Here is a 57,671-nt window from a genome sequence, read left to right as displayed (position 1 = left end):
ATCAAAACCATCCGCTTACTTATGATACAAGTTGAGGAGGAGCATGGATAAAAAACTTCTAAAAAGCAGTGAATATACTTCTTATGAGTGCTCTAAATGAAAGGGCTTTTGCAACATTGGGAGTTAAGGGATGATAGAGCTATAGGTTTTATTAATTAAAGGTTAATCGTGTCTAATCGATTTTTATACCATTCGTGAGAGGATTTTCGTAAGTACTTTTCAGATACACCGTTGTGAAATGGACTTAGAAACATTAAAATAAAAGAGGAATTATAAATAAGAAAAACATACTATTTTGGGATGCTCTGTTTTGTGTGAAGGATGTGAGCTTATATGTAAAAATGAGAAAAAAAAGCAAAGTTTCATCTTCATCATTAAAAGATATTGACATATTTCAAAGTCGTAGAACCGAATGAAAGGGAAGGGGCAGAAGAGAATTGTTTGTCTTTAAGGCTTTCTAACTCAATGAGTCTGTCTTTCTGTTATCAGAGATAATCCAAACGATATATATAATAACGTGCTCTTATTTGGTATAGAAATGTTATAAGCAGGAAAAATAGTCTTAAAAGATGCTGTTTCACAAGATTTGAATATTGACTAATAAGCAACAGTAAAAGGATGAGCTATTTGTTTCACTCTTCTCTTATATTTGTAATCTCTATGATATTGTCGTCTATGTTGAGAAGAAATGAATTATTTGTACTACCTGTTGATTTATAATGATAATTCATCATTTCGAATTTATTAATACTGAATCAATTAAAATTACTTTCTTATACGTCCTAAGAAAGTGGGTATGGTACTATTTAAAAAGGAATAAAAACACTTCTTATCAACGCTTTCAAATGCTATTTGGGAAGTTAAGGCATATTATTTCCGTCGACCAGAAAGCAAGTCGGTTTTTATATCTATTTTCCCAGTGAGTCTTGCTTTGTAGACACCATAATTTTCCATGACACGCATCACGTAATTACGTGTTTCTGTATAAGGAATACGTTCAATCCAATCAATGACGTTATCGAGAGATTGACCTCGAGGATCGCCATAACGTTTTATCCATTCATTGACTCGACGGGGACCCGCATTATAGCCAATAAGAGTTAGTATATAGGATCCATTAAAACGTTCTAATTGTTCATTGAGAAAATGAGCACCTAATGTTGCATTATAATGAGCATCACTGCTAAATTTTTTAGGAGACCATGCGATTGAGTGTTTTTTTGCCAGTTCTTTTGCTGTTGTAGGAAGTAATTGGAGTATACCTTGTGCGCCTGCTTTTGATATAGCTGTTGGATTAAATTCGCTTTCTTGGCGTGCAATGGCATAAATAAGCGATTTTTCTTCTACAGAAATATGAGCAGAAGCTGGTATAGCTCCCAGAGGATGAGAAAGTGCACCGACATTTTTTCCCTGAAAAGCGGCCATTTTTCCGATTTTGAGGCTGGTATAATAGTCACCATTTTTTTCTGCCATAACAGCCAGAAGAGCTAATTCACCGGGGCTTTCTATTTTTTTTCCGAGTTCTCTATAAAAAACTTTAGCAAAATCAGCATAGCCGGCTGCTTCAAGACGTTGAATTGCTTTGATGGCTTTGCGTGCACTAAAATGTTGTCGTTCAGCAGTTGTTGGTTTGGGAAAAGAAATTTTAAGCTTTTTTTGGTTAAGGCGTGCAGCGGCTAATTGACCATAATACGTTGCACCAAAATAAGCTGCGCGATGAAAGTACTGCTGGGCATTTTTATGTTCTCCTAGCGTTTCTGCTGTTCGTCCCATCCAGTAATATCCACGTGATGCAGCAAAAGGTAAAGAAGAGAGTTGAGGAATACGTGAAAAATGGTCCATTGCTAATTTAGGATTATGAAGAAATCTTAGTGCATACCATCCTGCATGAAACTCAGCATCGACTGCTAATGCAGATGTTATACCAGTGTGCATTGCAACAAGTTGATAAGCAATTTTTGGTTTGTTTAAATCGAGCATTTCACGAGAAAGGGCGCGTTGTTCTTTCCACAATGAATGAGGGTTCATAAGGCGGAATGCATCTTTTGATGTTTTCATCATGAGTGCTGCTGCTGCATCATATTGCTCTGTTCGTCGAAGATGGCGTATTCGAGCAAACTGAAAAAGAGGATCTTTTTGCCATGATCTCTCTACAGCTTTTAATTTTTGTGTAGCTCTAGGATCATTTTTTTCAACGGCCACAAAAGCATTAAAAAGAGATTGAGCATGGGCTAATTTTGCAACGCGTGCTGCTGAATCAAAACGATGTGCATACAGCATAAACTGCATGCGTTTCAAATAATCAATAGGTTTTAATGCAGCGCTTGCATTTTTAAGAACAAATACTTCTTCTTTTGCACTGAGCTGTGTTTTATGCCACCATGGAGCAATAACGTGTTGAGCACGAGTGGTTTGTCCTGTTGCGATAAGTGCTTTAGCGAAGAGAGCCATCCCTTGTGCTGTTTGGGGCGGGTGATGAGAAAATTTTTGGATGATTGCGCGTGTGACGTTGGTTTCGTTAAGAAAAGCACGTTCAGCATTGCGTTGCATCGTTTCTATACCTGGCCATCCTTTCAGCATGTTGATTGCATTAAATATTTCAGAACTGGGTATATTAGCTTGGTTTGACACCCCCAGCGCCCATGTCAAAATATGACGATCAAGGCTATGTTTTTCCATTGAATTACGAAGATTTATTGTTTTTGCAATATTGTTGTTTGCTAGTGCATCTAGCCCAGTTTTCAGTTGCTGAAGTGTAGCAGTATTGTGTGATGTCGTGTGTATCTGTTGAAGAGATTCTTGAGCTTCTTTTGCGGTAAAGGGAGTAGGGCGAACCGAAGGGATTGGTACTTTCCCTTGCAAAAGGGGTGTTTGCGCGTATGCACTTGAAAATAAAATTCTTATTGCCAGTATAAGTGTAGTAAAGGTTGATACGAAAAGAGAGGTGGAAAATACACGCATAGAGAAAAGACCTTGAGACCTTGCTTTTTGTAAAAACTTAAGGATTTATAGAACACAAGCATGAAAAACGCGTTAATATAGACGGCTTATTTTAAAGAAATGTTCAACATTTAAGGAGGGACATTTTCATCTTATGGGGGCTTTTTTTGAAATTCATCTTGCTTCAATGATAGAGCAAGATTATGCTCTATTTAAAATTTATAAAAGGCGATTATAAAAAAATAAAAGCAAACATTATAGGGAGTTTATCATGCTCAAGGGAGCTATAACTGCGCTTATCACACCGTTTGATAACAAGGGTGCGATTGATGAGAAGGCGTTTTGTGATTTTGTTGAATGGCAGATCACACAAGGGATTAACGGTGTAAGCCCTGTTGGGACAACAGGTGAATCAGCAACGTTAAGTCATGAAGAACATAAGCGGATTATAGAATTGTGTGTTGAGCAGGTTGCAAAGCGTGTTCCTGTTGTTGCTGGAGCGGGATCAAATAGCACAAGCGAGGCTGTAGAGCTTGCACAATACGCGCAAAAAGCTGGTGCAGATGCAGTTTTGGTTGTCACTCCCTATTATAATAGACCAAATCAATCTGGTTTATACAAGCATTTTTCTTCCATTGCCAAAGCTGTTTCTATTCCGATTATAATTTATAATATTCCTGGTCGTTCTATTATCGATATGGCTGTAGAAACGATGAAAGACCTTTATCAAGATTTTAACAATATCATTGGTGTTAAGGATGCAACGAGCAGAATTGAGCGCGTTAGTGAACAAGGTGAAAAGTGTGGAAAAGATTTTGTGCAGCTTTCCGGTGATGATTGTACGGCGTTAGGTTTTAATGCACATGGAGGTATGGGGTGTATTTCAGTTTCTTCTAATGTTGCTCCAAAGCTTTGTGCAGAGCTTCAAGCCGCTTGTTTTCGTGGTGATTATAAAACAGCACGAGAATTAAATGATCGCTTGATGCCTCTTAATCGTGCTCTGTTTATTGAACCTAGTCCAGCAGGTATTAAATATGCTGCTGCAAAATTAGGATTTTGTGGTGATACTGTGCGTTCTCCTATTGTTCCATTAACAGAAAGAACAAAGAAGATTATTGATGCAGCCCTCAGTCATGCTGGTCTTTTAAAAGCATAAAATGATATTGACAAAGCCATGAATAAAAAAAAGAACGCGCCCGTACGGAAAATAATTGCTGACAATCGTAAAGCACGTTTTAATTTTGAAATCCTTAATAATCTCGAGGCTGGTCTTGTCCTTCAGGGAGCGGAAGTGAAGTCCTTACGTTCTAATCATGCCAATATTGCTGAAAGCTATGCGAGTTTTGAGAATGGGGAATTATGGTTAGTAAACAGCTATATTCCTGAATATACGCAGGCTAATCGTTTTAATCATGAACCACGACGTTTGCGCAAATTATTACTTTCAAAACGTGAGATGGCACGTTTTTTTAATGCAACGTCTCGTGAAGGAATGACACTTGTTCCTCTCAAACTTTATTTTAATGAACGAGGGCGCGTTAAGTTGGAGATCGCTCTAGCGCGTGGGAAAAAGCTTCATGATAAGCGCGAAACGGAAAAAAAACGCGATTGGGGACGTGAAAAAGCAAGACTTTTAAAAAGATATGGCTAATGGATGCGATCTAGATATTCTTTATTCATAGCGCTGTTTAAAACAGTTTTAGCATTGATCTAAGTATGTTTTTGCTGCTTGAAAGATTTGATGAAACATGGCGTCTGTCAAACGTCCAGTATTTGTATTATAACGAGAACAGTGATAGCTCGAAAAGATGCGTAATCTGCCGATGTTATTGATTTCGCCGTGTCCAAAAGGGTGAGCTAAAACTTTTGCATTAAGGGCACGTATCGTTGAATGGTGCGCAATGGTGCCTAAGGTAATAACGGCTTTAAGTTTGGGAAGATTTGTTAAAAGAGGTGAGAAGAAATAGCGGCATGTGTTAATTTCTGCACCGGTGGGTTTATTTTCTGGTGGAACACAACGAACAGAGTTAACAATTGCTGCATCAATAAGTTCAAGAGTATCGTCTGCTCTTTCTTCAAAGGTTCCTTGGGCAAAACCAAACTTTTTTAAAGTTGAATAAAGTAAGTGCCCAGCATAATCACCAGTAAATGGACGTCCAGTTCGATTTGCTCCGCGTAATCCAGGAGCAAGCCCAACAATAAGAAGGCGTGTTGTATCTGGCCCTTTATAAGGAAAGAATGGGCGCACCGGTGCGTTATACCAACTTGGTTCTTTTACACGCCAGCCAGCGATAAATTGATGAAGCCTCGGACATAAATTGCAATTTTGGGGTGGTTCTGGGCACAGTGATGTTAATTGGCTATTCATGGTGTTAGGCATCAATCGTTTTTCTATTTTTTGAGTCTTTATAGCGTATATGACGGGTTATGTTTTGATAAACAATCTATAATGAATATAAATAAACTTTTTTAGAAGAAAGTTTAATATAAACTTATTGCTCATTATTGTGTAAAGAGAGGTCATCTTTCAGTAATTTATTCGATGAATTAAGAGTGCGATACACATGATGTTCAAAGAAAAAAGTTCTCTCTTTAGATGAAGATATTATCATAAAAAGTATGTATAAGGCTGCTGTTATTGCAAAGGGTTTAAACAGCAGGTATTCCTTTTAAAAGGATAAGGACTCCAGACAAGTATTTTGTCAAGAAAGACCTCCCTTTGTTTGAAGTCAATCTATTGGAATGCTTTTAAAAGAAATTTTGATAACGAGCATGAATAGGTTATACATTTTTATAAATTTTCCAAGAATTTTTTTAAATAAGTTCTTTAATCAAAAAATATAAAAGTTTGTGTTGTTTTTCTTGTGTTTTATTTTGATTATTGTATATACTCCTTTATCCGCTATTAAATTTTTTTTATTTGAGAAAGAGGCATAAATGGCCCGCGTAACGGTAGAAGATTGTATTGATAAAGTTGACAACCGCTTTGAATTGGTACTTTTAGCAGGTCATCGGGCGCGTCAGATTTCACAAGGAGCGCAGATTACGGTTGATCGTGATAATGATAAAAATCCAGTTGTTGCTTTGCGTGAAATAGCAGAAGAAACATTGTCGCCTGCTGATTTAAAGGAAGACCTTATTCATTCGTTGCAAAAGCATGTGGAAGTAGATGAGCCAGAAATGGCAAGTGAATTTATTACCCATTCAGGTGAAGCTGAAAGTGTTTTTAATACGTCGTCGCAAGAAGAAGGTACTTCATTTGATCATATGTCAGAAGAAGAGCTTTTAGCGGGTATTGAAGGTTTGGTTGTTCCAGAAAAAAGTGACGATTATTAATTGCAGCAATTTATGTTACAGGAGTAAAGATACCTTGTCATGTAAGGAGCAATTATTTTTCTTGTCTTTTATTGATAGGACATGTTCAATAAAGATTAGAGGTGTGAAAAGATAAAGGATATGCTCGTATGATGCGTCAGTGTGAGCTTGTTGGACGTGTTCAACGTTACAAGTCTGACGTAGATGAGGCTCTTTTAAACAGGGCCTATGATTATGCAATGAAAAAGCATGCACATCAAAAGCGTGCGTCAGGTGATCTTTATTTTTCTCATCCTTTAGAAGTTGCTGCTATTTTGACAGATATGCGGTTGGACGAGGCAACGATTGCTGTTGCTCTTTTGCATGATACAATTGAAGATACAAGCGCTACACGAGCAGAAATTGATCAGCTTTTTGGTTCTGAAATTGGGAAGTTGGTTGAAGGGCTTACAAAGCTTAATAAGCTTGATCTTGTATCAAAGAAAGCCGTACAAGCAGAAAATCTTCGTAAACTTCTTATTGCTATTTCTGATGATGTTCGTGTTCTTTTAGTCAAACTTGCTGATCGTCTTCATAATATGCGTACCCTTGGTGTTATGCGTGATGATAAACGTCGGCGAATTGCTGAGGAGACGATGGATATCTATGCGCCACTTGCAGGTCGTATGGGTATGCAGGATATGCGTGAGGAATTAGAGGATCTCTCTTTCTTTTATTTAAATCCAGAAGGTTATCGTACGATTACCAATCGACTTTCTGAATTATTGAAACACAACCGTGATTTGCTTTCCACAATTGAAAATGAATTGACAAAACTTTTTTTCGAGCATGGCATTAAAGCAGATGTTAAAAGCCGTCAGAAAAAATCTTATTCAGTTTTTCGCAAAATGGAAAGTAAAGCATTATCTTTTGAACAATTATCGGATATTTTTGGATTTCGTGTGATTGTTGAGTCCGTGAATGATTGTTATCGTGCTCTTGGTGTCATTCATACGACATGGCCAATGGTTCCTGGTCGTTTCAAAGATTATATCTCTATACCAAAGCAAAATGATTATCGTTCTATTCATACAACAATTGTTGGTCCTTCAAGACAACGTGTTGAGTTGCAAATTAGAACGGCTTCTATGGATGAAGTTGCTGAATATGGGGTTGCTGCTCATTCCATATATAAAGAGCATGGTTCCAATTATTCGACTGTGAAGTTATCAAGTGAAACGAATGCCTATGCATGGTTGCGTCAAACGATACAATCTTTGTCTGATGGAGATAATCCAGAAGAGTTTTTAGAACATACAAAACTTGAGCTTTTTCAAGACCAAGTTTTTTGTTTTACGCCGAAAGGTCGATTAATTGCTTTTCCTAAAGGAGCTACGCCTATTGATTTTGCTTATGCCGTCCATACAGATATCGGTGATTCTTGTGTTGGTGTAAAAATCAATGGTCGTATTATGCCTTTAATGACCAAATTAAAAAATGGTGATGAGGTTGATATTATTCGCTCACACGCTCAAATTCCGCCAGCAGCATGGGAATTTCTTGTTGTCACGGGTAAAGCACGTTCAGCTATTCGACGAGCAAGTCGTGCAGCGGTACGTAAACAATATTCGGGTTTAGGATATCGTATTCTCGAGCGTTCATTTGAATATATGGGAAAGCAATTTTCAAAAGACCTTTTGAAGAAAGTTTTGCCACGTTTAGCACGTAAAGATGTAGAGGATGTATTGGCTGCTGTTGGGCGTGGAGAGCTGTTTTCCGCTGATGTGATTAAAGCGGTTTATCCTGATTATCAAGATCACCGTGTGGTACAAAAGTCATCTTTTAAGCCTGGGGAAGAAGGTTGGTTTAATATTGAAAATGCTCAAGGTATGATTTTTAAAGTTCCAGAAAATGAAAAGAATGCAATGGTCGAGAATCATCAATCTAAAGCATTGCCTATTAGAGGAACCCGTGGAGATATACCCGTACGTTTTTCACCGGAAGGAGCAGTACCTGGAGATCGGATTGTTGGTATTATGCAGCCAGGAGCTGGGATTGTTATTTATCCAATACAGTCTTCAGCTTTGATGGCGTATGATGATCAGCCAGAACGATGGATTGATGTCCGCTGGGATATTGATGCCCAAATGAATGAACGTTTTCCTGCACGGATGAATATTTTAGTTGTAAATAGTCCTGGTTCTTTGGCTGAAATTACACAAATAATTTCTGCTAACGATGCCAATATCCAAAATTTATCTTTTATCCGTACAGCACCAGATTTTACAGAAATTATGATTGATTTGGAAGTGTGGGATTTAAAACATTTGAATCGTATTTTTTCTCAGTTAAAAAAGGCAGGTTCAGTAAGTACAGTACGGCGGGTTCATGGATAAAAAGAAAGATTTTGCAATGAATACACAAGATGTCATTGATATTTTTAAACAAGCAGATGCTATTCTAGAAGGGCATTTTATTTTAACATCGGGGCGCCATAGTGCGACTTATATGCAAAAAGCGAAAGTATTCATGCATGCTGACTTGACGGAAAAGTTATGTCGTGGATTGGCTGAAAAAATCAAAAAATCTATCGAGGGAAAAATTGACTATGTTGTTGGTCCCGCAATTGGCGGTCTTATTCCTTCCTATGAAACTTCACGTCACCTTGGTGTTCCTTCTCTTTGGGTAGAGCGTATAAATGGCATCTTTGAATTGCGTCGTTTTGAAATCAAGAAGGGTGCACGGGTTGTTATTGTTGAAGATATTGTAACAACGGGTCTTTCCATTCGTGAGACTGTTGAAGCGCTTGTTGCAGCAGGAGCAGAGGTATTGGCTAGTGCATGTATCCTTGATCGTTCTGGTGGTAAGGTCAATGTTGGAGTTCCATTGATTGCGCTTGCTGAATACGAGATAACCTCTTATGCTAGTGATGCACTTCCTGCAGAGCTTTCTGTTCTTCCCGCGATTAAACCAGGCAGTCGAAATATTTAATTGTCGTTATATTTTTTTGTGCAAAAGCTTAAAAAGATTAATTTGGATGATATAGATTATTTCATCATCAAAAGATGTATATTGAGAGTCATATGCTTTTTCGTCGTCGAGAACCAATAGATTTTGTAACGCGTATTCGACTTTGGTTATGGCCACGTCGTTCATTTTCTCGCTCATTTTGCTACATACATAAACGTATTTTGCGTATATCAGCAACACCGCATGAAGTAGCATTAGGGGTTGCTGTTGGCGTTTTTTTAGCTTGTTCCCCTTTCTTTGGGCTGCATATTATTTTGGCAATATTTTTTTCTTGGCTTTTGCGTGCAAACTTTGCTGCCGCAATCATTGGGACAATTTTTTCTAATCCACTCACATTTTTATTGATTGTCATGGCTGATTATAAAGTAGGGTATTTTTGTTTATCACTTTTTAGCGATGTCAAAGAGATTTCTCTTTCGCAAATTCGTGCTCTATTTAATGGTTTGACATTGTCAAATCTCTCTCTCCTCTTTAAAGGCGCATGGGACACAATTATGAGTCCTATGATTTTAGGGGGAACTCTTTTAGGTATTGTTTTTGGTGGTTTATCTTATATAGGTGTTTACAGAGCAACGGTTCGTTTTAAACAAAAGCGATATCAAAAGATTATAAAAAAAAGGCGTTTAAAGAAGCGCTCATCGCCTGTATTAAAACAGAAATAAATTTAAGAAAGATCGGGTAATATCTTATGATTATTGGTCTTGGAAATGATCTGGTTGATATACGACGTATTGAGAAAATGTTGGTTCGTTATGGTGAGCGTTTTATTGAACGTATTTTTACGGATATTGAAAGAAATAGATCTGAAAATCTCAAAAAAAGCTCCTCTTCTTATGCAAAAAGATTTGCTGCTAAAGAAGCATGTGCTAAAGCCTTAGGAACGGGAATCGCTTGTGGTATCAATTGGAAAGACATGGGGGTAGTTAATTTGCCGTCTGGTAAACCAATAATGCAATTAACAAATCGTGCGCAAATACAACTTCAAAAGTTATTACCTCCTCATCATGATGCAGTTATTCATCTTAGCATAACAGATGATTTTCCTTGGGCACAGGCATTTATTATTATCGAAGCACTTCCACGTGGATAGATGGCGTGAGAGATTGTGCTTTTGTTATTTGAATATTATGATGAAAAAAATTATATCTGTGATGAGAAGGCAGTTGGTGATGATCCAAAAAGAGAAAGTGCATAAAAAAGAAAAAAAAGGTGGGCTTCGTGAATTTATTTCTGTTTTAATACAGGCTTTGCTTTTAGCAGCGTTTATTCGGACACTTTTTTTCCAGCCGTTTAGTATTCCTTCCGGTTCAATGCGTCCTACTTTGTTGGTGGGAGATTATCTGTTTGTTTCTAAGTATGCATATGGGTATTCTCGTTTTTCCATCCCCTTTTCTCCTCCTCTTTTTTCTGGACGGATTTGGGCATCTCAACCTCAACGTGGAGATGTGGTCGTTTTTCGCTTACCAAGTAATCCGAAGATTGATTATATAAAACGCGTTGTTGGGCTACCAGGTGATCGTATACAAGTCCGTCAAAGTGTCCTTTATATTAATGATGAGGCTGTTTCACGTCACTTTATGGGGGAGATTGATAATTCTGATATAACAGAGGTTAACTATCCTGTTGAGGTTTATCGCGAGACAATGCCCAACGGTGTCAGTTATGATACACTTGATTTAGCTTTCATCCCGAAAGTTGATGATACAGAAGTCTTTGAAGTTCCTCAAGGACATTACTTTATGATGGGAGATAACCGCGACAATTCAGATGATAGTCGTTTAGATGTAGGCTATGTTCCAGAAGAAAATCTTATTGGTCGCGCGAGCGTGATTTTCTTTTCTATCAGTAATGGTTCAAGTGCTTGGCAGATTTGGCGCTGGCCATTTGATGTGCGTTGGAAACGTTTGTTTTCTTTCATAAATACGGTTCATGATTTGCCGCTTATCAAGCAAGGAAACAACGATGAAACGTCTCATGATTGATCAGCTTTTCAAGCTGACGGGGCATCGTTTTAAAGATGAAGAGAGGTTAAAGAAGGCATTAACACACTCGAGTGTACAAGATTCGGAACAGGGGAATTATGAACGACTAGAGTTTTTAGGGGATCGGGTTTTAGGGCTTTTGATTGCAGAGATGCTGTATCAACTTTTTCCTCAGGCAAGTGAAGGTGAATTATCAGTCCGTTTAAATCATCTGGTCAATGCACAGACATGTGCTGATATTGCGCGTGAAATGAGGCTTCCTGATATGATCCGTGTTGGTTTTGAGATGAAAAATTTTGAGGGGCGTCGACTTATCAACATGCATGCAGATGTCGTGGAAGCTTTGATTGCCGTAATATATCTCGATGGAGGATTGGAAAGCGTTCGCCCTTTTATTCAAAAATATTGGCAAAGTCGGGCAAAGAAAATGGATGCTGGTCGACGTGATGCCAAGACAGAATTACAGGAATGGGCGCATATCCAAGGCAATGCACAACCACATTATCAGGTTATAAAACGTTCAGGTCCAGATCACGATCCTGTTTTTATGGTAGAGGTCAGTATTTCTGGGTTTGCTTCAGAGATTGGGCAGGGAAGCTCCAAAAGATATGCTGAAAGAATGGCAGCTGAAAAAATTTTGCGACGAGAGGGTGTATGGAAAACAGTGGGAAAAAATGATCATGAGTGACGTTATGAAAACGCGTTCTGGGTTTGTTGTGCTTATTGGGATGCCTAATGCCGGTAAATCGACACTGGTTAATCAATTGGTTGGAACAAAGGTTTCAATTGTAACACATAAGGTACAAACAACACGAACTTTAATCCGCGGTATTGTCATTCATGATGATGTGCAAATTGTGTTGGTCGATACACCGGGTGTTTTTCGTCCCCATAAGCGCTTAGAACGAGCCATGGTCTCTGCTGCTTGGGGAGGGGCTAAGAGCGCTGATGTTCTGCTTGTTTTAATTGACGCTCAAAGTGGTCTTTCGGATGAAGTTGATATGATGTTAGATATTGTAAACAATATGAAACAAGAAAAAGTTCTTGTTCTTAATAAGGTTGATACAGTTGTTAAATCATCTCTTCTAGCGTTAACCACTAAAATAAATGAACGTGTAAAGTTTGCGCAAACATTTATGATTTCTGCTCTAAACGGTTCTGGTTGCAAGGATTTACTTCATGCGTTGAGTAACATGATGCAGGAGGGGCCATGGTATTATCCGGAAGATCAAATTTCTGATATGCCTATGCGTCATCTTGCTGCTGAAATTACGCGTGAAAAACTTTTTCTTCGTCTTCATGATGAACTTCCTTATTCCTCAACGGTTGAAACAGAAAACTGGGAAGAGCGTTCAGATGGTTCCGTTAAAATTAATCAAGTTATTTATGTCGAGCGTGAGAGTCAGAAAAAAATTATCTTAGGAGCAAAAGGCGATACAATTAAAGCGATTGGTCAAGCAGCACGTAAAGAACTCATGGAAATTATGGATCAAAAGGTGCATCTTTTTCTCTTTGTGAAAGTGCGCGATAATTGGGATACCGATCCAGAACGTTATCGTGAAATGGGATTGGATTTTTTAAAATAAGATTTTTAAAAATAATTAAAGTAAAATGAAGTGGAAAGAACAAGCCGTTATACTTGGTACACGCCAATATGGTGAAACAAGTGTTATTCTTGAGATTATGACACGTGAACATGGTCGTTATATGGGAGTGGTAAAAGGGGGGCGCTCGCGTCGCATGGCAGCTCTTCTTCAACCTGGAAATTTTGTGGAGGCTGAATGGTGGGCTCGTTTAGACGAACATTTGGGACTTTTTCGGCTTGAAGCTCTTGATTTACATGCGGCACGATTAATCTGTCTACCAGAAGCACTTTATGCTTTGCAATTGATAGCTTTTCATTTGCGGCTTCTTCCCGAACGTGATCCGCACCCCATTTTATATGATATTTTACACCTTTTTATGCAGAATTTTGATGAACCATTTGTAAATGCAGAATTGCTTGTACGTTTTGAAATGCGGCTTCTTGAAGAACTTGGTTTTGGTCTTGATTTATCTTGTTGTGCTGCAACAGGTCGTCAGGAAAGGCTTCATTACGTATCACCAAAATCTGGACGGGCTGTCTGTGAAGAAGCAGGGGAACCTTGGAAAAAAAAGCTTCTCATTCTACCACAGTTTCTTGTACAAAGAACGACTCGTCCTGCTGATTTTAGTGACATAATAAATGGTTTTATACTGACGGGTTTTTTTCTTATGCGTCATGTCTGGGTGCCACGAGATATAAAGCAGCCGTCAGTGCGCATGAATTTGATACAATTGTTTGAGCGCCAATTTGGTGTACAGGCATTAATTGGTTGATCTGATGATAATTGAATGGGAAAATGAGAATTTTAAAGACAATTGCTGAAGTCCGTCAATATACTTCAGAGGAACGACGTTTAGGTTTTTCGATTGGTTTTGTTCCAACAATGGGGGCATTGCATGATGGCCATCTTGCATTAGTACAGTATGCAAGAGCAATGTGTGATCGCGTAGTGGTTTCTATTTTTGTCAATCCAAAGCAATTTGGACCTCAAGAAGATTTTTCTCAATATCCAAGAGATTTGAAGGGCGATTGTGCTTTGTTAAAAGAAGCAGGTGTTGAATGTGTTTTTGCTCCTTCTGTAGATGAAATGTGGCCACTGGGGAATGATACAATTGTACAAGTGAAAAAATTATCACGTATTTTGATGGGAAAATTACGTCCGGGGCATTTTTGTGGTGTAACAAGCGTTGTTGCTAAACTTTTTAATATTGTCCAACCAGATAAGGCTTTTTTTGGGGAAAAAGATTTTCAACAAATTTTAATTATTCGGCGTATGGTTGAAGATTTGGCTTTTCCTATTGAAATCGTTGGAGTTCCTATTCTACGGGAGTCAGATGGTGTAGCTTGTTCTTCACGCAATCAGCTTTTAACATTAGAAGATCGTAAAGCTGCCACAATTATTCCTGAAAGTGGAAAAGCTGCTGAAAAGCTTTACCATGAAGGTGAACGGTCGGTTGATAAATTATGCAAAACTGTTCGTGATATTTTACAACAAGAAACGCGTGCAATCATTGAAGCGATAGATTTACGGGATATGGAAACTTTATGCGTGGTTAAAGGAACATTGAATAAACCAGCAGTTTTACTTCTTACTGTCCGCTTTGGTGAGATAAGGCTGATTGATCAATATATATTGCAAGAGAAGGGTGGAAAATGAGTGTACATAAAACCGTAAAGCGTATAACATCTTCCGAAATACGTGCAAGAAAGGGACAACAGCCAATTGTTTCTTTAACAGCTTATCAAGCTTATACTGCGCGGATTGCTGATCCATATTGCGATATCCTTTTGGTTGGTGATAGCGTTGGGATGGTTGTGTATGGGTTTGAGACAACGCTTCCTGTTAATTTAGATATGATGATTTCACACGGGAAAGCCGTGGTGCGTGGATCTCAAAAAGCTCTTGTTGTTATTGATATGCCTTTTGGATCTTATGAGGAAAGTCCAGAACAAGCTTTTTTAAATGCATCGCGCATTCTTGCACAAACGGGGTGTGGTGCAGTTAAGCTTGAAGGTGGCGTTTATATAGCCGAAACAATAGATTTTTTGTGTAAACGTGGCATTCCAGTGATGGGACATATCGGTCTTACACCCCAAGCAATGAATCGTTTTGGTGGTTTTAAAACACAAGGACGCAAGGAGAATGATTGGCAAAGAATTGAAGCAGATGGAGCAGCGATTGAAGAGGCAGGTGCTTTTGCTGTTGTTTTAGAAGCAATGGTTGAACCTTTAGCGGTGAAACTGACAGATAAGCTTTCTATCCCTACGATCGGTATAGGGGCGTCCAATCAATGTGATGGGCAAGTATTGGTTATGGAAGATATGTTGGGCTATGGTTCTCATGTGCCAAAATTTGTACGCCGTTATGGAGACCTTGAACAAGCCATAGAAACTGCAATAAAGAATTATGCAGAGGATGTCACATCTCGCGCTTTCCCAGCGGATAATGAAGTTTATAAACTAAAATAAACTTCAGTTTAAGATGAAAGGTTTGACAAGAGAACATTTGTTATTTTGATAATGAATGTGCATTATTTAATATATTTTGTATGCAATTTGAACTGTGATTTTTTCCATTTCTTTAATGAAGTCACGCCTCTCATGCAAAACAGAACGCCATTGGGTCGCTAATTCACGTGCTTTTTTAAAGAAAGCTTTCTTAAGGTACCCAACCTATTTCGCGACGGCGTTCGTGAATAGTATAGTGGTAAGTCCCTTATGAAGTTTATAAAATTTATAGAGTACTCCCGTCTTTACGCTTCATAAGAGAGCAAGCCGGCATCATCACACACTTTGCCAATTTTCAATGCTGCGACAGCGCTTAGCACTTGAGATGGTTCATAAGGAGCATTTTAACTCTTTCTTTAAAAAATTTTACCCACACGCCAGACCCGCTTGTGGTGTGCAAGAGAATGATTTTGATTGATTCAATATAAACAGATTTGAAATGAGTGAAGCTTACGATATTAGGAGCTCTCATTCAAAATGAAAAAACAATGAATTATTATTATAAGTCAGTGTGATGAGTCTGTAATGACAAGGTATCAACAATGCGAAGAGTCTATAATCTTTGGGCATCCAAGTCATTAAAGCGCGTTAAAAATGCGTTTTCAATGTGTTGGGTAGAATAGGGGGATAAATTCAGATCATCGGGTAGAATATTATTGGGAGAGCCAAAATAGCGAAGGGCTTCTTCTGTATTAAATCCAGCAAGCGTAATCGCTTCATAATAGGCAGCGATACGGTCGGCTTGTTTAATTTTTTTTAAAAGTTTTTGAGAAAGATCAACGGGAAGAGAAAAGCGCATGTGGATAGCATCTTGGATGCGCTTTTCAACGCGTTCATATTGTTTTCCTATGACAGCTTTAAAAGGGGAAATCATATCGCCGATGACATATTCTGGAGCATCATGAAGAAGGGCATAAAGACATTCGTTGCTTCCCGATTGTGGAAAAAGTTTTTGAAATATTTGTTCAACCAAAAGTGAATGTTGTGCAACAGAATAGGCATGCTCTCCTCGTGTTTGACCGTTCCAACGTGCTACGCGAGCAAGTCCATGGGCAATATCTTCAATTTCAACATCAAAAGGAGAAGGGTTGAGAAGATCAAGTCGCCTTCCAGAGAGCATTCTTTGCCAAGCGCGGGCTTCTCCATTTTTTAATAATTCAGCTTTAGCCATGAGTGTTTTCTATAGTATTTTCAGGAAAGGTAAAATTCATATTTTCAGCAATGCTTATAGTGACAGGAATGTTTTTTACAGTAAAGGGGATGTTATGATCCATAGCATCTTTGACGTGGTCAATACGCATTAAAGCAAGAGCCTCATTTTCTACACATGTTCCCAAGTAGCCAAGCACTTTTGTTCCTGCTTCAATGCTAGATTGAGGGGTTAATTTACACTGGCCTTTTACAATAAAAATACGGCGACGTGCTGCACGGCGGTGGTGCATTCGTGAAACAATTTCTTGTCCAATATAACATCCTTTATTGAATGCAAGTCCATTGATTTGATCGTAATTAATATCATGAGGAAAGACTTTGCCAATTTCATAGTCTTGATCACTTTCCGCAATTGCATAACGGATACGCAATTGATTCCATGTGTCATGATATTCTGAAGTTAAAAAAGGTTTTTTGCCATAGATTCGTATTATTTTTTCTTTTTGTGGGAAGCGTTTATCAACAAAACTTGAATCAAAATTTAAAGCATCTGATTCATTATTCAAAGAAACTGTAACAAGCTCTTGAAATGGTTGTGTAATTTCTACTTTTTTGCGCAGCTTATAGAGCAACAGACGCTTATGGAGCGTATCAGCTAAAGGCATCCTGATATCAATCAGGTAACCATCTTCTTTTTTTCCGATAAGAAAATCAGCAAGAACCTTTCCTTGTGGGGATAAAAGGGCTCCAGGGAAAAGTTCCTGTGGACTGATTTTTTTTACATCTGTCGTGATCAGGGATTGTAGAAAATCTGTTGCTTCTTCGCCTGTAATTTGAATAAGCCCGCGGTTTTTTAAGCAAATGGCATTTTGTTTTTCAATCATGGTTCTTGCCTTTCTGCTCAAAGTTACATAATCGATAAGTGAGCAATATGTAAGGAGCGTGGTTATGTTTAAAACATTTGATACAATTTTTAAAGGTGCAACACTTGTGAATCATGATGGAAGAAGCAAGCGTGATATTGGTATTACAAATGGTCGTATTGCTGAAATAGGCGATCTTACATGTGCATCGGCTAGTGAGGTCATTGATTGTACGGGGCTTCATATTTTACCAGGAATTATTGATAGCCAAGTGCATTTTCGTGAGCCAGGAAATGAATATAAGGAGGATTTTGAAAGTGGCTCGTATTCTGCTGTGTTAGGGGGTGTTACGGCAGTTTTTGAAATGCCTAATACCAATCCATTGACAACATCAGAAGAAACATTAAGCGATAAGGTTCAACGCGCATTTCATCGAATGCATTGTGATTTTGCATTTTGGGTTGGAGGAACGCGTGAAAATGCTCATGAACTATCTGAATTAGAAAGACTTCCTGGTGCGGCTGGAATTAAAGTCTTTATGGGGTCCTCTACCGGTGATCTTTTGGTTGATGATGATGAAAGTGTACGCCTTATTTTGAAGAATACACGCCGTCGTGCGGCTTTTCATTCTGAAGATGAGGCGAGGCTCAAAGAGCGTAAAATATTGCGTATTGAAGGGGATGCATCGTCACATCCGATTTGGCGTGATGAAGTTGCGGCATTAAAATGTACGCAGCGTTTGGTAAAAATTGCTCATGAGACGAAGGCTCGGATTCATGTGTTACATCTTTCGACAGAAGAAGAAATTGATTTTCTAAAAAAACATAAGGATGTTGCAACAATTGAAGTGACACAACATCATTTGACGCTCACGGCTGATGATTATAAGAAGTTTGGTACATTAATTCAGATGAATCCGCCTATTCGTGAGCCGCGCCACCGTGACGCTCTTTGGTACGGTGTTCAACAAGGAATTATTGATGTCTTAGGTTCAGATCATGCGCCTCATACTCTTGAAGAAAAACTTCAACCTTATCCCTCTTCACCTTCAGGTATGACAGGCGTGCAAACAACAGCAGCAATTATGTTGACACATGTGAATGCAGGAAAAATATCTCTTGAACGTTTTGTTGATCTCACTTCACATGGTCCTAGTCGTATTTTTGGTATAAGTTGTAAAGGGCGCATTGCTGTTGGGTTTGATGCTGATTTAACCATTGTTGATCTTAAGCGAGAAGAAATTATTACGAATAGCTTAATTGGTTCGCGTACCGGTTGGACACCTTATGATGGTCAAAAAGTTAAAGGTTGGCCTGTTGGGACTATTATCCGTGGTATGCGCGTTATGTGGGAAGGTGAAATTGTTACACCTTCACAAGGAGAGCCTGTTAAATTTATGGAAACTTTGGTGTAAACAAATTAAAATTATAAGTATGCCGTAAAATACCATCTTTTAGAGTGGTGATATAGGGTATGTCAGCCTCTTTGGTACATAAGTGTTTTTTTAATGCGAGGTGAATATTCTTAGGCTTGTTTGTAGAAACTATGCAGCAAATTACATGTGTTAGAAGCCAAGAAAAACCTTGTTCAACAAGAACCTAGATTATTTACAGAGCAAATTTAGTTAAAAATCTTTGTCCGTTAAAGTGTGGGGAGGAAGCCAAAGAACAGTTTTGTATGGGGAAAAAGGCGCATATGAATAAAAGCGTATCAAGACATTATTCTTTAAACGTCTCTCTATTTTCAGAGCTGGTTTATTGCTCCCCGCATTTGTGAAAGGAGTATCATTGATATCGCTAAGATTGAGAGAGCTACTTTTTGTATAGATTAATTATTTATAATGCATGAGGAGGTTTTCAGATAAAATTCTTCCTTCCTCAATGTATCTTTGGTTGGCTTCAATGGCTGCTTGTGTACAATGATGATAATTTTCTGAGAAAGCACGATACGCTTCATTAAACGCTTCATAAAAATAAGCACGTCTTTGTGGAATGGGGCGTTCTGCTTCAATCAGTGCATTCATATAGTCATACCATTGGTTTGTTGGAGGCTCGCAAAGATTTTGGAGAGAATGCAATGATCCCAAAATTTCTGCTAGTCGGAGTAATTTTTTTTCATAAGGTGGAGATTGTTGTGCAAAGGTTGGCATTGAAATGACAAGAAATATTAAAATAATGATGTTCATCAATCTATACCGCATTATTTTTATTGCTTTCTTTGAATAAAACTCTGTAAAGATAAAATAATTTTGTCATGAGAACGGTGTAAAAAAATAAAGTTAATTGCTACATTATTCTCAATTATTGATTATAAAATATAGGGCGTAAGAGGCAGTAAGGAACCCATTGTGGAATATTGAAAATACTGACGAAGCTTTGTGTGGTTAAAAATTTAAGATTTTCTGCCTGCAAGCTATCTATTTTTCACATAGATTTATATTGTATTGCCTATAGATTTTTTTCTAAGCTCATTTTCTTTAAGGAGAGAAAGCATCTCTAATGATAGAACGCTTTTGTCCAATCAAATAAAATAGATTGTTTTTATGATAAACGATGAATACAGCCGTAAATACAATGGGAAAATGGTAAGAAGAATTTACTATAAGATACAAGTTTTTAGCTTAAACCGCGTAATACAATGATTTGAGATAAGATACATCTAAAAGGATCGGTGCATAATATCGTCCATGGAGTCAATAAATGAAAGAGTTGCGATTTTATAATACGCTAACACGTAAAAAAGAAAAATTTACACCAATAGATGCGACAAGAGTACGCCTTTATGTTTGTGGACCGACAATTTATGATTATGCGCATATAGGAAATGCACGTCCTGTTATTGTTTTTGATATTTTATTTCGCTTATTGCGTCATGTTTATGGTAATGAGCATGTTCTATATGCACGTAATATTACAGATGTCGATGATAAAATTAATGCACGAGCAGCTAGCGAATATCCAAACGTATCATTGAATGAGGCTATTCGTCACTTAACAGAACGTACATATTCTCAGTTTCAACAAGATACCATAGCACTTGGTTGTCTGTTGCCAACCAGTCAGCCACGCGCCACTGAGCATTTAGAGGAGATGCGCTCTTTAATTGAAAGGTTGCTTGAAAAGGGGCACGCTTATGAAGCGGAAAATCATATATTATTTTCTGTAAGTAGCATAAAAAATCCTCCCCATTATGGGGCATTTGCAAATCGTTCTTTAGATGAAATGAGGGCGGGGGCGCGTATCGATGTTGCTGCTTATAAAAGGGAAGAGATGGATTTTGTTTTGTGGAAGCCTTCTGTGGAAGGAGAACCAGGTTGGAAATCACCGGGCGGAATTCCTGTTTTAGGTCGTCCAGGTTGGCATATTGAATGTTCTGCAATGTCAATGGCAAAGTTATTAGCGCCCTATGGCGGTGGTTTAACCTGTGATGATCCGACCGCCAATGTTTTTGATATCCATGGTGGTGGAATTGATTTAATTTTTCCTCATCATGAAAATGAGATTGCACAAAGTTGTTCAGCTTTTGGGACGGAGCGAATGGCTAATTTTTGGATGCATAATGGTTTTTTACAAGTTGAAGGCAAAAAGATGTCGAAAAGCTTTGGCAATTTCATAACTATTCGTTCTGTTTTAGAGAATAATTTGGGGGAGTTTAATGGTATTTTAACCGATGAAATGAAGCAAAATTGGGCTGGTTTGTCTGCGCGTTTTTCGATGTTGCAAACGCATTATCGTGAACCATTAAATTGGACAGCACAGCGTTTAATACAATCGAGCAGCGAACTGTATCGTTGGTATGAATGGCTTCGCAGCAAAAAGAGTGAGATGAAAAACAATGAAGCAATTGATGATACTTTGATAGATGCACTTAGTGATGATCTTAATACTCCAAAAGCACTGACTCTTTTGCGAAAATTTTATAAAGAAGGAAATGCTTTGGCTCTTCTGAATGGGATGAATTTATTAGGACTGTTAAGACAAGAATGGATTAAAGAAATAGATTGCCCATTATTTACGAGAAAAACTTTCCTTGATACAAAATTTATTGATCAGCGCATTGCCGAAAGACTAAGACTTATCCATAATAAAGAGTGGGAAGCTGCGGATACAATTCGTGATGAGCTTGCAGCCAAGGGGGTTCTTTTAAAAGACAGTAAGGATCCGCAGAGTAGTGAGCGCATAACTGTGTGGGAAATAAAGCGACACTAATGTCTCTATTCCAGCAGCTCCATAAAAAAGGAGAATATGATGGAATTTTTATATCATTATGGGTATGTTGCACTAAAACTAGTTGTAGGACTTATCGCTTTCCTCTTGATTTTAAGAACCACAGGTCGTGGTAGTCTTAGTCAAATGACGCCAGTTGATTTGGTAAGTAATTTTGTCATGGGAAGTATTATTGGAGGCGTTATTTATAGTCCGGATGTTAGCAGTATTCAATTGTTGATTGTCTTATTTATTTGGCAGACTTTAGTCACATCTCTTAATTTTCTGATGCGCTATTCAGTTTTTTTTCGTCGTCTTATTGCAGGACGACATATTGCATTGGTTTTAGATGGAGTATTTCAAGTGGATAAGATTAAAAAATTAGGTATCAGTGTGAATGATCTGATTACAATGTTGCGCATTAAAGGCTGTAGTTTACATGAAGCTGCTTTCGTTCGTTTAGAAACCAATGGCGATTGTTCCGTTATTAAAAAGGAAGAAGGAAAGAAGTCTATCATTTTAATACAAAATGGTGAAATTCTTGATAAGGGGCTGAAAGAGATTGGTAAAACAAAAAAATGGCTTCAGGCAGAATTGAAAAAAAAACATGTAAAAGTTGAAAATTTATTTGCAGCAGAGTGGTATGAAAATACAGATCAAAATAATAAATTGTATAGTGGATTATTTCTTGTTCCTTTTTCAAAAACAGTCTAACTTCAAAAAACGGGTAGGTATAGCTTATTGGAAGCCATAATGAAGAGATGAATCTATAAATAACCACAGAGGGTATTTTGCCTGTTTGTGCGGATGATAGAGAAGTAAGGACTTTATGAAACGCAATGAAATGACAAAAACTGTATCATCAGATACAGGGAAGACTCTGCACACACTTTACAATTTATGGCCCTATATGTGGCCGGTAGGGCGGCGTGATCTAAAAATGCGTGTGCTATGGGCAATATTTTATCTTGTTTTGGCTAAGCTCGTTCTCATATCTGTACCGTATTTATTTAAATATTCTACGAATGTGCTTGATTCAAGCTTTCAGCTACCTGAATGGTTCCCATCCAGTTGGATTATTCCCATCATGCTTGTTTTGGCATACAATGTCGCGCGTATTATGCAGGCTGGATTAAATCAATTACGCGATTCCCTGTTTGCCACTGTTGGTCAATACGCTGTTCGTCAATTAGCTTATAAAACCTTTGTACATATGCATGAGTTATCTTTGCGATTTCATTTGGAACGCCGAACAGGTGGGCTTTCTCGTGTGATTGAGCGTGGAACAAAAGGAATCGAAGCGATCGTAAGATTTTCAATTCTTAGTACAGTACCAACAGTTTTAGAATTTATATTAACGGCACTGGTATTTTATATAAGTTATGGGTGGCATTATCTTCTCATTGTTGTTGTAACGGTTGGATTATATATTTTGTTTACCATTAAGGCGAGTGATTGGCGTATTCGCATTCGACAAAAAATGAATACAGCGGATACTGAGGCGAATACTCGCGCTGTTGATTCTCTTTTGAATTTTGAAACGGTCAAATATTTTGGTAATGAAACTCTAGAAGCCGATCGATTTGATGCTTCTATGGTAGGTTATGAAAAAGCCGCAACAAAGATTTGGACATCTTTAAGCTGGCTTAATTTTGGTCAGACTCTTATCTTTGGTATTGGAATGACGATCATGATGCTGATGTCAGCTTATGAAGTTTTTTATAAGACACAAACTTTAGGAGATTTTGTTTTTATTAATGCGCTTTTAATGCAACTTTCCATTCCACTAAATTTTATTGGTTCAATGTATCGTGATATTCGACAAGGTTTAACGGATATTGAAGCAATGTTTGATCTTTTAGATGTTCAGAAAGAGATCGTTGATAAATCGGATGCTAAACCGTTAGAGATAAGCGATGGGACCATTTGTTTTCATCAGGTAAAGTTTTCCTATGATTCGAGACGTCAGATTCTCAGAGATATTGATTTTGAAGTTCCTGGAGGAAAAACAGTCGCTATTGTCGGTCCATCGGGTGCCGGTAAATCTACTATTTCTCGGTTGCTTTTTCGGTTTTATGATGTTGATGCAGGCTCTATCACAATTGATGGGCAGGATATTCGTGACGTAACACAAAAGAGTTTGCGTGAAGCGATTGGCATGGTCCCACAAGATACGGTGTTATTTAATGATACAATTGCCTATAATATTTGCTATGGGCGTCCAAGTGCTACAGATGAAGAGATGCGCAAAGCTGCTGAAATGGCACAAATATCAAAATTTATTGAAATTTTACCGGAAGGTTTTCAGTCTATGGTAGGAGAGCGAGGTCTCAAATTATCAGGTGGTGAAAAACAACGCGTGGCTATTGCAAGGACACTTTTAAAAGCTCCTCCACTTCTTATTCTAGATGAAGCAACGGCGGCTCTTGATACGGCGACGGAACAGGAAATTCAACAAGCATTGGATATTGTAAGCCGTGGACGTACAACATTGATTATTGCGCACCGTCTTTCTACTGTTATCAATGCGGATGAAATTTTAGTTCTTAAAAGTGGTCGTATTATTGAAAATGGGACGCATACAGAGCTTTTACGCAAGAAAGGTCTCTATGCTTCAATGTGGAATAAGCAGCTTGAAGCATCGCAAGCAGAAGAAAAATTACGTAAAATGCGTGAAGAAGATGAGACGAGTGTTGTTAATCGTAAAAAATAAATAGAGCAAAATGTAATCTATATCTTTATATGGAGTGATTGATTAAATACATAAAAAGACACAAGAGGAACAAAAAGCTTTGTTGCTTGTTTAAGTTTACGATGAATAGGAAATTATATGAGTATTCTGCAATCTTTCCATAATAGCTTTGTAACGGTTCATAAAGAAGGTTATCCTTTTATTGTAGCGTTTTTTGTTATTTCGCTCATTCTTGGTTGGATATGGAGTCCGTTGTTTTGGTTTGGTCTCGTTCTCACGGTGTGGTGTGTATACTTTTTCCGTGATCCAGATCGTGTGATCCCTTTGAATTCAAATTGGGTTATGTCGCCTGCAGATGGGCGTATTTCATTTGTGGAATCATGTGTTCCACCTGAAGAATTAGGATTAGGGAAAGATGAAATGATCCGTATTTCCATTTTTATGGATGTTTTTTCATGCCATATTAATCGTATTCCTATCAGTGGTACAGTAGAGTCTATCGTTTATCATCCAGGTCGATTTACCAATGCTGACTTTGATAAAGCTAGTCAGTTTAATGAGCGTAATGGGGTGGTAATTGATAGCAAACATGGTAAAATTGGTGTCGTACAAATAGCGGGAATGGTTGCGCGCCGGATTGTTTGCTGGTCAAAAGAAAACGATGCCGTTATAACTGGTGAGCGATTTGGATTGATTCGTTTTGGTTCTCGCCTTGATGTTTATATACCAACTGAAATGAAATTGCGTGTTGCAGTTGGACAGACAGCAATTGCTGGAGAAACAGTTTTGGGTTCTTTTGATGATAAGAGTGCCACAACGGACTTCAGATACGATTAGGACTCACAATGAAAAATTTTTCGCCATTTTCTTCATTCAATCCTGAGGGGCAGCATGATGATGTTGCAAATCGGCGGCGTTCACCTACATCAATGCGGTATGTCATTCCCAATATCATTACTATTTTAGCAATTTGTGCAGGGATGAGCAGCATTCGTTTGGCTTTTGAACATCGCTATGAAGCTGCTATTTTAATGGTGCTTTTGGCCGCAGTTTTAGATGGTGCTGATGGTCGCATTGCCCGTTTAATAGATGGTAGTTCATCTTTTGGGGCACAGATGGATTCTCTTGCTGATGTTATAAATTTTGGTGTTACCCCTGCACTCATTGTTTATTCTTTTATCTTGAATCAAGCGAATCATATTGGGTGGGTTGCTGCCCTTGTTTATTGTGTTGCTTGTTGTTTGCGATTAGCACGTTTTAATGTGATGTTAGATAACCCCAATATACCTAAGTGGCAGAGAAGTTATTTTGTTGGTGTTCCAGCACCAGCAGGAGCATTATTACTTTTATTGCCTACCTATTTAGGCACTCTTGGTTTGGTCCCCAATTGGGGGTGGGCATTATTTTTTAGTCTTTATACTGTAATTATTGCTTTTCTTTTGATTAGTCGTTTACCGGTATGGAATGCAAAAACAATTGATCAAAATTTAAGGCGCGATATCGTTATACCTTGCATGTTGGTCATTGTTATTTATGTCGGTTTTCTTGCGACTTACACATGGGAAACTTTATTGATTACAGCTGTTAGCTATATGATTTTTCTCCCTTGTAGTTTTATCGCTTATAATAAACGTGCTACTTTAGAAGAGAAAAAGGCTGATGCTAAAGCTATCCAAGAATTATAAAGTGCTTCATTCTTCTGTCGAAAAGCACAGGAAAAAGAGAGAGTCAAACGATTTACTTCTCATATGATGATCAATCAGGTACATGATAATCTACAAACCGATTTTTATGGACATTAAAGAGTTTTCCAGTTTCCTTTAAATCAGGTGATAACAAATGGACTATCTTTTTTGCAACCTCTTGTGGTAAAGGAAGAGTTTGTGGATCTTCACCGGGCATAGCTTCAGCGCGCATGGCAGTGCGTGTGGCACCAGGGTTGACACAATTAATCTTAATAGGGGTTTGTTTGAGTTCTTCTGCCCAACAGCGGGCAATCACCTCTAAAGCCGCTTTAGAGGCTGCATAAGCTCCCCAGAAAGGGCGCGCAGCATGCGCAACGCTTGAGGATAACAGGATGGCTCGTCCAGCATCAGATTCACGTAATAAAGGCTCAACGGCTTTCATTAAGCGCCATTGGCTGAAAAGATTTATTTGAAAAACATCTTCAAATACCGTGTTTTCTATATGCGCTATTGGTGAGAGTGTTCCAAGAATTCCTGCGTTTGCAACGATAATATCAAGTTTTTTCCAGCGTTTGGCAATTGAGATAGCAAGGGTATCGATGTTTTCCATATGATGCAAGTCAAGGGGAACAAGGGTTGCATGAGCTCCTTTTTCTCGGATTTGATTATCTAATTCAGTAAGTCCACTGACTGTTCGTGCAAGAGCAATAATATGAGCACCGCGTGCAGCAAGCTCGAGTGCCAAATAATAGCCAATCCCTCTTGATGCGCCAGTAACAAGTGCAACACGCCCATGGAGACTAAAGTCACGTTTTGTCATCATTAATCTCTTGTTTTAAGAACAGATGATTGATGAATTTTGGAGAGATTTTCTTGATCAACCAGATGCGTAGGATAATATCCAGTAAAATAATGGTCAGTAAATTGTGGATCGGCGTTATTCCGTTTTTCCCCTGCTACAGCAAGATATAATCCATCAGTTGAAAGAAATTCTAATGAATCCGCTCCAATAAAATCACACATAGATTTTAAATCTGGATATTGATTTGCTAAAAGGTTTTCAGCTTTAGGTGTATCAATACCATAAAAGTCAGGATAAAAAATCATAGGGCTAGAAATGCGCATATGAACTTCTTTTGCTCCTGCATCGCGAAGCATTCGTACAATTTTAAGGGATGTTGTTCCACGCACAATAGAGTCATCAACCAGAATAACACGTTTTCCTTCAATCACAGGACGGTTTGCCGAATGTTTTAACTTGACGCCAAAAGCGCGAATTTGTTGTGTTGGTTCGATAAAAGTGCGGCCAACATAGTGATTACGAATAATACCAAGCTCGAAGGGAATTCCAATTTCTTGTGCATAGCCAATTGCAGCAGGCGTTCCTCCATCAGGAACAGGAACCACAACATCACCCTCACAAGGGGCTTCCTGTGCTAAACGGATTCCCATATTTTTACGTGTTGTATAAACACTACGCCCTCCAACGATTGAGTCCGGGCGGGCAAAATAAACATATTCAAACAAGCAAAGTTTTTCTGGTTTTGTATTTTCTGGTTTTATAATTTTTTTCGTAATTTCCCCATTTTTTTGTATTTCACATATGATGATTTCTCCATTTTTAACATCACGGACATATTTTGCTCCAATAATATCAAGAGCACAAGTTTCAGAACAAAAGATAGGCTTACCATCAAGTTCCCCCATCACGAGAGGTCTAATTCCTGTTGGATCGCGTGCCGCAATAAGCTTTGTACGTGTGAGCGCTAACATAGCATACCCACCTTCTACTTGCCGAATCGCATCAACAAAACGATCAGAGGACGATTCATAACGTGAGCGGGCGATAAGATGGAGAAAAACTTCTGAATCTGACGTTGATTGACAGATAGCACCAGAAGCGATGAGTTCACGGCGTAATGTGAGACCATTGGTAAGATTACCATTATGCGCAATAGCAATACCTCCAACTTTCAATTCAGCAAAAAGGGGTTGAACATTGCGTAATGCCACTTCTCCAGTTGTTGAATAACGGGTATGTCCAATAGCACGATTTCCTGGTAAGCGGGCAAGTGTTGCAGGGTTTGTATAGTGATCGCCAACAAGACCTAAATGCTTTTCTTGATGAAATATTTTATTATGGTAAGAAACAATCCCAGCTGCTTCTTGCCCACGATGCTGAAGTGCGTGGAGTCCAAGAGCTGTTAATGTTGCGGCATCTTCATGCCCAAGAATACCAAAAACTCCACATTCTTCATGAAGGGTATCATCATCTAATGAAAATTCTTGACAGAAAACATCGCTTTTTATCATCATATTCTTTCAGTTGTGATATGGAGGAATCATTAATATCACATTTTACATCATTTAGTTCTCTTTCCTCATGAAAAACTATTCTCTATTTTTTGAAAATTATCTTTTCATGAGAGTGTTGCTCATACGTATGTTTATTGCTGTCTTTAAACAAATTTTCCGTCTTTTCGAGAACAGATCCAATATCTTTGGGGAGTATTTCCCAAACTTTTTGTCCCAATGAATCTAAAATAGGCCTTGTTTTTGCATTTTTTAACCAATTCGCTTGAAGCTCGGGTTTAATCAGTGCATTAAGCAGTAACATACCGATGACCATGATAAGTAAACCACGAAGTGCTCCAAAAATAAAACCAATAGCACGGTCAAGGATACCAATTCGACTATCAATAATAAAATCAGAGATCTTCATTGTAATAATTGAAGTAATAATGAGAACAATAATAAAAATTGTGACCAATGTTGTGATCAATGCAATCATTTTATTAGAGAGATATTGTTCAAAGAAAGGTAAGACAGGTTTGAATAAAAACAGTGTCGTAACAGCTGCAACTGCCCAAGAAATCAACGATAACACTTCACGTGAAAATCCTCGAAGCATAGCAAGAAAAGCGGACAACAGGATGATTACTACGACAATTCCATCAAGGATTGTTATGATCATTTGTTTGTTCCTTATACATAAAGTTGTGTTCTTTTAAGTCTGTGTGCAAATATATTTTTTGTTATGCCATTTTTTGTTCTTATAGCAAGGATCTTTTGTATTTTATAGAGTTTTTTCTATATTATCATATCTGTGGTGCAGATCATTTTTTACTTACGGTAAGAGTAGCAACGAGTTCGGGAAGGTCGGAGAAAGTTTTTTGTTGAAAGTTGAGCGACTTCATCATTTCGGTTGTTGTTGTGGGGTGAAAGGCTCCTTGAAAGCCGAGTTTTTTTGCTTCATTGATGCGCTGTGCTGAATGTGCAACAGCGCGGGTAGCTCCTGAAAGACTGACTTCACCAAAATATACATAATCCGTTGGCAATGCGATATTGGCAAGAGAAGATACCAAAGCAGCGGCTACAGCTAAATCAGCAGCAGGTTCTGATATGCGATATCCACCTGCCACGTTCAGATAGACATCATGCTGTCCAAAACGAATGCCACAATGAGCTTCTAAAACGGCAAGAATCATAGAAAGGCGATTTCCATCCCATCCGACAACCGCACGTCTTGGTGTCCCAAGGGAAGAAGGAGCAACAAGCGCTTGAATTTCTACGAGTATCGGGCGTGTCCCTTCCATTCCTGCAAAAACAGCAGCGCCTGGTGCTTTTTCATTACGTTCCCCTAAAAATAATTCAGATGGATTTATCACTTCGCGTAATCCTTTATCAGACATTTCAAAGACACCAATTTCATCTGTTGGTCCGAAGCGATTTTTTACAGTTCTAAGAATGCGATAATGATGTCCTCCTTCACCCTCAAAATAGAGAACGCCATCAACCATATGTTCAACGACTCGAGGACCAGCAATTTGTCCATCTTTTGTAACATGCCCAACAAGAACAACGGCGGCTCCTGTTTTCTTGGCAAAGCGGATCATTGCTTGAGCACCGATACGTACTTGTGTGACAGTGCCAGGTGCTGAATCTGCTGTATCTGACCATAGGGTTTGAATCGAATCGATAATCACCATATCAAGGTTTTTATGTTCGCTTAAGGTTGCCAGAATATCTTCAACATTGGTTTCAGCAGCAAGTTTCACTTCTGTATTGTTAGCTTCAAGCCTTTGTGCGCGCAGACAAATTTGCGCAATAGCCTCTTCACCTGAAACATAGATGACATTATATCCTTTACGTGATAAAGCAGCGGCTGTTTGTGTCAGCAATGTTGATTTACCAATACCCGGATCACCTCCAACAAGGAGTGCTGATCCACGGACAAAGCCCCCACCGGTAACACGATCAAGTTCAGCAATACCAGAATGAATACGTGGAGCATCTTCGATATTTCCAGAAAGAGATGTGAGTGTGACAATGCGTCCTTTACGAGCATTCTGCTTAGGACCACTTCCTATGCCGCTATTTATAGTTTCTTCGATAAGGGAATTCCATTCCCCACAAGCGCTACATTTTCCTGCCCAACGGGAATGGATGGTTCCGCAATTTTGACAGATAAATTGAATACGATTACGCGCCATGTCGATTTAACCAATTTGCTCTGGAAGGTAATTGCTATCGGCCAGATCACTAAAGCGTGTGAAATCAGATTGAAAGGCAAGGGGCACGATTCCTGTCGGCCCATGGCGCTGTTTTGCAATAATAACGTCAGCTTTTCCAAAAGCTTTATCCATTATTTCTTGCCATTTCGTATGTTCCAAGCTACCTAGTTTTGGTTCTTCATTTTTGAGATAGTATTCTTCGCGATAGACAAACAGAACGATATCGGCATCTTGCTCAATTGAACCAGATTCACGTAAATCTGAGAGCTGTGGACGTTTATCTGTTCTATTTTCTACTTGACGAGAAAGTTGAGAGAGAGCGATAATAGGAATATTCAATTCTTTTGCTAATGCTTTTAATCCTGTGGTAATTTCTGTGATCTCTTGAACACGATTTTCTGATGAACGCTTTGAACTGCTTGTCATGAGTTGGATATAGTCAATAAACAAGATATCTAAACCATGTTGCCGCTTGAGACGCCGCGCACGAGCAGCTAATTGCGTAATTGATATTCCCCCAGTTTGATCAATATAAAGTGGTGCCTTTTGTAGTTGGTTCACCGCACGAATAATTTTTGAAAATTGTTCATCTGAAATATTGCCACGCCGAATATCAGAAGAAGAGACTTCTGTTTGTTCAGAAATAATACGGGTTGCAAGCTGTTCGGATGACATCTCAAGTGAGAAGAATCCCACAATGCCGCCTTCATTTTCTTGGATATTGGCATTACGATTATAAGCATTAGCAATATTAAAGGCAATATTGGTAGCCAGTGAGGTTTTACCCATACCAGGGCGGCCCGCAAGGATAATTAAGTCAGATGCTTGTAATCCTCCCATTTTTTCATCAAGTGTTTTAATATGGGTGGCTATCCCTGATAATTGTGAAGAGCGCTTTTTCGCAGCACTTGCCATATCGATAGCTTTTTTAATAGCCTCATTAAAATTTTCAAATCCACCTCCATATTTCCCTTTTTCTGCTAGCTCAAATAACTGATTTTCAACAGTTTCAATTTGTTGGGTAGGTGTGAGTTCTACAGGAGCATCAAAGGCTGTATTGACAACTTGAGTTCCAAGGTTAATCAAAGACCGTCGGATAAAGAGATCGTAAATGACGCGTCCATAATCTTCAGCGTTAATAATAGTGACTGCCTCTGTGGCTAAGCGAACAACATATTGGTATACAGTAATATCTCCAATTTTTTCTTCCATTTGGATATAGGGCTTGATTGTAACTGGATCTACACGTTTTCCTATTTTAATAAGGTGAGATAAAACATGATAAATTTTTTGATGCAATGGTTCAAAAAAATGTTCTGGTTTTAGAAAATCTGAAACGCGGTCAAGAGAATCATTGTTGATAAAGATGGCACCAAGCAATGCCTGTTCAGCTTCAATATTATGCGGAAGTTGCCGAAAAGAAGGAGAATCCTCTTTCTTTGAAGAGCTGACATTAACAACGTTAGTTTCTTCCATAATATTTTTCCACTAAAATTCTAAGTCTAGCTACTTTAGGCGATAAATTGAAAATCGTATAATTAAAAGAATAGAGCTACAAATCTTCATTTTAAGTTAAAATTATATAATTTTTTAAAACTCTCTTTTCGTTCCTCATTTATCATTTGTGTATTATTTATATAACGTCTATCTATTTTATTTTATAATATGTGATTTTAAAGTGGAAGTTTTGCTACTCTAAATTTAAGTATTTTTAAGTTACTTAACCTTAAAATTCCAATATCTGTGTAAGTAGAATTATTTTTTTATAACTGAAATTATTTCAGATCATGTGAGGATATAATCAACTTAACGCTCATACAAACTTTAGCCTTAAGGGTAGAACTTTAAATTATTTTTGCTTTATATGCTGGAAAAAAAAAGACATTTCACTCTTAGTGATATTATCATTCTCGGCATGTAATGCCTTTAAATAATATATTTCTAATTCTTTCATAAAAATTAGGTTCTTTATGTACGATAGCCATAAAATACTCACTTTTAAAGTGTGAGTATTTTATGAGCGATATTTAAAATGGAATAAAAAATATAAAACAGAAAGCAAAAATAGCAATTAAGCTTCTTGATGAGAACTGTTTATATCGTTGTCATTAATTTCTTCTGCCAATAATTCTTCCTGACTTTCTTCTAATAATTCTTCTTGAATATTATATATTTCTTTAGCCGAAGTGAGGGTTTCACCTTCTGCTTGGCGTTGTGCTTCACTGGTAGAACGCGCAACATTAATAATCACAGAAATTTGAACCTCTGGATGTAAGCTAAGAGTGATAGTGTGAAGACCGATCATTTTTATTGGATGATTAAGTTCGATTTGATTTCTTCCAATAGAAAAGCCTTCATCTGTTATGATTTCAGCAATATCACGTGTTGACACAGAACCATAAAGTTGTCCTGTTTCACCAGCAGAACGAACAACAATGAATGATTGTCCATCAAGTTTTTCAGCAATTTTTTGCGCTTCGCTTTTGCGTTCAAGATTACGTGCTTCAAGTTGTGCACGTTGTACCTCAAAATGTTTTTTATTAGCTTCATTTGCGCGTAAAGCTTTACCTTGAGGCAAGAGAAAATTACGCGCATAACCATCTTTAACTGAGACAATATCACCCATCTGACCAAGACGAGGAATGCGCTCAAGTAAAATAATATCCATAGTTTTTCCTTTCGAACAAATAAATTTAGTGGAGTTTTTTGCGTGATTGAAAATTGTATTGAATAGCAGCCCAAATTCCCATCAAAAGCATCATGAAAACAATAGGTGGAGTAAAAACGACTGTAAAAATAGCAATATAAACAAGAGAAAGTATAATAATTCGACCGTTTACCCCTTTTGTAATATTGTGAAGATATGCTAGACCGCTAATTAATATGATGACAATGTATGCAGTACTAAAGACACGGGTACTCAAGTTAAGAGAAGCGCTCAACTCAATCATCGATGCTATGCAAACAATAATAAAAATAATAATTCCAGAAATTGGAAGGCGGAGAGTTTGGCTCCAATCATCACGGGGTCTTTTCAGCCATTTCATATGTTGTGCTGCTATCATGGAAAAGTAAAGGTTACCAATGAGAAAAACCAAACTATAAATAGTCAAAGAAAAAGCAGTAAAAGTTGCTGTATGCGTCATTAAAAGCTCATTAAAAGCGCGTATATCGGCTTCTTTTATTGACTGTGTTTGTTGCAGAGTTTGTGCTATGTTTTCGGTGATTTTTTTTGCAACGATGGGTGTGGAAGGACGTGTTTGAACATAAAGCCCAATGAAAGTTGCTATAAGAGCGATAAAATTAGTTAAATGAAAAATAACCGATGATAATGGATACCATATCAGTTCGTTTTCTTTTTGCGCTGGTCGTGCAAGCCCAAGAAGCCAAGAAGCATAGACAGCAGGAAGGAAAAATAAGAACATAAAGCCAAGAGCAATATAGGTATTAGTGGTTATGATAAGAACAACAGTGGCACTTATGAGGGCGATGAGACTGGCTAATGTTCCTTGACCGAACGCAACAATAAAAATTGGCAATGAAAGAAAGCAGCCAAGAAGAAGAGAAAAAAAGGGCGCGATATTTGCAACACTGATGATTGCCAGTCCTATCACAACAGCAAATAATCCTGCCAAAATACCGGTTAATATCTCATAAGTACGATTTTTTTTCATTTATTGCTGTCCTGCTTTCTGCAGTTAGAGGCGTGTCAATACCCCAACTTTGACATTTAATAGCTTAACATAGGATACAACAAGCTATTTTTTAACCATATAAGAAAAGCAACTGGAGAAACTCTCCAGTTGCTTAGCGTATTGATTGCTTACTTTATAACGTACGGAAGTAAGCCTAAAAAGCGAGCACGTTTGATAGCATTAGCTAATTCACGCTGTTTTTTCTGACTAACAGCAGTAATCCGTGAAGGAACAATTTTCCCACGTTCGGAAATATAACGTTGTAACAACTTGATGTCTTTATAATCAATTTTGGGAGCATTGGTCCCTGAAAAAGGACATGTTTTACGACGACGATGAAAGGGGCGACGTGCAGAGTTTTGATTAGTATCAGTCATCATTCTACCCCTTCTATAGTATTTTCACGTTGACGACGTGGAAAACGAGGACGCTCTTCATCATGTCCAATGTGACTATTGCGATCAAGGTGTGAGAGCATAGCAGATTTTTCTTTTTCGTGTTTTTCTACGCGAATGGTCATATAACGCAAAATATCTTCATTGATGCGCATCTGACGCTCCACTTCAGCAATTGCTGAAGCTGGTGCATCAATATTGACTAAGACATAATAAGCTTTACGGTTTTTACGAATACGGTAAGCAAGAGGACGAAGTCCCCAATTTTCTATACGCCCAACTTTTCCACCATGCGCTTCAATGACACCTTTGTAGAGACTCAAAAGTTCATCAACTTGCTGCGGTGCAATGTCTTGTCGGGCAAGGAACATATGTTCATAAAGAGCCATTGTTTTGCCTTTCTTCAATTAAATTTCACCGGTTTTAGCGCAAAGCCTCTGCGACTTGTCTTTTTTGGAAATCCAAAGAAGAAAGGACGCGTTTACAATTCGAGACATCTCAGAGCGGAGATACGGGAGGCCGGAAACATTGTATTTCCTACTGATATTTTTCAGCCCTCCGTTCAACCTCCAGCTAAAGTGCCGGCAACGAATATTTCATATCTACAGGTTATCTTTTAAAATAGCAAGTTTATGCACACAAAAAAATTGATTTGTTAAATCTTGATATATTTCCTTCTTCTACAAAAAGATAATACTGTAATATAAAGGCAAAGGAGGGAAAAATGGACTTTTTAAACCAGATTGATGTTACACTCTTTGAAATGTTTGTCGGCAATCATCAAGCTTGGTCGATTGTAGTTTTGTTTAGTATTTTTTGTGCAAAGTTTTTAATTTATATTATTCCTCTCCATCTTTGTGCGTTGTGGTTTTGTGGTGGGGAGAGGGAACGGTGTGTTGTGCTAAGCATTTGCATGAGTATTTGTGCATCTCTTTTCATAGGTTATCTCATTTCTCTTTTTTATTTTCATCCTCGCCCATTCGTGGTAGGGCTGACGACACCGCTTATTCAACATCGTGCAACAGCTTCTTTTCCTAGTAATCATGCCTTAACCATTGCATCTTATGCAGCTAACTTTTATTTTTACCGATACAAAGTTACTTTTAAATTTGCCACCGTATTTTTGTGTTTGATCTGTTGGGCGCGCATCTTTGTGGGTGTACATTATCCCTTTGATATTTTAGCAGGTGCACTTTTAGGAAGTCTCATAAGTTTGGGTGTTATTCAGTTTATAGCACCCTATTTTCCTAAGTTTTTATATCAAATTCCGCCCTTAAAATATAATTTTAGGTGTGGTATTCGTTTTAAATAAAGGGCTTTATATTGATTTGTGCGGATGAATAAGGTCAAAAGAAAATAATTTAATTGTACAGTTTTAGGAGTTGATAAATGGGTGCAGCTTTTATTTTTCCAGGGCAGGGGAGTCAACTTGTTGGTATGGGGAAAGCGCTTGCAGAGCAATTTATTGTCGCACGGATGGTTTTCGAGGAAGTTGATGATGCTTTGGGTGAGAAATTATCAAAGATCATTTTTGAGGGACCAGCAGATGTTTTAACGTTAACAGCAAATGCACAACCGGCATTAATGGCTGTATCTATGGCTGTTATTCGTGTGATGAAACAATTAGGGCTTCGTATAGAAGAAAAGGTAAGGTTTGTTGCTGGTCATTCTTTAGGCGAATATTCGGCTCTTTGTGCTGCAGGTACATTTACTCTCACAGATACGGCAAGACTTTTGCGTATTCGTGGCAATGCTATGCAGGATGCTGTCGCGGTTGGTGAAGGTTCTATGGCTGCATTAATTGGTTTAGAAGAGCACATTGTGGAAGAAATTTGTGAAACTGTTTCTGGAGAAGGACTATGTCAGATTGCTAATGATAATGGTGGTGGGCAAATTGTTATTTCCGGTAAAGCAAAAGCAGTTGAGGCAGCGGTAGAGATTGCATCAACAAAAGGTGCAAAACGTGCACTTCTTCTTCCTGTTTCTGCACCTTTTCATTCATCTTTAATGCAACCTGCTGGTGATGCCATGAAGAAAGCACTTTTGACTGTTAACAAAATGTCCCCTATTGTTCCTTTGATTGCCAATGTTTCTGTTGCACCTGAGAGCAATCCAGAGCGTATTACTACTCTTCTTGTCCAACAAGTGACTGGGAGGGTGCGATGGCGTGAAACAATAGAATGGATCGCTGCGAATGGGGTTGATACGCTTTTTGAAGTTGGTTCTGGAAAAGTATTAACAGGTTTAACGCGTCGTATTAACAAAGATATAAAGGGGGTAACAATTGGAACAGTTGATGAAATAGAATCAGCGCTAGGCATGCTTGGCGTTTAATCTATAAGGAGTTTAAAAATGTTTAGATTAACAGGACGTAAAGCTCTTGTAACGGGGGCTTCGGGAGGAATTGGTGAGGCAATTGCACGCTGCTTTCATGCACAAGGAGCTATTGTTGGACTTCATGGAACACGTGAAGAAAAGCTCAGAGAAGTGGCGGCAGAATTAGGGCAGAATGTTTTTGTATTTCCCGCTAATCTTTCTGAACGCCAATCGGTTAAACAATTGGCTGAAGTTGCAGAGAGAAAAATGGATGGCGTCGATATTTTGGTTAACAATGCGGGAATCACTAGGGATGGTCTTTTTGTGCGTATGCAAGATAAAGACTGGGATGATGTTTTAGAAGTTAACCTAACAGCTGCTTCTCTTTTGACGCGTGAATTAATACATTCTATGATGCGCCGCCGTTATGGAAGGGTTATTAACATTACATCTGTTGTTGGTGTTGTGGGAAACCCTGGACAAACGAATTATTGTGCTGCAAAAGCAGGCTTGATAGGTTTTTCTAAAGCATTGGCACAAGAAATTGCTTCGCGAAACATCACTGTCAATTGTATTGCTCCAGGATTTATTAAATCCGCAATGACAGACAAGCTTAATGAAAAGCAAAAAGAAGCCATTATGGCTGCGATTCCGATGAAACGTATGGGAAGTGGGCAAGAAATAGCCGCTACTGCTGTTTATTTAGCAAGCGATGAAGCAGCCTATACGACAGGTCAAACACTCCATATCAATGGTGGAATGGCAATGATTTGAGTATTTATTTTATTCCACATTGATTTATGAGTTGTATTATTTTAGATAGTAACGATTGAAATGGATAGATGCATCTATTTCTTTAATATGGTCGTTGATCAATTGATGTCGGAATGTCAGATTGGTTCATTTTGTAGGGGATATCCACAGGATGTTTTAAATCATTACTAAAATCTTTTAAAGTAATGCATCTATTGCTTGATTAGATGAACCGATATAGTTAACCAAATTATAGGAAATATAAATTCGAGGATTTCAACATGAGTGATACAGTAGAGCGCGTTAAGAAAATTATCGTGGAACATCTTGGGGTTAATGCTGATAAAGTTGTAGAAAATGCAAGCTTTATCGATGATCTAGGGGCTGATAGCCTTGATACGGTTGAACTCGTTATGGCTTTTGAAGAAGAGTTTGGGGTAGAAATTCCAGATGAAGCTGCTGAAACGATTTTTACAGTTGGCGATGCAGTCAAGTTCATTGATAAAGCTTCTGCGTGATTACTAAAGGGCAAAGGCATAAATTGCTTTTGCCTATATTCTTCGGAGCTCTTTTGAAAAGAGAGCTTTGAGAGGTGAAGTTTAGTTCAAGGTTAGAAGTTATGAGACGTGTTGTTGTTACTGGTTTAGGGTTGGTATCTCCATTAGCTGGTAATACTGAATATAGTTGGAAACGACTTCTTGAAGGAAGAAGTGGTGTCCGACGTATCACTGAGTTTGATGTGTCAGATTTGCCATGCCAGATTGCTGCGCGTATCCCCTTAGGGGATGGAACAGAGGGGACTTATAATGCTGATTTGTATATGGAACCTAAAGAGCAACGTAAAGTTGATGCATTTATTGTTTATGCAATGGCAGCTGCTAACCAAGCGCTTGCAGATGCCGAATGGTTTCCTAAGAGTGATGAAGATCAGATTTGTACAGGCGTGTTAATTGGTTCGGGAATTGGGGGAGTTGAGGGTATTGTTGAAGCTGGTTATACGCTTCGTGATAAGGGCCCACGTCGTGTTTCTCCTTTTTTTATTCCAGGTCGTTTGATTAATCTTGCTTCTGGTTATGTGTCTATTCAATATGGTTTACGGGGGCCTAATCATTCTGTTGTAACGGCTTGTTCAACAGGGGCGCATGCGATTGGTGATGCGGTACGTTTGATTATGTTTGGTGATGCAGATGTCATGGTGGCAGGGGGAACCGAATCTCCAATAAATCGGATATCTCTTGCAGGTTTTGCAGCTTGTAGAGCTCTTTCCACTTGTCGCAATGATGATCCTGAACGGGCGTCACGTCCTTATGATACTGATCGTGATGGTTTTGTGATGGGGGAAGGAGCAGCTGTTGTTGTTTTAGAAGAGCTGGAACATGCCAAAAAACGAGGAGCGCGTATTTATGCTGAGGTTATTGGCTATGGTTTATCTGGTGACGCTTACCACATTACAGCGCCTTCAGAAAGTGGTGAAGGGGCTCAGCGTAGTATGATAGCTGCTCTTAAGCGTGCACAAGTGAATGTAAGTGAACTTGATTATATTAATGCTCATGGTACATCTACGATGGCTGATTCCATAGAGCTAGCGGCTGTTGAGCGTGTTTTAGGGAGTTATGCACCACAAGTTTCTATGTCATCAACGAAATCATCTATCGGGCATTTACTTGGTGCAGCCGGTGCTGCTGAGGCTATTTTTTCTATTTTAGCTATACGGGATAATATAGCCCCAGCGACACTTAATCTTGACAATCCATCGATTGAAACGAAAATCGATCTTGTACCACACAAACCGCGTGAACGAAAGATTGATACGATTCTTTCTAATTCTTTTGGATTTGGTGGGACAAATGCATCGTTGGTGATGCGACGTTTTAGGGGATAATAAGTATTTTTATTTAATTTTTGCTTTTGAGTTTTCTACTTTATTATAAGGTGAATAAGAAATTATAATATTATCCTTAATCGCTATTGAGGGGTTATGTCCGATGTGAAAAATGGAAAATCATTAAAGGACGTAAGTGATTCCTCTTCGAATCATTTAGCAGATAGTTATGACATGTTAATACATAAAAAACGAAAGAAATCATCTATCGTCCGTAATCCGTTGGTCATTCTCGGTCATTTTTTTCTTATGCTGATTGTGATTATTCTTTTTGCCATAAGTATTCCTCTTTATATTGGAAAAAGTATTTTTGAAGAAAAGGGAAAAATTGAGGAAGAACAAATTGTTTTTATCCATCCTGGTACCGGAATTCGTGAAATTGCTTCATTGCTAGAAAAACGTGGTTTCATTCGATCATCAGATATTTTTGTTTATGGGGTTGGTTATCACCAAAAAACAACGCATCTGAAGGCTGGTGAATATTTAATTCCAGCTCATGCTTCGATGCAGGATATTATGGATATTCTTGTGAAAGGAAAATCTATAGAGTATACATTTACAGTACCTGAAGGTTTAACGGTTCAGCAAGTTTTCGATCGATTAGCTGCGAATGAAATTTTGATTGGAGACCTTCCAAAAATTTTGCCTCCAGAAGGTTATTTAATGACGGATACTGTTCGTTTTATTCGGGGAACAACGCGTAAAGAGATTGTAAACAGGTTGCGTGAAGGACAGACAAAATTAATTCATGCTATATGGGCTACGCGTTCACCTAATTTACCTATTAAATCAATTGATGAATTTGTTATATTAGCCTCAATTGTTGAGAAAGAAACGGGAATTGCAGCAGAAAGACCAATGGTTGCTGCGGTATTTTATAACCGCCTTACAAAGCATATGCGTCTTCAATCGGATCCAACAGTAATTTATGGTCTCTTCGGAGGAAAAGGAAAACCATCCGGTCGTGCAATTTATCGTTCAGATCTTGAGAAGGAAACACCATATAATACTTATAAAATTAATGGTTTGCCCCCAACGGCTATTGCAAATCCAGGTCGAGATTCTTTAAAAGCGGTGGCACATCCACCAAGCAGTGATGCACTTTATTTTGTTGCTGATGGTTCAGGAGGGCATGTTTTTTCTCGAACTTTAGAAGAACATAATATGAATGTTCGCAAGTGGCGAGAATTAAAGGCAAAACATTGAATTTATAGTGATAACACCTCTTTTTGCATCGTAAATGAAAATCTCAAATATAGTAAAATTTTTCTATTTAAACTTTTTATGAGAATGATAAAAAATTATTTCCTTGTCTGTCACAAGTGGGATTAGCGTATGGATAAAAATATTTAAGAAAGAAGTGAATACACTGCTAATACCTTATCTCAAAAAAGAGCAGAATAACATTGAGAATTGCTAAGAAAACACATTGATTAGGGGAAAGGTTGAGATAATGTATAATTCAAACTTTGGAGAAACATTTATGAACAAAGTAGAGTGATGTAATGACAGTCTTTGAAAGTAAATTGAGTACTATAAAAATGAATCAACGCCGCGGTTTTTTATTTATTCTCTCTTCACCTTCAGGTGCTGGTAAATCAACAATTTCTCGATTACTTCTAAAAGAGGGACAATTAGAGCTTTCCGTAAGTATGACCACAAGGAAAAGGCGTCCTAGTGAAGTAGATGGGCTGCATTATTACTTTATTTCAAAAGAAGAGTTTGAATATAAGCGTGATAGGGATGAATTTATTGAGTGGGCAGAAGTTCACGGAAATTATTATGGCACTTTACGTGAAACTGTTGAAAGCGCATTGAATGCTGGCCAAGATATGTTATTTGATATTGATTATCAAGGTACCGAGCAGCTGCAAAAAAAGATGCTAGGAGACACTGTATCTGTTTTTATTCTTCCACCATCAATGAAAGAGCTTGTTTCGCGTTTACATCGTCGAGCAGAAGATAGTCAAGATACTATCAATTTGCGATTGGAAAATGCACGAACGGAGTTAAAGCATTGGCTTTCTTATGATTATGTTGTGATTAACGAAGATTTAGATCAGTCTTTATCTTTTATTAAATCAATTTATTTAGCTGAAACCGTAAAACGTGAGCGTTGTTCTTATCTTGGCTCTTTTGTTGATGGGCTTATTGCTGAAAAAATCGATAAATGTTGTGATTAAAAAAGGTTTTATAACACAAAGTGCATTTTTTAGAGCACTAGATGCGCTAAAGTTACAAATTCAGAAATCGAGAGCGTTTCAGCACGGCGCGTTCCATCAATTCCAGCTTTTTCTAATAGCTCTTCACCTCCAAGTATTTTGAGATTTTGACGAAGCATTTTTCGTCTTTGCCCAAAGGCGGTTTTTGTGATGAGGCTTAGTTTTTGTGCAGAGCAGGAAAGAGGTTGTATTCGCGGAATAATATGAACAACGGAAGACGTTACTTTAGGTATTGGTATGAAGGCTTGAGGGGGGACATCAAAAGCAATTTTAGCAGTGGTACGCCAGCCAGTTAAGACACTAAGACGTCCATAATGAGTAGATTGAGGTTTAGCTGTAATCCGTTTGGCAACTTCACGTTGAAACATCAATGTCATTGATTCATAAAAAGGAGGCCATGGTTCAGTCAAAAGCCAATTTAATAAGAGTTGTGTCCCAATATTATAGGGAAGATTTGCAATAATGCGCGGTTTTACAGGGCTTGTTTCAAAGAGTTTTGAGAAATCTTGCTTCAGTGCATCATTACAAATAACTTTTAATTTTTTAGGATAGTGTTTTTCTATTTCTAAGAGAGCCGGTATGCAGCGCTCATCGCGTTCTATTGCTGTTACAATGGCACCCTTTGCTAGCAAGGCACGTGTGAGACCTCCAGGACCAGGACCAATTTCAAGAACAGGTTTTCCTTCTATATTGCCTGCTTGATGAGCAATTTTAGATGTTAAATTAAGATCAAAAAGAAAATTCTGCCCCAAAGATTTATGCGTTTGTAATCCATATATATCAATGACCTCACGCAGAGGAGGGAGATTATCTATTGGCATGGGTTTAAACTATTTTTTGCAAGTTGATTTGCAAGTTTAAGAGCAGCAATAAAGCTTTCGGGAGAGGCTATCCCTTTATCAGCAATGTCAAAAGCAGTTCCGTGATCTGGAGACGTGCGAATAAAAGGTAGACCTAACGTGACATTAACAGTGCTATCAAAGTCTAATGTCTTAACAGGGATAAGGGCTTGATCATGATACATACAAATGGCAACGTCATATGCTTTTCTTGCGCATTCATGGAACATTGTGTCGGCAGGCAGCGGGCCTGCAATATTGAGTCCTTTCTTTTTAAGATATTCAATAACAGGAGTGATAACTTCAATATCTTCTTTTCCCATAGCACCTCCTTCTCCAGCATGAGGATTAAGACCAGCAACAGCTAGTCGGGGTGATGTTATTTTAAACCTTGTTTTTAAGTCATATTCAGTAATAAGTACCGTTTGAATAATTAAATCACGGGTAAGCTGTGAAGGAACATTTTTAAATGGAATATGAACAGTTATTGGTACTGTTTTTAATCGAGGTCCTGCTAACATCATAACTGGATGATAACATTTATGAAAAGCTTTATGGGCTAAATCGGCTAAAAATTCTGTATGACCTGGAAATCGAAAACCGGCATCATAAAGACTCTTTTTTGCAATAGGACAAGTGATAAGTGCACATGCACGGCCATTTTGAATCAATTGAACACAGCGTTTAATTGCTTCAATAATTCCAGCTGTATTTTTCGATGAAGGTATACCTAATTGATCACTTTGTTTGTTTTTTAACGGTATGATAGGAAGAGCTTTTTGAAAATTTTTTGCAGGATTATTGATTAAAACAGATTGCACCTCAACATCAATCTGTAAAAAACGAGCGCGCGAACGAATAACATCTGGATCAGCAAGAAGTACAAAAGGTGGAATTTGGCGCGTAACACGCAAATTCCACGCTTTTAGTACTATTTCAGGACCAATTCCGGCAGGATCACCACCGCTAACAATAAGAGCAGCCATTATGAATTTTGAATGCGTGCCACTCGGCGCAGTTCTTCTAAATATTTGTCGCTTAATTCTTCAAGTTTTTGCGGGCTTCTTTTTTTACTATCTTGAAGAGAAAATATCAGTCGAGCGACATAATCATCAGAAACTCTTTTTATTTTGCAGACAGCAATTGCTTCGATTCCATCAGATGTTTCTTGTAATTTTGTCATTTTTCCAGCAGGCGTTTCAAGAATAGCTTGTTCCCATGCATTAGGAAGTTGTGGCTCCAGAAACTTTCCTAAGTGGCGGATAGTAACGTCTAAAATACCTCTTGCTTGATTGTGAGCATTGGCACATCCACGGAAATGTGCGCGAAAATTACTTGCTTCTCTTTGACGTCTTTCAAAGATCTCTGAACGACGATGTGCAGGAATGACAAAAACAATTCGCTGTAATGTATATTCGTTGGTTGAAGGTTTTACACCACCATTTTTTAATATTCTGCGTACAGCTTCTTGTTCGCTAATCATACCTGTTTCAGCTTGATAGCGTGCGCTAACAAGACGCCCCCATCCTATTTGTCCACGGATGTAATCTTTAAAGTGTTGCACTGTGATCTCAGTTTGGATCAGAATCTGGTTGAGCTGATCAATCGTCATATTATTTTGTGTCGCAAAATTCTCAAAAGCTCTATCAACTTCATCATTGCTTACTTCAATATTACGACGTTTTATTTCAATATTTTTTAGCTTTTCATCAATAAGCTCTTTTTTAGCCTGTGCCACCAAATTGCCTTGCTTTTGTTGTAGCCTGAGAAAAGCAAGGCGTCTTTGTATATCATAATTTGTGATGGGGTTGCCATTAACTGTAACAACAATAGAAGTCTGCGCAAAGACTGTCGGAATCAAAAATCCATTTATTAGCAGGCTACTTACGCTCAAAGATGCAATATAAAATAAAGCAAGAAAACGCTTTTTCAATTTATTCATGTAAATAGGCTTTCGCATTGTTTATTAATTCTCATCAACAACTTAAAATACACGCTTTCTTTCATAAAAACAATGATAAGTTAAATGACTGATACATTCCCTTTATAAATTAATCTATCTTTTTTCCGATATCTGCAATCGTACGCAATGAAAGAGAGAAATTAAAGTTTTGCAAGGGTGCTTTCCTGCCTGGATTCGTTACCTGTTGATAACCGAATGTTAACCCGAAACATTCATCCATATAACTCAAGCTAATTCCTCGCTTTATAAATGTACCAGATACTAAATCATAACCGGCGTTGCTATTAATGGACCAATAATCTGCTAATTTAAGTCCTGTTTGAAAAGAAATTTCTTGGCGCTCTTGAGAATATTCATAATCTGGTTGCTTTGCGATATAGGCATATTGTAGAGCCGCCCAAAAATTTTGCCATTTTTGTGATGCTTCGATTTCACTACGGCGGATTTTTCCTGTTTTTTTGTCAAAGCGTCCACGCGTTTCTAAGGAAAAACCACTTTTATGGGTTGTACCAAACATTGCAACATAGTCTGAACGTTTTGCCTCTAAGCTAGAATGAGTACCGACATTGATAAAGTCCTTTTCTGCAAAAGAATTCTTTCCTGCTAGATGGAAGGATTGTCCAATGAGACCATAAAGAGACCAATTATCATTAAGGCTTCCAGAATATCTTATACCTATATTGGCTCTTGTACCACCTTCTACACGATCATAACCAGAAAATTTGTCTCGTTGAAAGAGAGTGGTTGCATCAAAGACAAAGCTTTGAGCATCTTCATTAGGAATTTGTCCAATAGATTGTTCATTATTGCGTATAAAAATTTGTGCAGTTGGTTCTATAATATGTGTAGAATGATCAGCTGTAATGAGGAAGGGATAACGTAGTTCCAACCCTGCTGTTGCCATGCCACGAATTGCTGAACCATGAATTGCGGATAAGGCATTGTTTTCTATAGAATCTGTGTGATTTTCGCTTGCATTGGTTGTAATGATATCAGCTCGTAGAGAGAGAAGAGGGGTTAAGATGAGTCCGTTGTGCGTGTTGAAGCGCTTTTTCCACTGAAGCTCGTTTGTTAAACGCAAACTATTTCCAGCCATACCAGAAAGTTTTACTGTGTTGAGAGGGTTTCCGTTCTGGTCGGGTGAACTGAAGTCAGCATGGCGACGATAAACTGATTGCATATTACTATGGAAGGTAAGCTCTCCATTATAAATGGGTTCATCTGGTGTGAAAAAATAATCGATGCGTGGTAAGACCCACGCTTGTCGAGAGTGACGTTCATAATGAGGATCATTCAGTATTGAATCTTGAACTTTAAAATGATAAAAACGCATATCAAAATAATTTTTTCCTGCAAGACCATTCAAATAGATCTGAGAAAGTTGTGTAGGATTGTTATAGTTTTCAAGTTTATAGGCACGACTAAAATGCCGATCCGATTGTGCAAGAATATCCCATCCATAAGTCCAGTGTGAGTTAATACGAAAATCCCCCTTTGTCGCCAGCATATAACGGTTTTTATGTTGGGCATCAATCGTATCATTATCAAATCTATGCGGTTTCATTTGATATATATGAGCAAAGCGAATGTTATAACGGCCCGTTTTTAAACGCTGACGCCATTCCCCTTCGGTTAAAAGCCCTTGTTGGGTATAAACCGTAGAAGAAAGGGTAAAATCATAATGGGGGGCGAGATTCCAGAAATAAGAATTCTTTATCCCCATACCGAGATAATCAGTATAAAAAAAATGAGGAGTAAGCAGACCGCTAGCACGCCTGACAGTTGGATCATAGATCTCAAAATTTGGAAATTTTATAATCGGTACACCAAAAACTTCAAAACTGCTATTTTCAAACCGAATTTTTTTGACGCTATTATTCCATATGATCTTTCTTGCTTTAATTTTCCATAGGACGTCTCGATCTGGTTTATAAGAGCAAGGTTCACAGGCTGTATAGGTTGCATTTTCAAAGACTGTTATGTGATTGTGTTTGCGTGTAGCATTTTGGGCTGAAAAGTGAACATTGTTGGCTGTATCAATACGTAAGGCGTTTACAAAACCCTCGCCAAGATCTTTGGTCATATCAATTTGGTTGGAATAAATTTTATTACCATCCTTTTGAGTAATTTCAACGTTCCCTTGTGCTATAAGCCGTCCTGTTTTTTGATTGTAAATAATTTTTTGAGCGACAACTTTATTGCCATCATATTCGATTTGGACATTACCGTGTGCAGAAACAGTGTTTTCATCACGATTGTAGATGAGTTCATCCGCAGAGAGCAAAAGAGGAGGTTCCGGATTTTGAATGCGACTTTGAGAAGGAGATTGAAGGCTTTGAGCGTGCGCACAATAAGATAAAGCACCTCCTAAAATAACCCCCACAACACTTTTAAAAGCGAGAGCACTTAATTTTGTTAAAATAGTTTTTTTAAGTGTTAATGCTTTCACTTAGCCATCCTCTTTATGAAGTAAAAAAGAGATTCCTAAGAATAACGCAATAACAACGGGTGTCCAAGCTGCAATAATTGGTGGAATATATCCAGCATTACCGAAAGCTTGAACAAGTACGGAAATAACATAAAGCATAAACCCAGCTATTACGCCACCAAGAATCAACATTCTAGATTGCCCAAAACGTGTAAAATTTAAAGATACAGTTGCTGCAATGAGGGTCATTGCCACAAGCAATGCCGGTAATGCAATCAAAGATTGGAAATACATATCAAAATTATGAGCAGAATAGCCAAATGAACGTGCAATCATAATTTTTTTTGGCAATTGGTAAAATGGAATAGTTGCGGGATTCACTAAACGTTCCGTTAAAAATTCAGGTTTTAGATTGGTTTTTATTTGCAACACGGTAAATTTTTCAGGAGGATGCCCTATTTTATAGATTGTTCCATTTGTTAATAGCCAAAATCCATTAGTCAAGGTTGCTTTTGGGGCGTTAATCCAATTTTTGACGGTTGCGTTGTCATTGTATTGTACAAAGGTTGCATCGAGAAGAGAAAGTCCTTGATCGGTGATAGATTTGGCACCAATGGTTGTTCTGCCTAAATTTGTACGTTGTGTTAACCAGTGGATACTTGTATTGTGAAGAGGTGTTAGTACATTGTGATTGCGCCATTCAGTCATCTTTTTTTCTGCTTGAGAAAATCCCCATGCAGCAAGTGGATTAATGAGAAGAATTGAAAATAATCCCAAAAGAAAAGCTCCAAAACAAGCTGGCATAAGAAATTGCCATGCAGAAACACCGATTGAACGAGTCACTACAAGTTCAAGTTTTTTGTTGAGCGAGATAAGCGTTGCCATTGCAGAAAAGAGTGCAATGAAAGGGATAAGTTGTTGCATGATAAAAGGGATGCGTAAAGCAGAGAGGAAAAATGCATCTTTTGCTGTATAATGCGGAAGGGAAGATAGCCTACCGGAATTCTCTGTGAAATCGATTAAAAGAGCAAGAACAAAAATGCTTCCCCAGAAATAACAAGTTATTTTAAGATAACGTATAAAAAAATATCGTCCAAGTGTCCACCCAATCATGATATTTCATCCGAGGAATCTTGAGATTTTCGCTGTTCAAATTTGTTCATTATTTTTTGAAAAGCGATTTGAAGTATCTCATTAACTTTTGTGGGAAGCCCAATTTTATGATTCGTTAAAAGCATAAAAAAGACAAATGCACTTGTTCCTATAGGTATAATATAAAGGAGAGGAACGTATGCAAGATCGCTTTTTGCTTTTTCTGCGAAAAAATATCCTATCCAATACACCAGAAAAGAGAGGGCAATTGCCGAGAGATTTGCGGAATGACGAGCTTGTCGATGGGAGCGCACATCCCCTGCGGCTGCTAATGCAATAAGTGAAAAAACAATAGGGTAGAGCCATTGTGTTAATCTGCGGTGAAATTCAGCTTTATATTGGAGTGGTTTTCGTTGATAGTAGGGATCTTTTGGGTCAGGGTTTTGTAAATAAGAAAGAGACCGATCTTTTGGATAAAGAGTAGGTGTTTTATCACTGGGGATAAACTCTCCTAGGCTAAAAGTATATGAGCTAAATTGCACGATTGAAACACTGTTATTTTGATGATTGACTCTTTCTATTTCACCGTTATTGAGAACCAGAAAACTGCCGTTTTTATTGCTCACAATGGATGCGTCTGTTGCATAATAAAAAAGATCAGTCTTAGGATCACGCTGGTCGGCAATGAAAAGGCGTTCAAGTGTTCCATTTGGATTTCGTTCGCCAATTTCTATGTAAAGGTTATTGGCGAGTTTTTGGAAGCTCCCTTCACTAATGAATAGATTAATAAGATCAAAATGAGCGCTTGCTAGCATTTGTCGCATATGAAGACGCGCTTGAGGAACAACAAAATTAGCTATAGAAAAGGAGATACAGGATGCAACAATAGCAAGAAGAAGGATAGGTTTCCAAACAGTACTTTTAGGAAAACCAGAGGCATTGATGACAGCAAGTTCTGAGTCTTGATGCATTGCTGAGAGGATGGTTGTAATTGCGATAACTAATGCAAACGGAATGACAACAAAAATAACAGAAGGAACCAATGAGAGTGAAAATTGTAAGACTGTGAGGAGTGTTTGTTTACTTGTTGTGAGAAAGTTTATCCGTGCAAGAATTTGTATAGTCCAACTAACGCCCACTGCTGCAATCATGACAGAACTAAACAAAACAAGGACACGTTTCAGGATGTAGAACTCAATAATACGCATAAATTGGGGAAAATCCTCAGTTTTTAATTCGATAGCAAATATTCTTACTGCTTTCGGTTAAAATGTAATAAAGTTTGTAAAAATATCCTTTCATGAATTGGATATTTTTACCAAATAAATAATATAAAATTGCCTATGAGGTCCTCTTTAAATTTTCCGTACATTATATTTTATTTTCAACTATAGTCTACAAAGAATCTAGAAGAATCTAGAAAATAACTTAAAAAACTTTTTTATTAACGTTGAAGATAAAAATTTTTGTCTTTTAAAGACACGTGCAAAAAGATAATGCATCTCAATCAAAAAAGAGGGTTTATATCTTGAACCGTTTCCTTTGTATTAGGGATATAGAAGTTTTTTTAAAAAGATGTTAGCTTTTTTATAAAGAATGATGAAAGCTTAAGAGATTGGATATTTTATTCTATCATTTGACGCAGTCAACGCTGAAGGATATTTTGCCGACGCTTGTGGAGCGTGCATTGGCTCGTTTTGGTAAAGTAACAATACAGTGTGTGAGTAAAGAACAACGCGATTCTATAGATATACATTTATGGGTTTATACTGATGAATCATTTATTGGACATGGAACGGAGTGTGATCAATATCCAAACTTTCAGCCTGTATTTCTTACGACAGGACAAGAAAATCCGAATGATTCAAAGATTCGTTTTCTCATAGAGGGAGCTGTTTGTTCGGATATTGATGCTTATCAACGGCTTGTCGTGATATTTGATGGTAGAAGTGAAGAGCAGTTGAATCTCGTTCGTGCACAGTGGAAAAAATATAAAATGGAAAATCATAATTTAACGTATTGGCAACAGACTGAAGATCGTCGCTGGGAAAAACAGATTTAATGCGTCTTGTATCTATTGTTCTGATTTTTATAGGATTACTGGGAATAGTAAATCCTGCACTTTTTATTACGGAAGGCTCAGGGGGAGGGCGTTGGGTTTTTATTGTGATTTTTCTTTTAGGCATGTTAAATATATGGACTATAATTAAAAAAACGAAACGCCATAATGATGATCATTGATCGAATTTTGCTTGTTTTATGGGCTGTGATGTTGGCCTTCTTTTGCGTTTCATGGTTGGGGACAACGCATATCTTATCAGAAATGTTTGCTGTTTCTTATATAAGCAATATTGCAGATTTTTTATTTTTCTTTTTGAGTGCCTTGTTTGCAGGAATATTGTGGTGGAAAATACCTCAACCCCTATCTTTAAAAACGAAACTGGCAGCATTTTTGCCGCCAGTCCTTATTTTATTCTTCGTTATTATATTTTAGTTGGATATTTCATCATCTGTAAATCCGACGAAGCAAATCAGTGAAATAAAAGAAGCAAGAAGCAAATAATAACCGATATAAGATGTATCGAAATGTTGCACCAGATATTCTGCAATATAAGGCGCGAGAGATGCTCCTACAATAGCAGATAAATTGAAAGTAATAGAAGAACCGGTATATCGAATTGCTGTTGGGTATGGTGAAGCCAAAACAGCACCAAGAGGACTGTATATCATTCCCATGAGAGACAAACCGATAACAGACATTGCAAGGACTCCTATAACTCCAGAATTTAAGAAATAAGGAATTGCGAAAGAATAAATACCGGTGATGATTGTAATCCAAATCATCAAAGTTCTACGTCTAATACGGTCAGCGAGTCTTCCCGTGATGACAGTAAAAATCCCACAAAAAATAGCACCGACAATTTCGATTTGAAGAGCTTGATGAAATGGCAATTGCAAATGGTTTGTTGAATAGCTTAACAAATATGTAGTAACCAAGTAAAACAAAACAAAAGTTGCCATACCAGAAAATATTCCAAGAAATAGGATTCGTGGACATTTTAAAAAGACATCTATGATAGGAACTTTGACATGTTTTTTACTTTCAAGAGTTTTTTTGAATTGAACAGTTTCATTGATTGAAAGACGGACCCATAATCCTATAATCATAAAAACAACTGAAGCAATAAAAGGAATACGCCATCCCCAGGCTAAAAGTTCTTCACGATCAAGGAAATGCAGCAGACCCAAATAAACAGCAATAGATAAAAACAAACCTATTGAAACGCCTAATTGGGGGAACATTGCATACCAGCCGCGCTTTTCTGGAGGGGCATTTTCTGTTGCGAGCAAAACAGCTCCTCCCCATTCTCCTCCTAATCCAATTCCCTGTCCAATACGGCACAAGGTTAAGAGGAAAGGGGCAAACCACCCAGCTATTTCATAAGTAGGAAGAAAACCAATAATGACTGTTGAAAGACCCATTGTGAGAAGAGAAGCGATAAGTGTTGCTTTTCTTCCAATTTTATCTCCAAAATGTCCAAAAACAACTGATCCAAAAGGGCGGGCAAAAAAGGCTGCTCCAAATATTAGGAAAGATTGTAAAATGGCAATTTGATCATTTTGTGTTGGAAAAAACACATGAGGAAATATAAGAGCTGCGGCAGTGCCAAAGACATAAAAATCAAAGAATTCAATTGTTGGGCCAATAAGGCTTGCAAATAAAATCCGACGAGGGGAGTTTCTGTTGCTTGTAGCTTTCATTTCTGAGTTTATAGACATGAATAGAATGTCCCTTTCAGTATATGACAAATCAAATGACGAGTTAACTGACTATAACTATAGAAATTTCAAATCAGTGTCGAGTCAATATTATGACACTTCGTTATATATTAGAACAATGATTATGGGCTGATGAGTATGAATAAGTGCTCTATATATTATCCATATTGAATAAGATAAAGACACTGCTTTAAATGCTGTAGAAGATGGCAATAGGTGGCTATAAACGCAGCTCTCATTCACATTGCTGTGTCCTTTAAAGTTTAATGCCATTTTTATCTATTAAGGGATCAATCTTATTCGTAGATCAGTGTTTAGTGTCTCAAAATATTAAAAATATTTTTCATGGATGCAATTATAACACTTTTAAAGTGTATCTAAAACAAATTAAATCTTTTAGTTGTGCATGCATTTTAAAACACATGGTGTATATTTGATCTGTCAGAGCTTAATCCATCGAATGCTTTGCTATCTTAAAAGACATGAGGTTGAGCAATTACGTTGTGTTGTTTTGATCTATGCACTTTTTTCTAAATGGGAGAATTTAAATTTAAAATTATGGAGTGTAAATAATGCAACGCAAATTGAAATTAAGTTTTTGTGCGGTAATGGCCAGTGGTTTTTTTGTCAAGATTGCGAGTGCATATGGAGTAGCTACACCAAGAGAAAAGTTATTAACACCAGTAAGTATCAGTGAACACCTAGAAGAGACAAGAAAGTTGTTATCGGAAGTGAGGGGACTAAAAGAAAAAAAGGGGGGATCAAAAAAGATAGAGAATAAACAGACAGTAGAAGGAAGTGATCTTTCAGAAGAGGAAAGGAAGAGATTAGAAAAGCTATTCTTTGAAGTACTCACAAATTCAATAATAAGCGATGGTGCTACGATCTATATTACTAACCGTGACTCTGAAGGTTCTGAAATAAATAGCTTTAACTATAAAGATGCAGCTTATTCCATTAATAATACGGTTAGAGAAGGGGGAAAACTCTACATTGATGCAGCAAGTGTTAGCAGGGATACGACAATTGAGCATGGTGGGATTGAGTTTGTCCAAAACTTGAGCAGTTCGGAATATGCCGCTGTTAAAAAAGGGGGGAAACAAATTGTTGAGAGTGGTGCAAATGCAGAAGGGGCTCAAATCCATGGCGGTGAGCAGATTATTTTTGGTAAGGGGTTTCTTGGGGATGGTTTGTCGCGTAAAGATAAGGAAAGTAGTGCTTATGGCACTGAAATTCATGCTGCAGATGGAATGCTAGGAATACAAAGTGTCTATAGTGGGGGGATGGCTGTTGACACAAAGATTATGAAAGGTGGTGTCCAGAATCTTGATGGTAAAGAGAATTTTCATAACGGTTTCTCAGAAGATGCTGATACAGCCGATATAAAAGATGAAGATTTTACAATTAATGAGGGGGCTTTTGCACTGAGTACCGAACTTTTTAAAAATGGTATGCAGAATATCTTTGCAGGAGGGAATGCGAGCGAAGTTACTTTATACGATAGAGCTACTCAGAAGATATATGATTCTGGATACGTGGATAATCTAACCATTAATCATCAAGCACAATCATGGGTTTTTGCCGGTGCGATATTAGATAAGGATACAAATGTTAATGATTTTGGCAACCTCTATCTCTATGCTGGAAATGGTGAAGCTGTTACGGAAGTAGAAAATCTTAATTTAAATGGAGAAGATAGCAAACTATACATTATTGCTCCTGAAGATAACAGCAAAAAACCTCACGTTAATATCCAGAATTTAGCTGGAAGTGGCAGAGTTATTTTTACGTACTTAGGGACTAATAAGCATTACTCTAAGCTTAATATTGATGATCTTTCAGGTTCTTTACATTTTGATTTTAATGTCAACTTTGCCAAGCATCTTAGTGATTATCTTGTCATTAAAGAAAGTGGTTCAGGTTATCACACAATAAGTGTGGCTGATTCTGGGCGTGAAATTACAATCCCTTCCCACAAAAAGCTTAAATTAATTTCTGATCGCAGCGGAAATGCTCATTTTATTCTGGCAAACACTTTTGGTGAAAAAATCAAAGCTATTGATGCCGGAACCTATCGGTATAGTTTGAAACATAGAAACAATAAGGGGGCTGGTAAAATTTGGTATTTAGATGCGAATTATGCTCTTGATGAGACAAATACCTCTTTATTTTCTGATTTTAGCTTGCAACCATTTGCTATAGCTTCATTATCGAAGGATCTCACAGAACGCACAATTGAAAAGGGGATGATTGTTACGATTGCTGATCCTAGCTTTGATAGTAACGTTGAGAAAGTTGAAAGCACTGGAGAAACTTCGATTAGTAATACAGTTAAAGACGGTGGAAAGATCTCCGTTTATCACGGTGGTTTTAGCTTGTATACAACAATTCAAAGAGGCGGCACTGAGCTTGTTAGAACACAGGGTCTTTCACAGGATAGTACAGTTAAGAGAGAGGGAAAACAAAAGGTTAAAGATGGGGGAAAAGTTGAAGGGGCTAAAATTTACGGTGGTGAGCAGTTTGTTTCAGGAAAGTCTGATATCAAAGGGGAGATGGTAAGGAGTAGCGCTCATGACACTATCGTTTCTGGTGAGAATGGAGTGCGAGGATATCAGAATGTGTATGATGATGGAGAGGTTTTTAGCTCAAAGATCATGGAAGGAGGGGTACAAAATCTTTATGTGGAAGAAGATTTAGACCATTATAGCAGTTTTGCCTTTGATACGAAGGTCTTTTCTGGTGGACAGCAACATGTTTTAGCGGGAGGAATCGCGATTGGCGTTCTTTTAGAAGGGACTGCTTTTCAGGCAATAGATTTAGGAGGTTATGTAAAAGATTTAACCGTTAAGGATCAAGCACAATCGTGGTTACATGGTGGCGCAACATTGGAAGGAAAGACAACGGTTAATGATTCTGGACGGATTTATCTTTATGCTGGTGCAGAGCAATCTCGTACTGAAGTAGAAAAAATTGTCTTAAATGGCAGAGATACAAAATTGTACGCGATTGCCTCTAATATAGATGGTGAAAGTTCTTTGATTGAGAATCTGAGTGGGAATGGTCGTGTTATTTTTACTTCTACCGTGTTTGATCCACATTACTCTAAACTTGAGATCAATGATCTTTCAGGGAGTTTACATTTTAGGTTGCATACTAATTTTGCAGAACAGCGCGGTGATTATCTTCTGATCAAAAAAGGATCAGGTAATCACACCATAAGCGTTATCGATTCTGGTGTTGAAATTACCAATTCTCCTCTACAAGATCAGAATTTAGTTTTGGAGCTTGATTTAATTCATGTTCAAAGCGGAAATGCGCATTTTACTCTGACAGATTTTTCTGGTGAAGAGACGAGTACGATTGATGGTGGAGCCTACATGTATGGCTTAAAGACAAAAGATGATAATGGGGGAAAGACTTGGTCTTTGGCTACATCACAAATAACTTCTGCTCCTGTAATTCCTTCACCTCATGTGGAGTCGCCTATAGATAAGCTTCCTGAAAAAGAAGAAAATATGACATCGGCAAAAGATTTTAGTATCTCTGATGTAATTCATTACAGCATTGGGGAAGGAGGAGGAATTCTACAAAGCTCTTTGCTCGGTGATGATAACGTAGTTTATGTCTCTGATGATGGAGAGCAAGGTGTTCTTAAGAAGTCTATTAATAATACAATTCAGGGATCAGGAAGACTTTATGTTGAAGCTGGTGGTTTCAGTAAAAATACAACCATTGAAAATGGTGGTGTTGAGATTGTAGGGGAACAAGGGATTTCAGAATTTACGATTATTTACGAGGATGGAAAACAAAGAGTGGAGGGAGGAGGAACCGCATTGAGAGCTGAAATTTATGGTGGGGAGCAGCTTGTTTTCGGAGATGGTTATGTAAATGGTGGAATTGTGGGGAGCAGCGCTTATAACACGATACTGTATGGTCAAGGTGATACGCCAGGACAGCAGAATGTATATGATGATGGGATGGCTGTGGGAACAAAAGTGATGAGTGGAGGAATACAAACTCTTGCTAAATGGTTTCCTAATGATGATAACTTTGCAGAAAAAGCTGGCGGTTTAGCTGTAAATGCTGAAATCTTTTCAGAGGGTGTGCAGCGTGTTTTAGCAGGAGGTGAAGCAAATACAGTCATTTTACGCACTGGTGGTGTTCAAGAAGTCTATGCAGGTGGAATTGTAAAGAATCTAACGATTGAAGGTAATGCTAATTCATGGATTTCTCCTGGTGCAATATTAGGAGGAGAAATAAAAGTTCAGGATTTTGGTGGGCTCCATCTTGATGCTGGAGATAATGGTCAACAAACTATAGTAGAAAACATTGAATTAAACGGAGAAGACGCTCAATTATACTCCGTTGCTCGTGGGTTTGACGATAAAAGTACACGCATTCAGCAGTTAAGCGGTGTAGGAAAAGTCATTTTTACTTCTTCTGAAGATGATTTATATTACTCTCAGCTTTATATTGATAATCTAGCAGGGAGTCTACATTTTGACCTTAATGTTAGCCTTGCAGAAGGAAAAGGTGATTACCTCTTTATTGAGAATGGGAGTGGTTTTCATACAATAAGTGTCGTAGATTCTGGTATTGAAATTGTTGATCCTTCTTCAGCAGGACTTGATTTAATTTTTGATCAAAGTGGAGGAGCACATTTTACCCTGAGAAGCTTTTCTGGTGCAAATGTTAAAACTATTGATGGCGGAACCTATACGTATGGTTTAAAACAGAGAATTGATGAGGGTGGGGGCGAAAAAGTTTGGTATTTATCTGCAGTATTTATTGATAATGTTTCATTTCTCAACAGTTTACCACGTAGTAGAAGCAGATCTATGCGGCATTTAAATCAAAATCAATCAGCTTCTTCTCTTTCAACTATTGCAGCACCACAAGCGCGTATTATTAAATTGCCACGTCGAAGAAAAAACCGCCAAAACTTGAGTCAAAGATCTCCAGCTTTTGTATCTCCAACTGTTTCCTCTCTTGGAAGTCCCGTTATTGAAGTCTTAGGTTCAGGAAGTTTTCATCCTCTTTCTGATGAAAAACAACAAACTGCTGTTTCAACCTCTTCTCAATCTTTAGCCGATCAAATGATTGTGCGTCCAGTTCATAAAGAACAACCTTTTCTACAATTGAGTGAGAAACTTTCAGTTTTNTGTTACAGAGCATATAGATTTTAAACTGGATCAGACCGGTATCGTTTTGGGGATCAATGGTTTAAGCGAGTGGGAAAATGGAGAATTTTATATAGGTGGTTTTGGCAGTTATGATCGTGCCCGTGTTGCGCATGCACGGGGGGGCATCAGTGGTATCAATACTTATGGTATTGGCGCTTATGTCACTTATTTGGATCATAGTGGATGGTATCTCGATGGTATTTTAAAATACAATCATTATCAAAATACTCTAAAGGCAGTTTCAACGAATGGTTTAGGGATTGAAGGAAGTTATAGGCAATGGGCGCTGGGCGCCTCCTTTGAAGCAGGTTATCGACTTAAGACGTCAAAGAACAGTTGGTTGCAGCCTTATGGACAATTTACATGGTTGCAAGTTGAGGGTAAAGAAATCAAGTTATCGAATGACATGACAGGTGACATGCGTCCATTCACTTCATTACGCAGTGAGGTTGGTTTATCTTTAGGATATGAATTTGGTTTTCACATGGATTCCTCATCGCTTGCGTATATTATAGCAGCATGGTTGCGTGAGAATAAAGATGACAATCAAACGTTAATTAATCAACGGCATTCATTTACCACGGACTTATCAGGGAATGCAGGTAAATTAGGAATAGGTTTAAGCAGTTTAGTGAGTGAGAAGTTAAAGTTATATGGTGAGGCCCATTATATT

The 57,671-nt window shown here is 37.9% G+C and carries 50 protein-coding genes and 2 pseudogenes; 30 read left to right on the top strand and 22 right to left on the bottom strand.

Features of this window, described 5'->3' with window-relative positions:
• Positions 1-870: 870 nt before the first annotated feature.
• Positions 871-2,961: a lytic transglycosylase domain-containing protein gene (locus ACFIKX_RS01635; RefSeq protein WP_375629301.1), complete on the bottom strand. Its 2,091-nt coding sequence runs from the start codon at positions 2,959-2,961 to the stop codon at positions 871-873.
• A 250-nt stretch (positions 2,962-3,211) separates the two neighbouring features.
• Here ACFIKX_RS01635 and dapA point away from each other — a divergent pair, with 250 nt between their 5' ends.
• A complete protein-coding gene (gene dapA / locus ACFIKX_RS01630) occupies positions 3,212-4,096 on the top strand; it encodes a 4-hydroxy-tetrahydrodipicolinate synthase (protein ID WP_375611210.1) in 885 nt (294 codons plus the stop codon).
• Positions 4,097-4,114: 18 nt separating this feature from the next.
• Positions 4,115-4,591: an SsrA-binding protein SmpB gene (gene smpB / locus ACFIKX_RS01625; protein ID WP_012231306.1), complete on the top strand. Its 477-nt coding sequence runs from the start codon at positions 4,115-4,117 to the stop codon at positions 4,589-4,591.
• 48 nt (positions 4,592-4,639) lie between these two features.
• On the opposite strand, the gene ACFIKX_RS01620 is transcribed toward smpB, so the two are convergent.
• Entirely contained in the window at positions 4,640-5,308 is a 669-nt protein-coding gene (locus ACFIKX_RS01620; protein ID WP_375620809.1) for a uracil-DNA glycosylase, read from the bottom strand.
• A 569-nt stretch (positions 5,309-5,877) separates the two neighbouring features.
• On the opposite strand from ACFIKX_RS01620, the gene rpoZ reads away from it, so the two are divergent.
• The 11 genes from rpoZ (at position 5,878) to panB (ending at position 15,300) form a co-directional block, all read left to right on the top strand.
• Entirely contained in the window at positions 5,878-6,276 is a 399-nt protein-coding gene (rpoZ, locus tag ACFIKX_RS01615) for a DNA-directed RNA polymerase subunit omega (protein ID WP_273791104.1), read from the top strand.
• 128 nt (positions 6,277-6,404) lie between these two features.
• Complete coding sequence (locus ACFIKX_RS01610; RefSeq protein ID WP_375629298.1) at positions 6,405-8,630, top strand: RelA/SpoT family protein; 2,226 nt, start codon at positions 6,405-6,407, stop codon at positions 8,628-8,630.
• A gap of 16 nt (positions 8,631-8,646) precedes the next feature.
• Entirely contained in the window at positions 8,647-9,225 is a 579-nt protein-coding gene (pyrE, locus tag ACFIKX_RS01605; RefSeq protein WP_375629334.1) for an orotate phosphoribosyltransferase, read from the top strand.
• 92 nt (positions 9,226-9,317) lie between these two features.
• Complete coding sequence (locus ACFIKX_RS01600; protein ID WP_375610146.1) at positions 9,318-9,926, top strand: DUF2062 domain-containing protein; 609 nt, start codon at positions 9,318-9,320, stop codon at positions 9,924-9,926.
• A gap of 26 nt (positions 9,927-9,952) precedes the next feature.
• Complete coding sequence (acpS, locus tag ACFIKX_RS01595) at positions 9,953-10,354, top strand: holo-ACP synthase (RefSeq protein WP_375629295.1); 402 nt, start codon at positions 9,953-9,955, stop codon at positions 10,352-10,354.
• Positions 10,355-10,433: 79 nt separating this feature from the next.
• Positions 10,434-11,246, top strand: a complete 813-nt coding sequence (lepB, locus tag ACFIKX_RS01590) for a signal peptidase I (protein ID WP_375629292.1) — start codon at positions 10,434-10,436, stop codon at positions 11,244-11,246.
• Positions 11,227-11,934, top strand: a complete 708-nt coding sequence (gene rnc, locus ACFIKX_RS01585; RefSeq protein WP_375612949.1) for a ribonuclease III — start codon at positions 11,227-11,229, stop codon at positions 11,932-11,934. The genes lepB and rnc overlap by 20 nt, the downstream gene beginning before the upstream one ends.
• Entirely contained in the window at positions 11,927-12,832 is a 906-nt protein-coding gene (gene era, locus ACFIKX_RS01580; RefSeq protein WP_375629289.1) for a GTPase Era, read from the top strand. Before rnc ends, era begins: the two co-directional genes overlap by 8 nt.
• Positions 12,833-12,857: 25 nt before the next feature.
• Positions 12,858-13,604: a DNA repair protein RecO gene (recO, locus tag ACFIKX_RS01575; RefSeq protein WP_375629286.1), complete on the top strand. Its 747-nt coding sequence runs from the start codon at positions 12,858-12,860 to the stop codon at positions 13,602-13,604.
• A 23-nt stretch (positions 13,605-13,627) separates the two neighbouring features.
• Positions 13,628-14,488: a pantoate--beta-alanine ligase gene (gene panC, locus ACFIKX_RS01570; RefSeq protein WP_375629283.1), complete on the top strand. Its 861-nt coding sequence runs from the start codon at positions 13,628-13,630 to the stop codon at positions 14,486-14,488.
• Positions 14,485-15,300 (top strand): 3-methyl-2-oxobutanoate hydroxymethyltransferase, encoded by an 816-nt coding sequence (panB, locus tag ACFIKX_RS01565; protein ID WP_375629280.1) that lies wholly within the window; start codon positions 14,485-14,487, stop codon positions 15,298-15,300. The genes panC and panB overlap by 4 nt, the downstream gene beginning before the upstream one ends.
• 99 nt (positions 15,301-15,399) lie before the next feature.
• Here panB and ACFIKX_RS01560 read toward each other — a convergent pair.
• The 3 genes and pseudogenes from ACFIKX_RS01560 to ACFIKX_RS01550 all read right to left on the bottom strand — a co-directional run.
• Positions 15,400-15,541, bottom strand: a pseudogene (locus ACFIKX_RS01560) (integrase); the annotation flags it as partial.
• 351 nt (positions 15,542-15,892) lie between these two features.
• A complete protein-coding gene (locus ACFIKX_RS01555) occupies positions 15,893-16,510 on the bottom strand; it encodes a YfbR-like 5'-deoxynucleotidase (protein WP_375629277.1) in 618 nt (205 codons plus the stop codon).
• Positions 16,503-17,375 (bottom strand): YgfZ/GcvT domain-containing protein, encoded by an 873-nt coding sequence (locus ACFIKX_RS01550; protein WP_375629274.1) that lies wholly within the window; start codon positions 17,373-17,375, stop codon positions 16,503-16,505. The genes ACFIKX_RS01555 and ACFIKX_RS01550 overlap by 8 nt, the downstream gene beginning before the upstream one ends.
• Before the next feature lie 64 nt (positions 17,376-17,439).
• On the opposite strand from ACFIKX_RS01550, the gene ACFIKX_RS01545 reads away from it, so the two are divergent.
• On the top strand, positions 17,440-18,768 hold the full coding sequence (locus tag ACFIKX_RS01545) for a dihydroorotase (protein WP_375629271.1): 1,329 nt from the start codon (positions 17,440-17,442) through the stop codon (positions 18,766-18,768).
• Positions 18,769-19,185: 417 nt separating this feature from the next.
• Here the strand turns inward: ACFIKX_RS01545 and ACFIKX_RS01540 are convergent, their stop codons facing one another.
• Entirely contained in the window at positions 19,186-19,554 is a 369-nt protein-coding gene (locus tag ACFIKX_RS01540) for a TIGR02301 family protein (protein ID WP_375612942.1), read from the bottom strand.
• A 499-nt stretch (positions 19,555-20,053) separates the two neighbouring features.
• Between ACFIKX_RS01540 and cysS the strand changes: the two genes are divergently transcribed.
• The 5 genes from cysS to pssA all read left to right on the top strand — a co-directional run bounded on the left by cysS (position 20,054) and on the right by pssA (position 25,936).
• Positions 20,054-21,562, top strand: coding sequence for a cysteine--tRNA ligase (gene cysS / locus ACFIKX_RS01535; RefSeq protein ID WP_375629268.1), 1,509 nt, complete (start codon positions 20,054-20,056; stop codon positions 21,560-21,562).
• Positions 21,563-21,601: 39 nt separating this feature from the next.
• Positions 21,602-22,273 (top strand): DUF421 domain-containing protein, encoded by a 672-nt coding sequence (locus tag ACFIKX_RS01530; protein ID WP_375611298.1) that lies wholly within the window; start codon positions 21,602-21,604, stop codon positions 22,271-22,273.
• Between the two features lie 115 nt (positions 22,274-22,388).
• A complete protein-coding gene (locus ACFIKX_RS01525) occupies positions 22,389-24,272 on the top strand; it encodes an ABCB family ABC transporter ATP-binding protein/permease (protein WP_375620728.1) in 1,884 nt (627 codons plus the stop codon).
• Between the two features lie 117 nt (positions 24,273-24,389).
• Positions 24,390-25,088 carry a phosphatidylserine decarboxylase gene (locus ACFIKX_RS01520; protein WP_375629265.1) on the top strand — a complete coding sequence of 233 codons (699 nt, stop codon included), beginning with the start codon at positions 24,390-24,392 and terminating at the stop codon, positions 25,086-25,088.
• Positions 25,089-25,096: 8 nt separating this feature from the next.
• Positions 25,097-25,936 (top strand): CDP-diacylglycerol--serine O-phosphatidyltransferase, encoded by an 840-nt coding sequence (pssA, locus tag ACFIKX_RS01515; RefSeq protein WP_375611225.1) that lies wholly within the window; start codon positions 25,097-25,099, stop codon positions 25,934-25,936.
• Positions 25,937-26,006: 70 nt separating this feature from the next.
• Here pssA and ACFIKX_RS01510 read toward each other — a convergent pair whose 3' ends face one another.
• The 9 genes from ACFIKX_RS01510 to rpsF all read right to left on the bottom strand — a co-directional run bounded on the left by ACFIKX_RS01510 (position 26,007) and on the right by rpsF (position 34,929).
• Positions 26,007-26,756 (bottom strand): SDR family NAD(P)-dependent oxidoreductase, encoded by a 750-nt coding sequence (locus ACFIKX_RS01510; RefSeq protein ID WP_375613045.1) that lies wholly within the window; start codon positions 26,754-26,756, stop codon positions 26,007-26,009.
• A 2-nt stretch (positions 26,757-26,758) separates the two neighbouring features.
• Positions 26,759-28,252, bottom strand: coding sequence for an amidophosphoribosyltransferase (gene purF / locus ACFIKX_RS01505; RefSeq protein ID WP_375610159.1), 1,494 nt, complete (start codon positions 28,250-28,252; stop codon positions 26,759-26,761).
• Between the two features lie 82 nt (positions 28,253-28,334).
• Entirely contained in the window at positions 28,335-28,910 is a 576-nt protein-coding gene (locus ACFIKX_RS01500; RefSeq protein WP_375629260.1) for a CvpA family protein, read from the bottom strand.
• A 142-nt stretch (positions 28,911-29,052) separates the two neighbouring features.
• Positions 29,053-30,429, bottom strand: coding sequence for a DNA repair protein RadA (radA, locus tag ACFIKX_RS01495; RefSeq protein WP_375612937.1), 1,377 nt, complete (start codon positions 30,427-30,429; stop codon positions 29,053-29,055).
• Between the two features lie 6 nt (positions 30,430-30,435).
• On the bottom strand, positions 30,436-31,926 hold the full coding sequence (locus ACFIKX_RS01490; protein WP_375610161.1) for a replicative DNA helicase: 1,491 nt from the start codon (positions 31,924-31,926) through the stop codon (positions 30,436-30,438).
• Between the two features lie 595 nt (positions 31,927-32,521).
• Positions 32,522-33,118: a 50S ribosomal protein L9 gene (gene rplI, locus ACFIKX_RS01485; RefSeq protein ID WP_273791080.1), complete on the bottom strand. Its 597-nt coding sequence runs from the start codon at positions 33,116-33,118 to the stop codon at positions 32,522-32,524.
• Positions 33,119-33,143: 25 nt separating this feature from the next.
• Entirely contained in the window at positions 33,144-34,124 is a 981-nt protein-coding gene (locus ACFIKX_RS01480) for a hypothetical protein (protein ID WP_375629257.1), read from the bottom strand.
• A 149-nt stretch (positions 34,125-34,273) separates the two neighbouring features.
• Entirely contained in the window at positions 34,274-34,522 is a 249-nt protein-coding gene (gene rpsR / locus ACFIKX_RS01475; RefSeq protein WP_012754957.1) for a 30S ribosomal protein S18, read from the bottom strand.
• Entirely contained in the window at positions 34,522-34,929 is a 408-nt protein-coding gene (rpsF, locus tag ACFIKX_RS01470) for a 30S ribosomal protein S6 (RefSeq protein WP_375612935.1), read from the bottom strand. The genes rpsR and rpsF overlap by 1 nt, the downstream gene beginning before the upstream one ends.
• Positions 34,930-35,264: 335 nt before the next feature.
• Between rpsF and ACFIKX_RS01465 the strand changes: the two genes are divergently transcribed.
• The 7 genes from ACFIKX_RS01465 to gmk all read left to right on the top strand — a co-directional run bounded on the left by ACFIKX_RS01465 (position 35,265) and on the right by gmk (position 41,674).
• Positions 35,265-35,852, top strand: a complete 588-nt coding sequence (locus ACFIKX_RS01465; protein WP_375612934.1) for an undecaprenyl-diphosphatase — start codon at positions 35,265-35,267, stop codon at positions 35,850-35,852.
• A 77-nt stretch (positions 35,853-35,929) separates the two neighbouring features.
• A complete protein-coding gene (gene fabD / locus ACFIKX_RS01460) occupies positions 35,930-36,874 on the top strand; it encodes an ACP S-malonyltransferase (RefSeq protein ID WP_375629254.1) in 945 nt (314 codons plus the stop codon).
• Positions 36,875-36,892: 18 nt separating this feature from the next.
• Complete coding sequence (fabG, locus tag ACFIKX_RS01455) at positions 36,893-37,630, top strand: 3-oxoacyl-[acyl-carrier-protein] reductase (protein ID WP_375629251.1); 738 nt, start codon at positions 36,893-36,895, stop codon at positions 37,628-37,630.
• A 260-nt stretch (positions 37,631-37,890) separates the two neighbouring features.
• Positions 37,891-38,127, top strand: coding sequence for an acyl carrier protein (locus ACFIKX_RS01450; protein WP_004860281.1), 237 nt, complete (start codon positions 37,891-37,893; stop codon positions 38,125-38,127).
• A 101-nt stretch (positions 38,128-38,228) separates the two neighbouring features.
• Complete coding sequence (fabF, locus tag ACFIKX_RS01445) at positions 38,229-39,491, top strand: beta-ketoacyl-ACP synthase II (RefSeq protein ID WP_375612931.1); 1,263 nt, start codon at positions 38,229-38,231, stop codon at positions 39,489-39,491.
• A 96-nt stretch (positions 39,492-39,587) separates the two neighbouring features.
• Positions 39,588-40,697 carry an endolytic transglycosylase MltG gene (gene mltG, locus ACFIKX_RS01440; protein WP_375629248.1) on the top strand — a complete coding sequence of 370 codons (1,110 nt, stop codon included), beginning with the start codon at positions 39,588-39,590 and terminating at the stop codon, positions 40,695-40,697.
• A gap of 299 nt (positions 40,698-40,996) precedes the next feature.
• Positions 40,997-41,674: a guanylate kinase gene (gmk, locus tag ACFIKX_RS01435; protein WP_375629245.1), complete on the top strand. Its 678-nt coding sequence runs from the start codon at positions 40,997-40,999 to the stop codon at positions 41,672-41,674.
• Between the two features lie 29 nt (positions 41,675-41,703).
• Here gmk and rsmA read toward each other — a convergent pair whose 3' ends face one another.
• The 6 genes from rsmA to lptF form a co-directional block, all read right to left on the bottom strand.
• Positions 41,704-42,534: a 16S rRNA (adenine(1518)-N(6)/adenine(1519)-N(6))-dimethyltransferase RsmA gene (gene rsmA, locus ACFIKX_RS01430; protein WP_375629243.1), complete on the bottom strand. Its 831-nt coding sequence runs from the start codon at positions 42,532-42,534 to the stop codon at positions 41,704-41,706.
• Positions 42,525-43,538, bottom strand: coding sequence for a 4-hydroxythreonine-4-phosphate dehydrogenase PdxA (gene pdxA, locus ACFIKX_RS01425; protein WP_375629240.1), 1,014 nt, complete (start codon positions 43,536-43,538; stop codon positions 42,525-42,527). Before pdxA ends, rsmA begins: the two co-directional genes overlap by 10 nt.
• On the bottom strand, positions 43,538-44,494 hold the full coding sequence (locus ACFIKX_RS01420; RefSeq protein WP_375629237.1) for a SurA N-terminal domain-containing protein: 957 nt from the start codon (positions 44,492-44,494) through the stop codon (positions 43,538-43,540). Before ACFIKX_RS01420 ends, pdxA begins: the two co-directional genes overlap by 1 nt.
• Positions 44,495-44,603: 109 nt before the next feature.
• Positions 44,604-46,964 (bottom strand): LPS-assembly protein LptD, encoded by a 2,361-nt coding sequence (locus tag ACFIKX_RS01415; RefSeq protein ID WP_375629234.1) that lies wholly within the window; start codon positions 46,962-46,964, stop codon positions 44,604-44,606.
• On the bottom strand, positions 46,965-48,056 hold the full coding sequence (gene lptG, locus ACFIKX_RS01410; protein ID WP_375629231.1) for an LPS export ABC transporter permease LptG: 1,092 nt from the start codon (positions 48,054-48,056) through the stop codon (positions 46,965-46,967).
• Complete coding sequence (gene lptF / locus ACFIKX_RS01405; protein ID WP_375629228.1) at positions 48,053-49,243, bottom strand: LPS export ABC transporter permease LptF; 1,191 nt, start codon at positions 49,241-49,243, stop codon at positions 48,053-48,055. The genes lptG and lptF overlap by 4 nt, the downstream gene beginning before the upstream one ends.
• Positions 49,244-49,650: 407 nt before the next feature.
• Here lptF and ACFIKX_RS01400 point away from each other — a divergent pair, with 407 nt between their 5' ends.
• From ACFIKX_RS01400 to ACFIKX_RS01390, 3 genes are read left to right on the top strand one after another with little or no spacing between them, the layout of a single operon-like run.
• Positions 49,651-50,097 (top strand): DNA polymerase III subunit chi, encoded by a 447-nt coding sequence (locus ACFIKX_RS01400; RefSeq protein ID WP_375629226.1) that lies wholly within the window; start codon positions 49,651-49,653, stop codon positions 50,095-50,097.
• Positions 50,097-50,276, top strand: coding sequence for a hypothetical protein (locus ACFIKX_RS01395; RefSeq protein WP_375629223.1), 180 nt, complete (start codon positions 50,097-50,099; stop codon positions 50,274-50,276). Before ACFIKX_RS01400 ends, ACFIKX_RS01395 begins: the two co-directional genes overlap by 1 nt.
• A complete protein-coding gene (locus tag ACFIKX_RS01390) occupies positions 50,266-50,529 on the top strand; it encodes a hypothetical protein (protein WP_375629333.1) in 264 nt (87 codons plus the stop codon). Before ACFIKX_RS01395 ends, ACFIKX_RS01390 begins: the two co-directional genes overlap by 11 nt.
• Here the strand turns inward: ACFIKX_RS01390 and ACFIKX_RS01385 are convergent.
• On the bottom strand, positions 50,526-51,815 hold the full coding sequence (locus ACFIKX_RS01385; RefSeq protein ID WP_375611247.1) for an MFS transporter: 1,290 nt from the start codon (positions 51,813-51,815) through the stop codon (positions 50,526-50,528). The two genes, ACFIKX_RS01390 and ACFIKX_RS01385, sit on opposite strands and share 4 nt — an antisense overlap.
• Positions 51,816-52,387: 572 nt before the next feature.
• On the opposite strand from ACFIKX_RS01385, the pseudogene ACFIKX_RS01380 reads away from it, so the two are divergent.
• Positions 52,388-57,671 (top strand): annotated as a pseudogene (locus ACFIKX_RS01380) (autotransporter outer membrane beta-barrel domain-containing protein); the annotation flags it as partial.

Source organism: Bartonella sp. CM86QHHN, from assembly GCF_042194695.1.
Lineage (GTDB): Bacteria > Pseudomonadota > Alphaproteobacteria > Rhizobiales > Rhizobiaceae > Bartonella.
The sequence above is the reverse complement of the archived record's forward strand: the minus strand, read 5'-3'. Positions and strand labels throughout refer to the sequence as shown.

Coding starts and splice junctions, on each gene's coding strand:
- ACFIKX_RS01530 (WP_375611298.1), top strand. CDS start 21,602: ATGGAATTTTTATATCATTATGGGTATGTTGCACTAAAACTAGTTGTA.
- pdxA (WP_375629240.1), bottom strand. CDS start 43,538: ATGGCTGCTCTTATTGTTAGCGGTGGTGATCCTGCCGGAATTGGTCCT.
- era (WP_375629289.1), top strand. CDS start 11,927: ATGAGTGACGTTATGAAAACGCGTTCTGGGTTTGTTGTGCTTATTGGG.
- acpS (WP_375629295.1), top strand. CDS start 9,953: ATGATTATTGGTCTTGGAAATGATCTGGTTGATATACGACGTATTGAG.
- ACFIKX_RS01500 (WP_375629260.1), bottom strand. CDS start 28,910: ATGATCATAACAATCCTTGATGGAATTGTCGTAGTAATCATCCTGTTG.
- dapA (WP_375611210.1), top strand. CDS start 3,212: ATGCTCAAGGGAGCTATAACTGCGCTTATCACACCGTTTGATAACAAG.
- ACFIKX_RS01540 (WP_375612942.1), bottom strand. CDS start 19,554: ATGCGGTATAGATTGATGAACATCATTATTTTAATATTTCTTGTCATT.
- ACFIKX_RS01450 (WP_004860281.1), top strand. CDS start 37,891: ATGAGTGATACAGTAGAGCGCGTTAAGAAAATTATCGTGGAACATCTT.
- ACFIKX_RS01465 (WP_375612934.1), top strand. CDS start 35,265: ATGGACTTTTTAAACCAGATTGATGTTACACTCTTTGAAATGTTTGTC.
- lptG (WP_375629231.1), bottom strand. CDS start 48,056: ATGATTGGGTGGACACTTGGACGATATTTTTTTATACGTTATCTTAAA.
- ACFIKX_RS01480 (WP_375629257.1), bottom strand. CDS start 34,124: ATGAAAAAAAATCGTACTTATGAGATATTAACCGGTATTTTGGCAGGA.
- mltG (WP_375629248.1), top strand. CDS start 39,588: ATGTCCGATGTGAAAAATGGAAAATCATTAAAGGACGTAAGTGATTCC.
- ACFIKX_RS01555 (WP_375629277.1), bottom strand. CDS start 16,510: ATGGCTAAAGCTGAATTATTAAAAAATGGAGAAGCCCGCGCTTGGCAA.
- panB (WP_375629280.1), top strand. CDS start 14,485: ATGAGTGTACATAAAACCGTAAAGCGTATAACATCTTCCGAAATACGT.
- lepB (WP_375629292.1), top strand. CDS start 10,434: ATGATCCAAAAAGAGAAAGTGCATAAAAAAGAAAAAAAAGGTGGGCTT.
- ACFIKX_RS01510 (WP_375613045.1), bottom strand. CDS start 26,756: ATGACAAAACGTGACTTTAGTCTCCATGGGCGTGTTGCACTTGTTACT.
- rpsF (WP_375612935.1), bottom strand. CDS start 34,929: ATGGCTCTTTATGAACATATGTTCCTTGCCCGACAAGACATTGCACCG.
- rnc (WP_375612949.1), top strand. CDS start 11,227: ATGAAACGTCTCATGATTGATCAGCTTTTCAAGCTGACGGGGCATCGT.
- smpB (WP_012231306.1), top strand. CDS start 4,115: ATGAATAAAAAAAAGAACGCGCCCGTACGGAAAATAATTGCTGACAAT.
- ACFIKX_RS01545 (WP_375629271.1), top strand. CDS start 17,440: ATGTTTAAAACATTTGATACAATTTTTAAAGGTGCAACACTTGTGAAT.
- rpoZ (WP_273791104.1), top strand. CDS start 5,878: ATGGCCCGCGTAACGGTAGAAGATTGTATTGATAAAGTTGACAACCGC.
- rplI (WP_273791080.1), bottom strand. CDS start 33,118: ATGGATATTATTTTACTTGAGCGCATTCCTCGTCTTGGTCAGATGGGT.
- recO (WP_375629286.1), top strand. CDS start 12,858: ATGAAGTGGAAAGAACAAGCCGTTATACTTGGTACACGCCAATATGGT.
- fabG (WP_375629251.1), top strand. CDS start 36,893: ATGTTTAGATTAACAGGACGTAAAGCTCTTGTAACGGGGGCTTCGGGA.
- ACFIKX_RS01520 (WP_375629265.1), top strand. CDS start 24,390: ATGAGTATTCTGCAATCTTTCCATAATAGCTTTGTAACGGTTCATAAA.
- ACFIKX_RS01550 (WP_375629274.1), bottom strand. CDS start 17,375: ATGATTGAAAAACAAAATGCCATTTGCTTAAAAAACCGCGGGCTTATT.
- ACFIKX_RS01420 (WP_375629237.1), bottom strand. CDS start 44,494: ATGAATAAATTGAAAAAGCGTTTTCTTGCTTTATTTTATATTGCATCT.
- ACFIKX_RS01525 (WP_375620728.1), top strand. CDS start 22,389: ATGAAACGCAATGAAATGACAAAAACTGTATCATCAGATACAGGGAAG.
- ACFIKX_RS01385 (WP_375611247.1), bottom strand. CDS start 51,815: ATGTCTATAAACTCAGAAATGAAAGCTACAAGCAACAGAAACTCCCCT.
- ACFIKX_RS01610 (WP_375629298.1), top strand. CDS start 6,405: ATGATGCGTCAGTGTGAGCTTGTTGGACGTGTTCAACGTTACAAGTCT.
- ACFIKX_RS01390 (WP_375629333.1), top strand. CDS start 50,266: ATGATCATTGATCGAATTTTGCTTGTTTTATGGGCTGTGATGTTGGCC.
- ACFIKX_RS01490 (WP_375610161.1), bottom strand. CDS start 31,926: ATGGAAGAAACTAACGTTGTTAATGTCAGCTCTTCAAAGAAAGAGGAT.
- purF (WP_375610159.1), bottom strand. CDS start 28,252: ATGATGATAAAAAGCGATGTTTTCTGTCAAGAATTTTCATTAGATGAT.
- ACFIKX_RS01395 (WP_375629223.1), top strand. CDS start 50,097: ATGCGTCTTGTATCTATTGTTCTGATTTTTATAGGATTACTGGGAATA.
- panC (WP_375629283.1), top strand. CDS start 13,628: ATGAGAATTTTAAAGACAATTGCTGAAGTCCGTCAATATACTTCAGAG.
- rsmA (WP_375629243.1), bottom strand. CDS start 42,534: ATGCCAATAGATAATCTCCCTCCTCTGCGTGAGGTCATTGATATATAT.
- ACFIKX_RS01620 (WP_375620809.1), bottom strand. CDS start 5,308: ATGAATAGCCAATTAACATCACTGTGCCCAGAACCACCCCAAAATTGC.
- fabD (WP_375629254.1), top strand. CDS start 35,930: ATGGGTGCAGCTTTTATTTTTCCAGGGCAGGGGAGTCAACTTGTTGGT.
- fabF (WP_375612931.1), top strand. CDS start 38,229: ATGAGACGTGTTGTTGTTACTGGTTTAGGGTTGGTATCTCCATTAGCT.
- ACFIKX_RS01635 (WP_375629301.1), bottom strand. CDS start 2,961: ATGCGTGTATTTTCCACCTCTCTTTTCGTATCAACCTTTACTACACTT.
- pyrE (WP_375629334.1), top strand. CDS start 8,647: ATGAATACACAAGATGTCATTGATATTTTTAAACAAGCAGATGCTATT.
- gmk (WP_375629245.1), top strand. CDS start 40,997: ATGACAGTCTTTGAAAGTAAATTGAGTACTATAAAAATGAATCAACGC.
- ACFIKX_RS01600 (WP_375610146.1), top strand. CDS start 9,318: ATGCTTTTTCGTCGTCGAGAACCAATAGATTTTGTAACGCGTATTCGA.
- rpsR (WP_012754957.1), bottom strand. CDS start 34,522: ATGACTGATACTAATCAAAACTCTGCACGTCGCCCCTTTCATCGTCGT.
- cysS (WP_375629268.1), top strand. CDS start 20,054: ATGAAAGAGTTGCGATTTTATAATACGCTAACACGTAAAAAAGAAAAA.
- radA (WP_375612937.1), bottom strand. CDS start 30,429: ATGGCGCGTAATCGTATTCAATTTATCTGTCAAAATTGCGGAACCATC.
- lptF (WP_375629228.1), bottom strand. CDS start 49,243: ATGCGTATTATTGAGTTCTACATCCTGAAACGTGTCCTTGTTTTGTTT.
- pssA (WP_375611225.1), top strand. CDS start 25,097: ATGAAAAATTTTTCGCCATTTTCTTCATTCAATCCTGAGGGGCAGCAT.